This is a genomic window from Hydrogenophaga aromaticivorans (assembly GCF_013387465.1).
Lineage (GTDB): Bacteria > Pseudomonadota > Gammaproteobacteria > Burkholderiales > Burkholderiaceae_C > Hydrogenophaga > Hydrogenophaga aromaticivorans.
In genome coordinates this window covers 110,333-166,629 of sequence record NZ_VYGV01000011.1, presented here as the reverse complement: position 1 = coordinate 166,629, position 56,297 = coordinate 110,333, and the positions used below count along the sequence as shown (strand labels likewise).

The following is a 56,297-nucleotide window of genomic DNA, read 5'->3' as shown; positions in this document are numbered from 1 at the left end:
CCAGATGCGCGCCACGGTCATGTGCGAGATGTCCCCGCCCAACTCAGCGGCCAGCTTGCGCGAAGACCAGTGAGTGGAGCCGTCAGCCGGCTTGTGTTTGGTGGTGCGTGCCAGCACCCGAGCTTCCAGCCGATCAGTCACCTTGTAGCGCTCGCGCCCAGCGTGGCGAGAGAACAGGCCGGCCAGACGGTCAGCTTCAAACCGCTTGCTCCACCGATCGATGTAGCTGTCGCTGCAGTCGAGCTTGGAGCGGATCTCCGACCAGGTAAGCCCGTCGGCCAGCAGCAAGATCAACCGCGCGTGCCGCGCCGCATCGGCTCGTCCATTCCGCGTGGCTACTTGCTGTTGAAGTTCCATGCGCTCGCTCTTGGTGAGTTTCATCGCAACCTCCAGTGGAATGGTTGCCATGATACTTCCCTTTTAAACGTTACAGTCCACTAGTGTCCTGTCCCACTGATACGTGAACAAAGTCGATGCAGCTTTTCAAGGATGGAATCGGCAGTGGCGGTCCACCTGAACGGCTGGCAGTTCTCGTTGTGAGCGGTAACGAAGTGGTCGATGCGTTGCACGAGTTGTTTGACGCTGGTGAACGAACCGCGCCGAATGGCCTTGTCGGTGATCAGCGCGAAGAAGCGCTCGACCTGATTGAGCCAAGAGCTGTAGGTCGGGATGAAGTGCATGTGCCAGCGCGGCCGCGCGGCCAGCCAGGCTTTGATCTTGGGATGGCTGTGGGTGGCGTAGTTGTCGCAGATGCAGTGAATGTCCAGCTCTGCGGGTACGGCCTTGTCGATCTCGCGCAGGAAACACAGGAACTCCTGGTGCCGATGGCGGGGCTTGCAGGCGGCCAGCACCGCGCCGTTGAGCACGTTCAGGGCTGCGAACAGCGTGGTCGTGCCATGGCGCTTGTAGTCGTGGGTGACGCCCTCGACGTAGCCAAACCCCATGGGCAGCATCGGCTGGGTGCGCTCCAGCGCCTGGCACTGGCTCTTCTCATCCACGCAGATCACCAGCGCGTTGTCCGGCGGACTCAGGTACAGACCGACCACATCGCGCAGCTTCTCGATGAAGAATGGGTCGGTGGAGAGCTTGAAGCTCTCGGTGCGGTGCGGTTGCAGGCCAAAGAGCTGAAAGTAGCGCGCCACGCTGCTCTTGGAGATGCCGGTTTCATTGGCCACGGTGCGCACGCTCCAGTGCGTCGAGCCGTTGGCCGGCTTGGTGTGCAGCGTGGTCTTGATCAACTGCGCCACGCGCTCGTCGTCGATCGTGCGCGGCTTGCCCGGGCGCACATCGTCGTACAGGCCAGCGATGCGTCGTTCGATGAAACGCGTGCGCCATTTGCCCACGGTGGCTTTTGTCAGCGCCAGGCGCTCGGCGATGGCGTTGTTGGGCTCGCCGTCGGCACTGCTCAGGACGATGCGCGCCCGCGCGCTCAAGGCTGCAGGCAGCGAGCGACTGCGCGCAAACGACTGCAACTGCGCACGCTCTTGCTCGCTCAACAACAATTGAATCTTCGGTCTGCCAGTTCTCATCGCGGTATCTCCGTTCCCAAGATACCGCATCGGCATGCACGATTAATGCCAGTTATTAACGGGACAGAATACTAGCTGGTGGTGCCAGTGTCGCGACGTGTTCGCGCCAGGCCTGCTGTACAAACGGATCCGTCACGGCATACAGCCCGTATCCTTTGCGGAAGATGACGTTGTAGTCCTGCAGCAGCTGGGCGATGCGCTGGACCTGATCGGCTGTGACCTCGCGTCCGATAGCGCTTGAGTAGTTGGCCAATGCTGCTGCAGCAAACAGGCCACTGGCGTTTTCCTCGGCCTTGGCGATGTGGTGAAACACTGCGCATGCGAGGTTGCCCAGCTCCTCGATTTTCTTGATTTCCATGTCCGCCGCGGCTTCCTTGAGCGTGGTGGCGATCACAGGAAGGTACTGGTCGGCCTCGTGGTTCTGGTAGCGCTGCAGGGTGCGCAGCGCGCGCAGCAATTCTTCTGGGCGGCGGCCGAGCAGCCCGAAAGCCTGGCTGGCCACCGGGGGGCTGGGGATGACCTTCACGCCCTCTTGCTGCAGGGTTTTGAGCACGTGTTGGACGTAGTCCTCGCCCAGTGTCGGGTATTCGACTGAGGTGGCACCCTCGAAGGCGTTTTTGCCTTGCACCGTCATGCCCTGGACCTGGGCGCGGTGCGACCCGGTGCCGATGAAGATGAAGTGGCCGGGTGTATTGGGGCGAGCGTTGACGGCATCTCGTGCAGCTTTGAAGGACTGCATGAGCGCCATGCCGGCATCCGAGGTGAGCATGTGCTGGACCTCATCGACGATGAAGACCAGATCGGTCTTGGCCTGGTCGATGATTTCCTTGGCGGCCTGGGCAATGGTCACGCCGGCTGGCGTGCCCAGGTCTGCAACTTCGAAGCCGAACGTGAAGCCGGCGACGCCAATATCCAGGCCTTTGAGTCCTTGGAGGCGAGCGCGCAGTCCAGCTGGTGGGGTTTGCAGATCCTGCAGCGCTGAGCGCATGGCGGCGTGGATGAGCGTGGCGGGGTCGACGCTGACATCGGACCAGAGGTCGACGTAGATCACCAGTGCGCCGGCGTTCTCCAGTGCCGGGATCAGGTCCTGGAGCAAAAAGGTGGTTTTCCCGGTGCGACGCAGGCCAGAGAGGAACAGGCCCGAGCGCAGGCCCTGGTCGAGGACGCCGGGGCTCAGCAGTCGCTTGGCCATGTCGTGGGCCAGATCAGGGCGGTGATAGATGTCGGCGTTCATAGTTCAAGTTATTCTATTGTGCTAATTAGCGATTTTGCCTAAGTTGCGCCAACTTACAAGGGCCGTCCGCGCCTTCCTTCCCCGCCATGAAGGACGGCGATTGCCGCGCATTTGGTCAATACCCACCGACGTGGTCCACAACCGAAAACCGGTCACCAGAAAGGAGAGGGGCAGCCGTTCCGAGGTCAGTGCCCAAACGGCTTGAGGTTGAACACCGCACGGGTCTTGTCCGTGTCGTCGACCTTCAGGTAGATCTGGGTGGTGGCGATGGAGGTGTGCCCGAGCAGCTGCTGCGCCAGTTTCAGGCCGGCATCGTTGGGGTTGTCGCGCAGCACACCGATGGCGAACGTGTGACGCATCCAGTGCGTGCTCATGGCGCTGCGCCGGCTCCAAACGGCCAACTCACGGCGCAGCTTTTGGTACTGCTCCTGCAGCTGACCGCCGGCATCATGATCGTCTTTGGCCCTGGCCACCTTTTGACGGTTCAACAACTCCTGCAGCTTTCGCTCGATCTCGCGGATCTGCGGTTTTGCCGCGCCCGTGAAGAACGCCTTGATCACGCGGTACAGGCCCACCTTGCCCAGGGCCAGGTTGTCGTTGGCCATGGGCGCGTTGTTGTCGATCTGGATGTTGTCATGACCAGGTGGTGACCGAAGCGCACAGATCAGGGGAGGGCGCTTTTCGAACTGGGCCAGTCGCTCGTGCGCCTCCTGCCCAACTGCCATGAGCATCTTCCGGACATCGGCATGGTGCGCCAGGATCATCTGCCTGAGCTTTTCGCTGATCGGCACCGTGCGGATCTTCTTACCCTTGCCCAGCACCTCCAGCATCCAGAAGCGCTCGTCCTCATCGCCGTTGACCATGGCGGGCTGGATGTTGGCAATGGAGGTGCCGGAGAGTTCCGACAAACGCAAGCCGGTGGACAGCCCAAGGTAAAAAATCAGGTTCACACGCCGGCGCAGTGCTGCGGACAGGTCGTCCACCCCTGTGGCTTCGCCATCGGGGGTTTCTCGAAGGTGATCGGCCAACGCTTGTTTCAGCCACGCAAGATCTGCCTTGGACAAGCTGCGTGACGTATCCAGATCCCTGTTCAGTGCGGAAGCCGACTTCACCGAGTCAAACGGATTGCCCGTCAGGTACCCGTTGACGTGCGCTGCGCGGAAGAACTGCCCCACAACGCCGATCGCATAGGCCTGGCTCTTCGGATCGAGCTGGCCGCGGAACGGTAGCCAGCGCAAGTCATGCCGCGCGACGCGCTCGGTGGTGATGTACTTGGGCGGGATGGCTTTGAGGAACTGCTGATAGCCCAGGGCATGCCCGAGGGACACGCTGGAGAGGGGCACCTGAGCTTCAAGGATGCACCACAGGTAAAAGCGCTCAATCTCTCGGCGATAGGCATCGAAGGTGGCCAGCTTGTCCGCGTCAAGGAAGGTTTTCAGCCAGATTCTGATGGCCTCGAAGTCATTCTTCGCACCGTAGTGGTTGGGCGTGCTGCTGCGGAACAGCCCGAAGCTGCCGTCCAGATGGGGGGGCACCTGCATCAACTCCAGGGGTGCAATGCCCTGACGAGCCACAGGCACGCCCGGACTCATGGGTGCCACGTAGGCGCCGTTGGCATCGGGCACCAAAGCGGTGATGCCGTTGTACATCCGGCCTGCCACCATGAGCGGCTCAATCTTTCGTTGCAGCGGAGCGCTGGCCAGCCACTGCGGCCCATCCGTGATGACGCTGCCCAAAGTAGCCTGATTCTCGTCGAGCCAGCCCAGCAGCCGTCCAGCTCGCACCGGTCCCATGCCCTTGATCTTTCTGGGCCAGTGCCGTCCTTGATTGCTGATGAACTGGACCAGGCCGCCCATGGTGCGCACACCAAGATCAACGAGCTTTTCAGCGATGGCCCGTGCTATCCAGGTGCTCACTGGCTGGTTGGGCATGGGCAATGAAGCCAGGCGGTTCTGAAGCAGGTTGATGGCCTGAATCCGGGCCTCCAGCAAGGCCCTTTCCTGCGTCGCATCGGAGCCGCTGGCGTTGCTGGTGATCCCGTGCTCTTCCTTGAATGCCTGGAGATAGTCCTTGTACTGGTCGAGCAGATCGTTCTCGGTATAGAAGTCCCGGTCGATGTCCTCCGACTGCATCCAGTCATCCAGAGACGGCAGCGGTGTTTTGTCGGTCGTCAACCGGAGAGCGCCGCCGCGGGGAGCATTCGTGCGTTCAAAGCTGAGTTCAGCAATACGCCGGGCCATGAGCTTGACCAGATCGTCGCCTGAGAGCAGCGCCGAGCGCATGATCAGGGCGTTCAGGTTCTTGGCATGAGCCGCGATCGAGAGTCCATGAGGGACCGTAGGGTTGCCGCTGGCATCGAAGTAGCGGTAGCCGTAATATTGCCGAAAGGCCTTGTCCGGCTCGATGCCGTTGACCAGAGCCCGGATGAAGCTGAAGTCCTCCAGGGTGACCTGATCGGTGAGATCGGCCAGGACAGCACCCAAACTGCCTTTGGGGCGGCCGGCCTTGCGCTTGGGCTGGTTGTCGTCCATCAACGCGTCCTCCCTTGGATCGGGATGTCTGAGGGGGTGTCGGAAGGCGCTGGGCCTCTGCCCGGTGGCCACCAGGTGCCTTTCAGGGGCACCCAATCCCAATCTGCCTGAAATTTAAGCGATCGCATGATTTTCCTATTTTGCCATGCTATCGATAACACATATTAGGATAACGTAATAAAAATACATCTAGAACCGCCACTTTAAAAAATCGCCCATTGTTACTGAATGTAAACGGCCACCCATCGGGCACCGAAGGACGCTGCTTGAGGGTCGATCCGCGCAGTGAGTTTTGAACTCGAAATCCAACAATATCAATGACTTACACCGATTGCGATCACTGAGTTTTGAACTCACTTTTCACTGAGTTTTGAACTTTCAACATGAGCCGCACCAACCCCTCAAGCGGATAGAACTGAGGGTCCTCGGACAGCGACAAGGACCACTACACACCCCGAATCGAGAAAGTGGAATGGTCCGGGTTCCTCACCCATCAACGCGGCATTCAAGCTGAGACGAGCTGTCCAGCCAACTAAACTTGTAACGATCACGACAAGTAATGTTGTTATCGGCCGACTGCAGTCCGACTGCGACCCTCAGCCGATTTGGATCTGAAAGCAGCCCAGGTGGGCAATGGCAGAACAAGCCAACCCGGCTCTCAGCCAGATCCGTTGGCTTCAGGAGGCGCTGGGCCAAGCGCGACTAGCCGGATGAAGATCTTCGCAGCAGGGGGTATTTGCCGTAAAATTCGCGCCGGTGCTCCTGGTGCGCCAGCCGCTCACAAAGGCGAAGCCGATCAACCAGTCTTCCTTGGGAATGGGTCACTCCCATACCGCCGTCGTAGCCACGATTTACTTCATGCGCTGTCGAAATAGTGAGCGTTTCGCTGTATGGCGCTAGGAGTAATTCATGGATCAAGACATCAACGCAGCTGCACGCGCGGCAGGGTGCTCCGAATATTTTTCCTGGGAAATCTGTCCCGATCATTTCGCCAGCCAGCTCATGGCTGCATCCAAGAGATATACGCGGTTCTTAAAGGATGCCGCCCTTGTCAAATCCCACAGTGAAGCGCTGGAAACGGTTGGCAAGGCTTCAGGTTTCCCGAATTGGCATGCGTTTCACAAGGTCGTCAAAGGCCTCTTCGACGCTTTCAACCCCGAAGTGCACTGGCCCCGTCCAGAAGGCGGGAGAGAGCCCATAAAGACGCTTTCACACGCATTCGTCTTTATGGTCCAGGCATCCCCGGACTGTGCTCCTACTCCTGCGGAGCAGAGGGGCTTAACCAAGGCCGCAACACAACTGGCCGAGGCGTGCGGCAGCGGCCTTGATCCGATGCTGGACATGATCGGCAGAATGAATGGTGCTGACTCATGGGAGGCGCTCCTGAACAGAAAACCTGAACATTCGAAGGGACCGCTCTACGAATTCGACGTTGATGAGGATGGCGACGGGCGATTCTTTATCAGCAGCGCATGCTCGGCCCTCATTGAACAGCAGGATGTTCTGTTTCAGGAGTTCCACTCGCGCCCGCAATCTCAGCAGCAAGAATTCGAAGTCCTCTTGGCCAAGGTTCTTGATGCTCGTCCGGATTTTCTTGAGGGACTACTTGCCAAGACCGAGGTGCTGCGCTTCAAACCAGCCCTTCGCCGCCAACAAGGGAAAGTCTATGCCGATGCAATCGGTCGAGCAAATGCACTACTTCCAGCGGGATTCAAAGGCCAGATCTCGTGGCACGAAATTTCCAACCGGTTCTACCATCGACTGCTCTATGGGGCCATGGTGTGGCACTCTCACGAGGGCCATACAGCGAAGGCTGTTGCACTCGCCCGTCGCCAGCTACGCCTCAACAAAGACGATAACCTTGGTGTGAGGTTGTGGCTCCCCGTGCTACTTGTTGCAGATGGCCAATTTGAAGCTGCAGACAAGGCCTGCAAGAAAATGACTCTCGGTGACGCCTATGTCGACGCGGGCATGGAACTGGTAAAGGCAATCTGTCATTTTGCGAATCAGCGGCTACAACAGTCGGCCGAGTCCCTGTACTTGTCAGTTTTCATGTACCCCCCGATGAGGCACGTTATCAGTGTTGACTTCGATGCGCTCAGTGATGCTGTCAACGACATGCGGTCTAGGCGGACGGTTTCGCCAGATGCCGAGACTATGGTGGACCAGTACGTGAGTGCAGCAATGCGAACTAGAGGGCTTGAGAATACGTTTGAAAGGTGGCTGGCCCGCCCCGCAGTCGCCCTCGCCGAAGCCGCCTTGGCACAAGAGTTTCATGCGAACTGGCGTCAACCAAACGGCTCAATTAGCAAGTGGAAGGCTGAGGTCAAAAGTCGCGCCGAACTTCTGTCAAAAGCCGTCGCTTAGTCCACCTGCGGCTCGCAGGCTTGCAGAGGGGAGTCATCAATCCGAAACCAACCAATTTGACAACAGGAACGATCACTGCGATTGCATGCACTAGCCACCCAGCGCTTTCAATCTTGATCGCGCGAAATCGCATCTGTCCGCCGAAACCGGTCAAAAGCTGTAGCAGCGCGAACTAGGAGGCACTGGGTCGAGCAGGCGCCCTGCCATTCACCTCGAAATTGGCTTCCCCAGATTCCCGGACGATTTGCCCTGCCCCCAAAGCCTTTGATCTGCATCCAGGCACGCACGCACATTGACCAGCTTCGCATAAGTGACGTAACATCGATTTATACACATCGATCAACGACGAAAATGGACAAGCAACCACCAAAAGGCCTGCTCGCGGTACTTTCAGAGGGCTCATTCAGCACCCCCACCAACGACCAGATCTTCGAGTCCTGGCTGGCCCGGCGCAGCATCGATCCGTTTGATCCGCTCTCACCAGAGGCCGCACGGCCGTACCGATCAATCTGGACCAGCTGGTGCAAGCACCTCGCGGAGACCACGGCACTCAGCACATCGCCAGAGCACCTATGGCTTGACGCCCAGGCCATCGATCTGCAGCGATTCCTGTTCTTCGGCGGTATTCAGCCCGCCAGGACCGGCCGGCAGGATGTGAGCGAAATCTCAAGGCACCGGTATTGGCGCGTGATCAGATCCGTGTACGACTTCGCCATCGACAAGCACTTCCTCACCACCTCCCCTGCTTCCAATCTAAGCCCGATCGACACCCCGAACTATGAGCTTTCCAGTGGCCAGATTTTTCACAACAACGACTGGCAAAAGATCGTCGAGGCAATCCCCACTGGAGACGGCCGTTGGGACACAAGGAACCGTGCCATCCTGTACTTGATCATGGATGCGGCTCTGACAACCGCTGAGGTTGCAACGCTCCTGACTTCGCAGGTAAAAACACACTCGCGACTGGTTTCTCTTGACCTCGACGGCCCGCGCCAGGCGCAGCAACGCAACATCACCGTGAGCGCCACCACGAGCAAACACGTTCGCGACTGGATCGATGTTCGGGCCGAGCTCGATGACCCGAAGAAAGCACCGCGGGATGCGCTGTTTCTGACTCAGAAGGGGCACGCGATCAAGACCACAGGCATCTACCACCTCGTGACAAAAACCATCGGTCGCGCACTGAGTGATAGCAGCACCCTCCTCTCCCATACGGGCGCTCAGACGCTCCGGAATACGCGCCTCGTTGCTTGGCTCAACAACGGCGTGCCTGGGCACGAAGTGATACGGAGAGCAGGATTCAAAGACGGGAAGTCTTTTCGTGGCATCCGGGAACACATCGACCCGAGCGTCATGCCACGTTTAGAACCACGCCATCGACAAGAACCAGACTGATCGCGAATGGTCAGGCCATACGCCGCAAGACTTGGTTTTGACGAGGGTACGCATGGTCTTCCATGCTTAGAATTGATTTTTCCAACATTTGTGCCAAAGGTACTCGCGCATGGGAAGCAATTTTCAACATCCTTTCAAGCTTCTTGACGGGCTTGGAGCGCGGCTCAGAGACGCTCGTGAGGAAATAGGTCTTAGCCAGAAGGACCTGGCAGCGGCTGGCGGTGTCACGAGATTCACACAGGCTGGATACGAGAACGAGGCGACCGATCCCAACATTGGCTATCTAAAATTGATACAAAAGACCGGCATAGACCTTCAATATATCCTTTGTGGAAGACGACAGAATTTATTGAAGTCGAAGTCAGGAACAGCAGGCGCACCGGAATCGCTTCGTGAATTGATGTCTATAAGGACAGACATCGGCGATCGCATTCGCACAGCGCGGACCACACTCGGGCTCAAGCAAGCCGAACTTGCGGAAATTGGGTCGATCGCCCGCGCAACTCAGATCTCCTATGAGACAGGTGTCACCGAACCGACCACCGCGTACCTGCGTGCCATTCAAGACTCAGGAATGGACATTTCTTTTGTCCTTTTTGGTCACTCATTCACAGAGCTGGACTCCCATGTCAAGGATGACGTGCAAATTGATTGGTACCGCCTGCAGCGAGCCCATGAGGATGTCGAGTTCTTTTGCCAGCGCGAGGCTCCCGCATGCCCCAGCCGGTATCGTTGGATGATGGTGGCGACCCTCTACTCCAGCCATTTGAAACTTGATAATTCACAGCCACCCAAAGACACAATGACCTTCCTGTCGAATGCCATAGCCAACTACCTCGGATGGTGAGCATGGGGTTTCCAGACTTTGCGCAACAGATACGCTGGGCATCGTCGTCCGCTCCAGAGCAAGTGCGCTGAAACGGGTCGTGCCTGTTACGCCTGAAGAACATGAGCGGTGCACCTTGAGGCTTGAAGGGTGCCGATGGGCTGTTCCGAGCAGCAGATCAAATAAGCTGGGACAGGCTACAGAACCGTCAGGCTTGCGCAGGAATCTCCACCTGCACCGGCACTTCGGTGGCCGCAACAATTTTTTGGGCCACCAGTGCGTAGAGGTCTTGCTCGGCGGTAGGTGCCTCAATGGAGATCAGCAAACTGTACCGGGCGGAACGGTTGAAACGCTGGTGAGACGGCCGGTTTCTCCACCAACCCATAGCCGGAAAGATCGCCAACTGACCGCGATTGGCCAGCTGCGCCGCGGTCCCCGTCCAGCTATCGGATAAGAGCGAGCCACGGGTGCGGAGCCGTTCGCCAATAGTCCAGCCTGTATCAGTACCGCCACCACTCGGCAACCCATGCTCCTCAGCAGCCGCTTGGGCGTTGATACGTCCTCGGAAGGCCGCCTCGGTTTCAAGCGGGCGACGCACTGCAAAGCGCAGCGCGTGCGACTGGTATGCGTACTTGTCGATACCGCCCCGCTCGCCAGGGTTCGGCTCGATGAAATATGACAGAGTGACGCGCAGTGTGACGGGGAGATCGCCGAGTTCTTCCAGCAGCTCGTTGGGCCAGGGCAAATCGTGGAGGTGCATGTCGCGCGTCTTAACGTCGCTGCCCACCTTGTGATACGGATGAATCTCGTCCTGTACGATCATCGTCAGCGAGTTGCCGGCGCTGTACAGGGCCCGCTCCAAGCTTGGGACTCCGTAACCACAATGGCGCAGCAACTGTCGCAGCGTAGTTTGGTTCGGTGGGCCGCCGGGTGTATAGGCGTCAAGCATCGGTTGAGTCCATCGAGCCGAGTGCACCGTCAGGCCCCGGATCGTTTCTGGCCAGAACCCTGGGTAGGCAGCCGCGATTCGCGCGCACATGCCCGCGGCCAGCGCCGTTGCCGCGCTTGTGGCCCAGCTCAGAGAAAACAGCCGCTCATGCGGTTTATGTCCTGTCGTCAGCAGAGACAGGCTGTCCATCGAGCTAGTGAAGCCATACGGCTCGATGGCGACGTTCCCGCCCTCCATGACGATGTCTGGCTTGAAGGGCCATCCATGCTGCCAAGTCGCCGACGTCGTCGTGTAGGGGCTCAGGGCACCGGCACTGGCAATGGCTTTGTAAGCCGGCGCGTGCGCCGAGATCGTTGTCAGCTCGGAATACGCCCCGACTGTCAGAGCGTTCCACGCTTGACCAGGGTCATGCACGGAACTGGTGGTCAAGCTGTGCGGATAGGCCGCCCACGCATCATTGTCATTGGTGTTGCCCGCGCACAGGACAAAGAGCCTTGGCGTGGCGCCCTGCCCTTCGTAGTCGCAAGCAAGTCGATCCACCTCGGCAGACCATGACGACGGTCTGCCACGATCACGGCCGTCGGTTGACGACACAGCCATCGCGAACACGCGTCGACGCTCAACGGCGGTAATTTCTACGCGTCCCACCGCTTCAGCGGTGATCGCACCAAATGACTCGCCTTCGTTGTCGCCCGGCCAGCGCAGTATCTTCACTGACTCCAAGCGGTGGGGAACATGCAGGGGTGCGTCCTCGGACAGGGCCGGCGTGAGGTCACCCATGAGGGCCAGCCCCGCGAGCTCGCTTCCGTGGCCGTTGGCATCGTCCGGGCCCCAGTTTGGCTCGACGGTATGACGGTCAGCGTCGGCCACGAACGGTGCGAGCAGTGGGTGTCCGTGGTTCACACCCGTGTCCAGCAATGTCACATAGGCATTGCCAGTGGGTTCTACCAACAACCTACGCTGAAGATCGCCTTGCCAGTCTTCTTGTTCATCGAGCGGCAAGCCGGCGAAAAACTCAGCCGTGGTTTTCGAGCGCCGAAGTTCCGCGATCATGTTCAGCACGAGTGACGACTGGAGGAGCTGGTTCTTGCTGCCATGCACCTGGGCGACCGTCCGTTCTGGAAAATGCAGCACGCGATCACTGACCTGCAGGCCCGCCATGGCAGCGACCGCGCGGAAGTCAGCCAGCGTTCGCTCGGCATGAGTGCCGCGAGCCAGCCAGGCCTCCCACCAGATAGCCTGTGCAGGATCGGCCGGCAAGGCATCCGTGGCATCCGTCCACAAGGATTCGAAGGTGGCCACACGCAGGGCGCTGATCGCGTCCAACAGCGACTGGTGATCCAGAGCTTTGCCGTTTTTGTCCGTCTTGTGATCGACGTACTCAGTGATCATCCTCTCGAAATGGTCGAGCTTGCCCTGCGGCACGAAGACGGTCGCGAGGATTTGTGTTCCCTGTTTGCGCACATTCATCAACTCAATGCCACGGTGGTCACGGGCCAGGCTCTCTGCGGCCATGGTCACGCCCTGCTCGCTCTCAAACTCAACCAGGATGCCGATCGCGCTCTGGACGTTGGCCTCCTGCTGTGCGGCCACCTGCTGCTGCTGTGCGACGGCGACTTGCGCTAGTTGCGCACGCAGGGCTCCGGCATGCTGCTGCCGGTCCTTTGGCGGCACGACCACTTTGCTGCCGCCACCGTTGCTTTTTGCGGTGTACCCCTCAACACTCAGGGTGTCCCGAGGAAACAGGTGCGGACGGTGTTGCGGGTCTCCAGTGGCCATTCAGCTGGTGTGCGCTCAGGGCCTAGTCACAGGCGTGCGACGTCGCACAGCCTGGCGTTGTAGAAGGAGCATCTTCACTTCTTCAGCAGGCACGCTGGTCTGATCGTGCATCACGGCCTCCTTGACCGCGTCGCCGACCGCTCGCGTGATCTCGGCGTGGCTCAGACCGACAGCCTCGGTTGCCAGAGCATCGATGGACTTGGCGGACTTGAGGTAGCTGCCCAGGCGCATGCGCAGCAGCGCACGGATCTCATCGGCAGAAGGAACGTGGTACTCGACCAAGTCGTCAAAGCGCCGGAACAGCGCATCGTCCAGGATTCCCACATGGTTGGTCGCGGCGACGATGACGCTGCTGGACTCGTCCTGTTCGATCATCAGCAAGAAGCTGTTAAGGATGCGCCGGATCTCGCCGACGTCGTTGGCCATACCGCGTTGGCTGCCGATGGCATCGAACTCGTCGAAGAAGTACACGCCCCGTGTAGAGGCAACCGCATCGAAGACCTGACGCAGCTTTGCGGCCGACTCTCCCATAAACTTGGTGATCAGGGCGTCCAGACGCACCACGAAAAGGGGAATTCCCAGCTCGCCCGCCAATGCGGCCGCAGTCATCGTCTTACCGGTGCCGGATGGACCGACGAGCAACAGTTTGCGACGCGGATGAAGGCCATGACTGCGCAATTTGCTCAGATGCTTCTGCTCTTTCAGAACCTGTTGCAGTCCGGCAAGGACGGGCTGAGACAGCACCATGTCCGACAGCCGGCAGGACGGATAGGACACGCTTAGCAGTGAGGCAAGTTCACCTTTGGGGCGGGCGAGCGGGATGGCACCATCGACAGTACCTGCATGCCGGCGTGCCTTTGCGGCGTCAATCAGATCCCGCAGCTCCTCAGCCAACTTGCCGTGACCTTGCTTGGCCTCGTGCGCTGCCATCTGCATGGCAACTGAGTAGAAATGGCGATCGTCTCCCTCCGCATAGGAGCGGAACAAAGCTTTGAGTTGATCGCCGTTTGCCATGATCGTTCCATTGTCGCCCAATTGTGGAGCGTGGGGAGACGCATCAGTCGAGCTCAGAATCGGAACTATCAGCTTTGTGCGAAGGCTCTCGGGCACCTGGCTTCGCAGCAGCATTGTCCCCTTTGGGTCGAGTCATGCAACTCTCGGCCTGCAGGTTCCTCACCCAACGCACCTGATATCCAATGCAAGTTGGCCAGGTTTGATCAGTCTGCTCGCTTGAACTCGTTTCTGCCGTCCGTGAGGTGGCCAGAGGACTTGTCGATGACGATCTCGATCATGCCAATGCCATTCGAAAACTGAAGGGCTCCATCCTTGAGGCTGGCGGGGATGTTGGACGTGGCCATCGTGTCGCTCATGAATTTCGGGGCAGTCTCGCGGATGAGGAAGCCATCCCCGTTTCGCTCGATAACCAGCGTCACTTGCGTGCGTTTCACTCCAACCCACTTGCCGAGGTAGTCACCGCCAGAATCACCGAAGCACCCAGACAACATCACGGCAGCCACCAGCGCTGTACCAAAACAAACTTTTCCCACGTCTACCTCCTCATCAACATTTGGGGAACGGCGTCATTCAGACGACAAGATCATCCCAGAGTCTCGCAGAGGAATGATACCGAGCTATGAATTGATCCTACTCGTTGGGTTAGGCATAGCAGCGGCGATCAAGCCGCCCTCCCCTACCCTCCCAAGCCACCTCGCCAAGTGCTGTTCGGCGAACTTCGGGACTGGCGCCAAGCTGCAATATGCGATCCACCCGATCCGTTCGGTCTGGGAGGCATGGATCATCATCCTGTTTGACATCGAACCGATGAAGACAGCCCAGGACTGCTCACGGGGCAATGCTTCCACGGCAGTTGGCCTGTCGACCTCGTGCACCATCGGTCGGCACCACTGCGGGTGCGTGCGCAAAGCAGTGGATGAGCGGGTCGGTAGTGCTGACTCGATCACAACAGGCCCTGTGGTTCAACTCGTTGAAAAGGCCCCTCCTCCCTCATGGTGCTGTCCAGCTCTCTTCATGGGCTGGCTGGCCGACGAGAGGACTGCGATTCGAAATGCCGCAACACCAGGTCGAGTGCTGCGCGCTCGTAAATTCAACAAATGGAACATCAATTTTGCGAATGACTATTTGATCCTACGAATGAGCGAAGGAACCAACGATCAGATGGCAAAACAATTGCGCGCTTCGCAAAAACAGCCGCCATCTCGTAGAAGTAGCCACACGTTCGTAAAAACTCAAGTCAACCTCTGTCATCCATGAACCCTGCAGCGACGGAAGTGCAACATCGCCCCAGCCAATCCGGTTCGGTTCATAGGTGCCGACCCTCAATAGCCCGTGCTGAACTTCCGACGGTTGAAGTTCAGCTTCAGCCGAACTACCGATTGACATCCTCCCCGCCCTAAAGGACGGGGATTCCCTCTCCAGGCGACACATGTCCGTGCCGGGCAAGGATGTTCAGGGCTGCGTTGGTATCCCGATCATGCGAAACACCACAACCACTGCAAACCCACTGCCTTATTCCAAGGTCTGCGATACCTCTCGGCCTCGAATCGGGCAGTGCGCCACAACTCGAACAGACTTGGGAGCTGAACGACTCGTTCACTTCCTCGAACCACGCGCCATGCCTAAGGGCCTTGTACGCGAGCATCGAACGAAAGGACGACCAGCTTGCGTCCAAGACGCTTTTCGCCATGCTGGTCCTGGCGAGTTTGGCGGCCGACACGTTGCCCACCGCGATGTAGTCAAACTCACGTACGAGCCGGTTCGACAGCTTGTGCAGGAAGTCTCTGCGTGCACTCACGACACGGGCGTGGATTTTGGTGGCTTGCCGCTTCTTCCTCGCACGCTGGGCTCTGCCCAGTTGGTCTTCGAGCTGTCGGAAGTGCCGCGGGTTGTCGATGACCTCTCCGGTGGAGAGCGCAGCAAAACTCTTGAGACCGAGGTCAATGCCGACACCCTTGACAGGTGCTCTGGCCGCTGGAACGCTCTGAGCATCAACCGCAACATCAATCACGACGTTCAGGAACCAGTTGCCCCGGCTGTCGCGAGAGAAGTTCGTGCCATCCTTGATCTTCCCCTCAGGCAGCGCCCGGCTGTTGAAGACGCGAAAAGTGTTGCTGGCAAAGCGAAACGCATCGCCTTCGCGCTTGAGGTCTCGGCCCTTGAGCGGAACCCACCCCAAGCTTTTCTTGCCCCTGTAGCGCAGGAATGGGCGCTTCTTAGCCGACCGGCTCTTGGCATACTGCTCACACACCGCGTTGATGGTGCCAGCATGCAGCCCAAGCTCCTTGCTGCTGCCGGTGGTGAGCTTGTTCAAGTCGAAACCCGAGTGCCAGCGGCGGCCAAAACGCAACGCGTCTTTCTGCCTGTCGTTGCAATAGTTCCAGACGAAGTTGACCGCTTTTGCCTGCCTGTTCAGCAGGCCGTTCAGCGACTTCACCCGATAGCGGTAGACCAGCAACATGCTGTGTATTTTACCAGTGCTTGCACAACCTCACCCGAGTGCCTTGCACTCGCCCTCTACCTCCCCGCCCTAAAGTGCGGGGTTTCTCGGGAATCTTGATGAAAATGGGCGTGGGGAAGGCATCCGAACCGGCATGCATCCCAGCACATTCGATGCGGCAGTGAAGCTGGCTCCACCACTCCCGCCCGCCACCCTGGCAACCTCAGAATGAAGGTCTCAGTCCATTTTCCTCGCCTTGGCGATTCACCCCAGGCGTCCACACAGCATCCGCCTTGAGAGTCCGGGATTGATTTCAGCAAGGCTTCTCCAGCAGCAGAGGACACTGCACTCAGCGCTCCCGGGATGACGTTGTCAATGCCGGCCATCCCTGCAAAGCCTTCCCAGAAGGCTGCTCTGTGCCCGGCCCCACGATGGGGCATACCGTTGCAATTCAGCTCGTTGCCCAGGTCGCTGACTGCGTGAGCATGGATTCACAAATTCGCCTGAAAGCAGGTGTCTTGTATCGAGGCCAAGGCATATCTCAACCCCCACGATTGCATTCGTTCAGCAGCCATCACCACGGGCGTTTCGACCCAAGAAAAGCCCATCACTTCAAACCCATTCAAACTTCAACCGTCAGAAGTCACCGGGACCACGACATCACGGCGCCAACAGAACTTCCGACGGTTGAAGTCGCAGCACGAGATGATCCAGGCAACTGATAGACCCGAAAGACCGGGCGTCTTCAACCGTCAGAAGTCGTGGCGTTCGGCACGACACCCCAGATGGCGATCGACTTCTGACGGTTGAAGAGTCGGCCGAAACAGGCGTCACAAGCTTGAGCCAAGCGCAACAGGCAGCATTCGAACCTATGCCCGCCAACGAGACTCCCCCAATGCGCCACCTCCAGCCGACTTCTGACGGTTGAAGTCGATCCAAGCCTCTACTCTGGTTCTATGCCAAACAATTCGCCTTCGAGCTGCAGTTGGCCTACGACCGACACTTCAACCGTCAGAAGTTCCTATTCTCAGACTGGGCGTTGAGGGTCGTGGCATACCTTCAGGCGGTAGCCTTTAATGCCTTGTTGTTGGTCCCGATGCAGAAAGACGACATCTTCTTTCCATGCTTAAAGCATTGTTGATGCTATTTTGAAAATCATTGCACTACAAGCACAAAATAAGCGACAATCCACAAAATCGCAAGGAGTAGCAATGAAAAGCAAGCCGCTGGGAAAAATCATCACCGTGTTCAATCAGAAGGGTGGGGTTGGCAAGACCACCACAACCTGCCAGCTGGCTGGAACATTCGGTCATCGCGGGTACGACGTCCTGGTTGCGGATCTGGATGCCCAGCAGACGGCTGCATCGTGGCTCTCGCGGGAGGATGGTGCGAACTTTCCAGCCACCCTGTGGAGCGGCTTCCGGTACAAGGACAGTACGGCTTCCGAACTCGGGAAGCTATCGACTAAATACGACCTAATATTCGTTGATTGCGCACCAGCTGTCGATCAGCCAGGGACATGGGCCTCACTGCTTGTGAACGACCTTGCACTGATCCCAACCAAACTCAGCCCAGCCGACACGGACGCGCTCCCTGCCGCCTTGGCCCTGGCGAAGAAGGCGCTTCTCACCAGCGGACGTGAGTACCCGGTGCGTGTGATACCCACGGCATTTCGGCGAAATCGGGCGGACGAGAAGGCCGCTCTCGAAGTTGTTTCAGCGGACAAGAACTACCCGGAATTCCCACCGTTGAAGCAGGTGTTGAGTGACCGGATTGCATTCACTCGGTCGATGCTCTACGGCGCTACTGTGCATTCAATGCCGAACGCCAAAGACGCGATCCATGAAATCGACGCGCTGGCCGATGCAGTGGCCAAGCTCCTGAAGATCCCTGCAAACAAGAAGGGCTGAATATGGCAACCGTACCGAAAATCAAGCTGAACACCAAGGCTGCAATGGCCACGCACCAGGCCGCAGCGAGTACGGCCGCGGTCGATCGCTTCGCCATGGCAGAGATCATCACCAAGACGCAGCCGACCGGCTTGGCTCCTGTGGTTGCGGCAGACGCTCCAGACAGGTCCGCCCAGGAGCACCGTCAACCCGAGGTGACCACAACCCAGGCCTTTGACCTCAGTGTTTGCATTCCAGGCGCGATTGTTCGCGTGCCTTTGCACCTGATCGATACAAACCCGATGAGTCCCCGCCACATCTATACGACCGAAGAGGTCGAGAAGATCGTGCGCACGATGCCGGACGGCCAGGACGTTGCAGCCCATGGCTACATCCAGGACGGGCGAGTCAAGCTGATCGACGGAGGTACCCGCTTTCGCGCTGCCAAGCTCACCGACCGAGGCACGTTGGACGTGAAGATCGAGGAACAGCCCAAGGACAAGCTTGCGCTGTTCAAGAGGGCAAGGGAGCTCAATGAGCAACGCTCCGACACGACTGCACTGGATTTCGCACTGAGCCTTCGCACCCTGCTCAACGAGGGCGCCGTATCCAGCCAACGAGAGCTGATGGAAAAGGTTGAAGCTCCCGGCGGTGGAAAGCTCTCAGAGTCCATGGTCAGCACCTACATCCGCATCACCCGGATACCGGAGAAGGTGCAACGGGTCATGAGTGATTCGCCCGATACTGCAACCGTGGTTGCCCTCTACGCGGTGAGCGAGTTGTTCCCTGAGAACATGTCCGATGCAGAACTGGAAGCCAAACAGGACCTCGCTTTCGACATCATCGATGAGATCAAGCGTCGCAAGCTCAACCGGTTTCAGATCGCTGCACTGGTGAAGTCCAAGCTGGAAGGTCCCAAGGCGCGGGAGCGCAGCACGGTCCATCCTTTGGAATTCGGAACGCACAAGGGCCAGATCAAGATGTTCGCAAAGAAAGGTCAGATCGACCTTTCGTTAAAGGGCCTCACCGAGACCGAAATGCCTGCCATTCGGGCGGCCCTGGTGCAAACTCTGGAGACCTTCTTGAAAGAGAAGGGCGTCGACGGCTCGTAGAGGCCGCCAAACGCTTCAGGAGGGTGAGTGGGCATCCACCCGTGAATCCACGCCACAGGCGGCGTGAAACACGGCCTGGAAGGCCTCAGGACGGGGGAAAAGCCTCTGCTCCCCGATTCATCCTTCGGCGCCTCCCTCCAACAGGGGCAAGAAATGCTGCGCCGCCGTTCATTGGCATCAGCCGGGCTCCGAATGCGCAGGCTTGACGCAGGCCTCGGTCACTGAAGCTGGTCTGGATGCTCACGCATGAAGGCGATCAACGTGTCGTTGTTCACGGGCCCCCAGGTCTTCGTTGCCATCCAATCGAAGAAAGCCTGCTTGACGAGGGGAGAAGAGAGCCCTTTGGCCTTGACAGCACGAACCAGCGTTGCCGCCTTCCCGTCAAGATTGGCGAACTCATTCCACTCCGCTTCACTTTGCTTGCGGGTCATCTCCATGAAGATTTTCTCGGCTTCCTCAAGTCGCCACGCCTTGAAGCGCCCGAGAGCGACATCAGCCATGTTGGGCTTTTCCTTCTTCGCCTTAGGAAGTTTTGCGTCAATCACCTCACCTTGCTGGGCGTAGTCGTCAATGATGGCGCGCTTCAGGTACGCACGAGGGGTACGAACAGTGCCCTTGGCCAGCTCCGCCTGCGTGTATTCAACGTTGCGCATGATCCTCTCGGCGCCGTACTGGTCGACGATCGCGGGGATCTCGGCCGCACGCAGACCCATGGACTTCAGGGCAGACTTTGCAAGAAGATCGGCAGGGTCGACGGTCTTGACCACAGGCTGAGCTTTTGCTTTGACGATGAACTGCAAGTGGGTGACAGCCCTGCCACCGCGCTCCCGGTGCTCAATGAGTTCCACATCCAGGTGCGTCATCTGTTTGAGTTCCTCAATGGCAGGCTGCAACAGGTCACGCTTCATGTACTTGTAGACCAGTTCCTTTGTCGGGTCTCTTGAGGCCCCTCGCAGGATCTCGTCCCACTCACTCACGGTCCTTTTGAACGTCAGGTGGCTTGGGTTGGTCTCATAGGCAACGGCGATCCGATAGAGATTCAAAGCCGCCGTCGAGTGCAGCTCTCGGGCAAGAAGAAGGTTGATGGCGGAAAACTGGGTGAGCTCTCGAACCCCCTTGTCGACTGTGCCTGGGAGTTCGATCTCAAGCATGATCGTCCCGCCGTCCTTGATGATCTCGGCCTGGCTGATGAGTGTGGACACCCCCCACACCTCCTTGTCCTTCCCGGTACTGTTGTTCCACTCAACCTGAGTACGGTTGAGCGCCCGAAGCTGGGTCTTGATGCGGTCGTATCTGCGCTCGTTGTTCATGAAGATCATGAGTGGGCGCATGGGCAAGGAATAGGACCTCGCCGGCGTCATCTGCTGGATCTCCTGGATGATTTTGAGCCACAGCAGCAGATCGCCCTTTGTCAGCGAACCACGATCCACCGGCCGAATGGCGATCGACTGCATGGGTTGGTGCAGTATCGAAGGCTTGCCTTTGTTGGAACGCTGCTGAACTGGTGACAGACCAGGCTCTGACTGCTCGAATGGGGTGTCGTCGAAAAGACTGGACGTAGCCTCATCAGGTGCGCGTTTTCTGACCATGAAGACATCTCTATTTCAAGGTGAGCGGTAGGCCGGTATTTTTCTCACCATCATAGCGCACACGCCCATCGTAGAAGGTGTAGATATAACCAACTAGAACCTATAGAGAAAACATAGAGAACGCGCAAAGCCACTGTTTACGGGCCTTCCAGCGCGATAGGGTGAGGAGATTGCCGGTTCCTGGTGAGTACTTTGCTGTAGCAAGGTGAGTGGATAGCTGCAGGTTTTCCCAACAGGGTGAGGGAAATGCCGTAACAAGGTGAGTGGATAGCTGAGTCTGGCTGACCAAAGGTGAGATCTTTGGAAAGTGGCCTGTGGACAAGTTACCGGGCGACTGCAACCTGCGAAGGTGAGGAAAATGCTGCACGCTAGTTGCAGGGTGGAGAGAACCAACCCCTCTCCAAACTACTTTGCATGTGCGCCTTTCAACTTCGGGGTGGCCATCCTGGCGATGTCTACAGGCAGTGCACCCGCCTATGGTGAGGAATGTGCTGTATGTCGGCCCAGCCAGGATTCCCGAAGGTGAGACAAACGCTGCGCACAACTCATCAGCTAGCGCTAGGCGGGCTGGAGTGCCTGAGCTACCCCCATCTGTATTGATCAATCGCCGCAAGAGTTCTCAGTGAGATCGTCAAACTGATCAAAGTGAGGAATTTGCTGCCATACACAAGGTGTATGCGCTCACTTGAGAGCAGGCAATATACTAAATTCGGATTAATTTAACGGTGGTTCTGAGTCTATGGTGAGGTGAATGCCGCAAAAGTGAACTGCAGCATTTGTCTCACCTTGTGATGAAAGCGGCAGGTTATGGACGCCCTTTCGGTACAGCATTCCTCTCACCTTGAGGTATGCATGCAGGCAAGTTGTTCCGGGTTGCCAACGCAAGGTGAGTGAATTGCTGTAGGCAGAGAGAGCAAGGTGAGTGAATTGCTGTATGCCAAGACGTCAAAGGTGAGGAGATTGCTGCACGCGAAGCCGGCGATCAATGTCCTGGTGGCCGCGGTGTTGGACCACGAAGGTGAGGTGAATGGCGCAGCTTTTCGGGCGCAACGCTGGCCAAGATGTTGGCCGTGATCGAGCGTGCTTGGTGACATAGATCGAATCGAGAGCGCGCGCGGGCAAGTGCATTTGGCTCGCTGTGGGCTGTCCGCCTCTTCACAAGGTGCAGTACGGCCGGTGACGCTGGCAGGCGCAGCGATCTGTCCCAGTTGAACTGCACTGACAGCAAGGCCTGTATCAGCAGCGCTCCCAGGCAGTGCCAGAAGCGGCTGTGTCTGTACAGGGTGACCATCGTCCAGTCACTGGGGTGCGAGTCAAAGTGGTGTGCACCTGTCCCTCTGCCGCCGGAATGGTCCCAAGGTTGGCCTGCAGCACAGTCACAGCTCGCCAGTGGTATTCCCCTGCCCGCGCCAGAGGAACGTCAGCAGTGCCTTCGCGGGTCAGGGCCGTTGCCACGTGGGCCGGACTGTTGCACTGGTCGACGAGAGCGAAGGCTAGGGCGCTCCGTTGCAGCTGCATGGTGTCCTCGATGGCGTGCGCCTGGGCTGGAATTTTTGGGCGCTGCTCAAGTCACTGGTCTCCAAGGTGTTGGAGACCGGTTTAAAGCTTGAGAACCTGGAGTTGCCGCCCACCATGCTGCTGGACAGCGGTACCGCAGCGCTGACAGGTGACACCGGCGCGAGGGTGGGCATGTTGGAAGGGCCAACTGCAGGCCGAACAATTCATGCAACTGGTGGCGCAGGGCATCCATGTGTGGGACGCCACCTCCACCACGACAGGCCGCTCGATGCCCGAAATGAAATAGGTGAGAACCTACGCCCGGGTCATGTCCAACGGAAAGGATGTCCTGGCCAAGAAGGAAACGGAGGAGTTGAAGCGCAGGGTACAGGGGATCTCAGAAGCAATTTGTTGGTGCGGCGAAAACGGCTGCGCAAAAATCGACTTCATTTGGGGGAGGCCCATTCAAACGCCGTGTCATGTACATGCATGCTGTTGTTCAAATGGCGATTGCCGATAGCGTGGTGGCAACACACCCTCGTAGCGGGCCAGCCACCGCTAGCACCTTGAGTCACATTCATTGCTTCCGAATATCGGTGATTTCTGATGTTTCGACTCAACCCGATCAGGATGTGGTCGTCAGATCAAGTGCAAGATCAACCACAGTTCGGACAAACCTGAGAAGCCTCCAGGGCAGTTGAAAGAAAAAGTGAACTGCACTTCTTGCACCGCTTCACCTTCAATTGACAGAGCCTATTCCCAGAAGCATCAAGCTCATCGGTGTAGACGTTGCACAGAAATCGACCGCGTGAATACGGAATAAGATAATTCTGATCCGAAGAACGCATTGCCGGGTCGTTCATCCAGGTCTTTCGGTCCGAACCACTGGCCGTCATTCGGGCGTAATGATAGTACGCATGAGCAAACGCGGCGTAGGATGGCATGCTCCGTTGGCACTCGCCATATAGCGCAAGAATCATCGCAGCATGGAAACGACGTACCGTTGGCTTGAGATACCACATGAGGTCCCCTGGTTGTTGCCCAGGAGGGGAAATTCTTTGGTTGATCTCAAACCAGAGTTTTCGTGCTGTCTTGTCACTCAAGGAGGTGTCAGTGGCAACGATGCAAGCTCGGGCACCGAGCTTGATCATGAATTCACCCCATTCAATTTGAGTGCTCCCGATTCTTGGGTCGTTGATGGCCCGCCACGATTCTGACGAATTCACGATTTCATTGGACATGATCGCGCCTGACTTAGAACTTGCTGCGGCGCAAGGACCGCTCAAAAACAGGAAGTGGAAGATGTTTGGTAAGTTCAGCAACTGTCCCAGAGCTTCCAACGCCATCTTGAATGATGGACTTCAATATAGCCTCGTCTTTAATCTTCAACTCAAAGAGCGGAAAACCTAGAGCTGATGCAAGAAGCGTCTCTCGCCCGGCAACGTTCTCGATGAGGGTATCAAGGAAGGTTTCTGAAACACCCAGCAAAGAGGGGGAGAGGGGATCAGCCCGTCTGAGGCGTGCCGCAGCAACGTATAGGCGAAGAATGGCTCGATTGGCCTCTGTGATTTCAGCTTGAAGTGCTGGGCCAACCACTTGGGCTATGTTGGGAATGGAGGCTTTTGAGTGATCGGTCTGGGGAGGTCCCGACAGTGTCCCGTCATGTGAATTTGCGAGCATGATGATGATGATCAGTTGGATTCGAAAAGAGTTGCCAGTTCACGTACATCAAAAGCAATGGTCTTGAATGCTTCAAGATTTCCTGATTCGGTTTTGATAGCCTGAACACGACTGGGAGTCCAAATTCTTCTAAGGTGCTCAATGGTTGTCCTTAGATCATCAATCGTCTGTTCCGATTCCTTTCTGGATCTCAAGTTGGCCAATTGCTCTTCATTGCTGATGAGTTGACTATTGATCGCCGCAAGAGAAGCGCTAGCTTCTTCAATCTGCTTTTGCAGCTTCCGAAGTTCCCGCATCGAACGTTCTGCATCTGGTTGAACTGTTTCGACGGTTACCGGTTCACGCGTGGCCACATTTTTAAGACGTTCGTTGGCCGATTCGAGCAGCTGGTTCTTTTCCCGCAACTCACTAACGGCCGCATCATTGGCCGCCAGCTGACTTGTCATTTGCATTAACGCTGTATCTTGCCCTCGAACGCGATCGCGGGCTTGCGCCAATTCTTCACGCAGCTCTTCAATATCTGCAGCGGTTGGAGCTTTTTTTGTACCGTCGTATTGGTCAACAAGCTTTGCAACGATCTCAACCTGTTCATCGCCTTCGGTCATCGAAAGCGTGCGGATTGCGCGCATTGACATGGTCTCGAACATCTCATTGATGTTGCTTCGAGACTCAAGATCATGGTGGTCTAGGATGTTTGCCATTGACCGACCAGCCGCGATACTCCGTCGAACGTCCAGAAGGGTCAAACCTTGAGGCACGAAGTTCGCTTCAACAAAACTGGTCCAACCTGCTTCCCCAGATTTGCGGAAATGCTCTTTGCACTTGTATAGCGAAAGGCATAGCCGCATGCTATTGGTCTTGATAGCACCTAGGCTTTCATTCACCAGATTGGAAAAATAGACGATTGCCGTCCTATCGGACTCGTCCTCAAAACTCGTTGTTGAAAGGTCAACGTTACGCGGCATGGAAAAGCCCATACCACCGCTCACGTTGACCATCATCTCAGCCCTCATGCGTGCTCCTTGCCTGGACGGATATGTTGGTCAAGCCGAAAGGATGTCTGAAAGACCATCGTTTCGACTGCTAAATCGACATCAAATCAAATTCAATATGCAGTAGTGTCCCTCTCTGTGTTCTCAATAATCGTCCAAGACTCAATGAAAATCAATCCCCTCGATCTGGAAGCTTTGATTCGTTGTTATATCCCCAAAGATTCACTTCAAGAACTCGCCAGCGCCGTCGGAGATACAACCTTTGTTGACTTCTATCTGCCCGTACTTGAGCGCTATGTAGCACGAGTTGGGGAGATTCCATTTTCCGAGGGGTCTTATTCTGAGCGGGGTGGTGCGGTCAAGTGTGGCTTCTTCTCCGCGCACCTAGCGCTGAAGCTCTGCAGTAAAACAATTTTCCAACCCAAGGCAACCGCACAGGAAAGAATGACAAATGATGATAGATACCGCTGGATGGCCTTTATGGCTTCACTTGCAGTTGTCTACTTATGCACGATTTCGAAGGTTTCAGTCTCTTTTGATGATGGAACTCAGGAGTACTCTTTCGCGGAGGACGAAAGCCTCGTTGAGCTGGGGCGAACACATGAGGTTTCATGGACACTCCAACCCACAACAGGTATCCAAACGACCCACCTATACCTCAATGAGCTCTTCTTTCCAGGTCAACTTGCGGGACTCACAAGCGTTCAGATTCGGGACCTGGCTGTTGCGATCAATCCAACCTTGAGTTCATTGCCGGGTGAAGGACCACTTGCCATCCTGGTACGCACGGCGATCAACCAAACCATCGAAATTGAACGCAAGCGACGCCTGTCTGAGATCCCAGACGAGCAAGCGACGCAAAATAATTTTGCTGCGAGTGCAAAAGCGCCTCTTGCACAGCTGCAGCAGGCAGTCGATGAAGAAATTAAATCGAAAGAACTACATAGTGTGGCAGGGCAGGAGGCTGTGGGATCTGACGGTGGCGATTCACCGAACGAACAGAAGGAGGCGCAACAGCCTCTCACGCCGACCCAGCAGCGTGCGGTTGACTGGCTTCGTGGTCTTGCCGCGATGCCCACCCTGCAGACAGAGATACGCATCCGGGATGGGGGACTGCTGATCTCAAGAAAAGCCCTGGGGTTCGGCGGGGTGGCATCGAACAACTATTCGATGCTCCATGAAGCCGGATTCGTTGCTGAAAAGCGCGAGGGTGCTGTCCTTTGCAATGAGGCTGCATTGAATGTCTTCAACTCCAATAAACCGGAGGCCATCTGATGAGTGCAAGACGATTTGAAGACATGTTCAGGCCAGCTGGTGAAGTGTGGTCTGTCTTCGGTTGGGCCAGTTCAGTCCTGACATTGCTGATTGCACGGCCTCCACTTTGGCCCATTCTGATGTTGATTCCCATTGCCTTGATGTTCACCAGGATCAACGACGTAAAGAAGTTAATGGGATTCAGGGCCGCAATATCGGTTGCTCGAATGCGAAGTCTCACCCTAAAGGAGATGCTGGCCAGATCGCGAACCATGCGCCAGAAGAAAGAACTCCTTTCAATCGGTCGTGGATTTACTTGGGGGCAGTCTCATATAGAAACAGCCGTGCAGGTTCTCAATAGGAATTCAAATGAACTTCCGGATGTGCCTGTGTGGATCAAGAAAGAAGCCTCAAGGCTGGCATTGATACCTAAAGAAAAGATGGGTATCGCTGATAGGATAAAAAATGCAGCGGTGAGTGGAATCTTCCCCAAAGGCAGCAGGCCGGTGCTTGACTCTGATATCGGTGCTGCATGGATTCATGGAATTGGTGTAGCCGAGGAGGCTGATATCGGGATTCCGTTCTCTGCACTTCCAGGCCACACCCTAATTACTGGAACAACCCGAGCAGGAAAGACGAGGCTGTATGAGGCGCTGACAGCACAGATCGTCGATATGGGTTCGGCGTTGATCGTCATTGATCCTAAGAAGGACATTGATTGGGTCAGTATGCTCAACACGATGTGCAAACGAACTGGGAGAAAGTTCCTGTATTTCGACCTTGCACAGCCACATAAATCAGTGAGATTGCAGCCATTGCAGAACTGGAACAATATCAGTGAGCCTGCAACACGCATCGGTCAACTGGTCGATGCCGATGGCAGCTTTGCGGCATTTGCCTGGAAAACGCTCTATCGCGTGCATCGCGCATTGATTGCTGCCGGTGAACGGCCCACCATTCGCAATACCAAGCGATACGTTCAGATCGGTGTAGAAGGTCTTGCGGAGAAGATTCTCACCAACCATTTCTTAGCGAAGCATGGAGCAAACTGGGACCAGGACTTGCGAAACCTACCGACGTCTGGCAAGAACGCGATGACGCGGCTCGACTGGTGCATCCTCAAATACATGACGGAAGGGGATTCCGATGACACCATCGACGGGATCATCTCGATGGTCAGGCATTCCAAGGAACACTATTCGAAGATGATCCAGGTCCTTGAACCGATATTGGAGATGCTTGGGTCGGATGAGGTCGGGGACCTGCTTTCCCCTGACCCCACAGACACTACCGATAAAAGGCCAATTTATGACATGAGAAGGGTTCTTGATGAAAAGTGCGTTCTCTATATAGGCCTTGATTCCCTGAGCAACAAAACCATTGCTTCGGCAATTGGTTCAATCCTACTGGCCGACCTTGCTTCGACTTTGGGGTCTATCTACAACTTTTCAAAACCGACCGATGCATATCTATTTGTTGATGAGGTCGCAGAGGTTGCAAATGATCAATTGATTCAGATTCTCAACAAAGGTGGCGGTGCTGGCATCAAGTGCTTTCTTGCGATGCAGTCAATCGCTGACTTGACGGTACGACTGGGCAATAGCAAGGAAAAATGTGAACAGGTGCTGGCCAACTTGAACAATCTCATATCTCTGCGCGTGAGGAGCATTGAAACGGCTGCTTATATCAGTGAAATGTTTGGCAGAGTTCAGACGCGGTCGCTTGAGGTTTCATACAGCTCCGGTTCTGAATCCAGCGCTTCATTTACCGAATTCAGATCAGGTACTTCCAGATCGCTCAAGTCAGAAGAGACTTCTCTGGTGCCTGCTGAATTGCTGACCCGGTTGCCTCCGTTGCACTATTTCGCCTTCACGGCTGGCCGTGGGATGTACAAAGGGGTGATCGAATTCATTGAAGCCAATAGGGTAGCTCCATGATTGAAGTCAAGAACCAATTTGCTCGCCACACCTTGATGTGGATTCTGGTGCTTCCATTTTTGGCAATATTTCTGATGCCAGCTTTGATGAATTCACATGCACTCATCCTTCCAGGGTCTGAGATTCAGGTGATGCAGCGATTAGGACAGGACGTTGATGTTGTGACGAGACGCGCCAACTCTGCATTCAAGGTGCTGCTGGTCGACACCGGTATCGTCAGAACGATGGAGAAGCTATTCAAGGCCAAAGCAAGCCACACAGATCCATCTGCTGTGAGGAATTCAGCCAAGATCAGCGAAGGATACTTGAATGGGATGTGGAGCATGCTCTACCGCGCAATTTGGCGCATGGTGGGACTGTGGCCGGTTCTTTCAGTGATGTGCCTGGCCTTTGTCGTGCCTGCAATCGTTGATGGATCAGTGAATCGGTCCACCAAGCTGAGCATGTTCAAGCCGCACAATCCCGTGTTCTTCTGGGGTGCGACTCATACGGCCATCTCGACCATGGGTATCTTCATGTTTCTTCCATTTCTGCCCATCCCGTTGAGCCTCTGGGTGGTTTATGGAGTGGTTGGACTGGTCGCGATGGCTCTGTGGACAACGATGTCGAACCTTCAGACAGGGACTTGAGCGGTGCGCTCCAGGAAGGTGGTGGACATGGGGCAGCTCCTGTACGACGGTAGACCACATCGCTGGTTGTCGATTTCAGCGAAAACGAACGAAGAGCTCGATGAATTGGTCCTCTTCGCTGAGGGGAAGGGATGGTCACAAGACCCGTTCTACCAGGGCACAGACGTCGAGTTGGGCTGGCCAGCTGTATGGATGAAGAAGGAAGTCGACCCGGGCCACACCAACGATGAACAGCCCTCGGACAGACCTTGAACCTGCCTAGCCGTGCCCTATTGTGGTGCGAAGCTGGCCTTACGGCGCCTTCGGACCTTCGAAACGGTCGATTTTGGCCAAAATTTGACGGAAAAATGGACCCATTGGGTCCATTCTCTTCTGGCGTCTAATGAACGGATTCCATACTACTCATGTGTATATGGGCCGATCATCGCTTGGCTCAGGTCAGATCGAGGGTTTCCTGGCCTTTGGGATCGCCTTCTGCGGGCAGCTGCTTGGCGGCCTTCTTGCTGGAAGACTTCTCACTGGTAGCGATCTGATTCAGCAGTTCTTCAAGTGCCGAACGGGTCTCGGGCGCCAGATTCACAAACCCTGGATCGCTCTGGATGCTCTTGAAGGTCTTGAGCAGGGTCGGCGCGTGCCGACGCGCAATACGGATCATGGGGTCCACCATGTGGCGGCCAGTGGCCTTTTGCCGGCCTTGGGCTTTCGCCTGGCTCATGGCCTCGGTGAGCACTTCGACGGCCTTGACGCCATGCTGTTTCATCGTCGACAGAGCGGTGGTCGGTGAAATGTCACCGCGGGCGATCATGTCGCGGATTTGTGGATCAGCGCTGGCAAGAAGCAGCATGTCACGGACGTGCTGAGAAGTGCAGCCAAGGCGAGCGGCAATCTGGCCCTCGGTCCAGCGAAAATTCACAAGACGCTTGAAGACTGCGGCCTTCTCCAACGACTCCAATGGGCGGCCGCTGTTGCTGGTGACGAGACCCACGGTCAGGTCCTCAATGGACTGGGTTTGTTGCTCTTTGCTGATGACGATCGGGATGAGTCCCAGGTCTGCGCCCTCAGAGGATGCAAGGTCATACGCTTCAAGGCGGCTATGACCATCGGTCACAAAGATCAGGGATTCAGCGGAATCGCCTTTGGAGACGTAGCAGGTCAAGGGCTTGTCTTGCTTGAAACCTTCCGCCTTCATTTGATCCGCAAGCCATCGAACGTGCGCAATGTAGGACTGCGTCCGGATTCGAACGTTGAAGCCAGGCATCGTATGCAGGCTGCTCCGAGGCACATTCCAGAAGTCCCGCGAGGTCCCGCCGGCAGCCTTCGCTGCTTCTCGGGTGCTGGAACTGGCAAGGCGGATGGTGGGGATTTGGTCGAGGTTTTTCAGATTGATGGTGTCGTTGCTGGTCATTCGCGTGCTCCTGGTTCAAGTAGAAGGTGTATGAACCAAGGTAGGCCATCAAAAGAGCAAGTCAAATCTGCAGCTTTCGCCAGAACGGCTGAAAAATCATTTTCAGACGACCACCGCTGCCCCACCGCCAATGTGATTCGATCAGGCAGGGATTGCGCTCAACTTGCCTTGGATGGCGGCCTTAGAGTGGATGGTCACTCGGGCGCCATAGCGCAAGTCGCCATCCACAACGGCCTCAGCCATCACTTCGAGAGCGAGACGTGCATGGGCCGTTCCGGTGAATGCACCGAGGACGACAACGAAGTCTGCGGTGACCGTCGAGTCTTCAACGACACCGCCCGCGCCAATAACAAGTAGTGATCCACGACCAAGATCAATTTGGCCGCGAAACCGCCCATCGATCAGGATGCTGGCATCCCCGTCGCTCTGAAAATTCCCTTCGACCATCGAATGCGGGTCGACGGTGCTGTCGAAGTCTGAGGACGTGGCGCCAGAAAATTGCTGCGGCAACGAAGTGCAGCGCTCCAGGCCTATCGAGGTGGTCGTGGTCTCAACGGGCATTGGGTGAGAAGAATGCTGCATCTAGCAAGGCGTCGCCAAGTTGCAGTGATCCGTAGCGCACCCGGCCGCTCAATGCGGCGCCGTCGTGCACAACCAGGTTCAACGACTGGATATCAGCGCGGACCACTCCACGAATTTCCACATCACTGCAACTTATCGTGCCGCGGACATGGCCCGACTTGCAGACCTCCACGCTCCCAGCGCGGACACCAGCTTGCCAAATACCACCCTCTACACGGCCTTGAACCATGAGGTGGCCGTGGAGGTGAAAGTCGCCAGAAAAAGTTGTTTTGGAACCAATTCTGCTGCCCTGTGAGAGGCCGAGCGGTGGCTGTTCAGACCCCCGCCAAACGCCAAGCTCCACCTCAACACTGGTAGTTGCAGCTGGCCCGGTCTGGGAAGATGGTTGTGGCTCGGGTGCCTTGACCGGGGAGCATGGCAGGCTGGGATGAGCAGTAGGGCGAGAACGCATGTTCTGACCAGAGTCAGCGCGAAAACACAGGCGTCCGTGGACGGCCACGTGAGAACAGTTGATCCAACTCATCATGAATCTCGACCCGGTCTTGTGCCTCTCGTGGCTGCTCAATCGGCTGCTCTTCGGAGGCGTCAACTTGCTGTTGATGCAGCCTAGGATCTTGCTTGAACGTGCTGACAGGCCCACGCAGGTCTGCGCCGTGGTAGAGCATGACAGAGGCAGCGTGGATCGATCCGGTACTGATTGCGCCGTTCGCGATGCACACGCGCCCATGGCATTCGAGTCGCGCATGTTCGGAGGACTCGAAGGTTTCGCCAATCCTGCCGAACACATAGGTGTTGCCATGCACCACGACCCGACCCTTGACCAGGCCGTCATCCCAAATGATCAGATGCCCACGGACAATGATCTCGCCGGACAGAGAGCCTTGCACTAACAGGCCCTCATCGAACTCCAGCAGACCTTCGAGGCGACCCCCTGGGCCCACACGATGCTCTATACCCATCGCCAGTGGGTCAAGGGTGAGAACGTCGGGGTTGTTCTTCAGAGCATCCACAATGCAGCTCCCATGATGGCCAGCGTTGACAGAAACAGCGCAATCGAGCCGGCGACCAAAATCAGCGCGCGTTGCTCCAGCCAGAGCCGGATTGCAGTAGGGCGCCGAAGCGGGACCCCTTTGGATTGCTGGATGTGGGTGAGCATGGCCCGATCCACCCAGGACTCCGGCAGCAAACGGCGTCGTGAATCGAGCTGGATGCGCAGGCCCGATGTGCGAGCCTGTCTTTTGGTGACCCGTTCACCGAGAAACACCGTCATGGGACCACCAATGATGCTTCTGCAGAAGAAGGCATTCACCATCTGAGCGTCTTGACCGAGGGACGCACTCGTGGTTCTGGTGGGCATTTGCGGTTTCAAAAGTGCTTCCTTGAAGGGTGATGTCGAAAAAGCCTACACCTCTTCCGTCTCGGTGCAACGTTGCTCCGACTCGAACTGCCCGGAGTAGCTGTCCACAGAGAGGTGCATTGCTCTTGCCTTGAAGGCGAAGTAGGTTAGCTGGGAGGGGGCGAGCATGGCGAATCGTTGACGCCTGGTGATGAGGCCGGCCTTTTCCGCGTTGATGAGCAGGCAAAAGGAGGTATCAAACTTCTTGAATGCTCGCAACCAAGAGGCTGTCAACGGATGGATCACTTGGACAACCATCTGGCGAGGACGCATCCAGGTCTTGTCCAGTGTGGAAAGGCGAAGCATTTTGAGTTGGTAAGCCAGGTCATCCACTTGCCAGTGCAGCTCATCAAGGTCCTTTTTGATGAGGGCGCTGTACGCGGGGTCCAACGCATTCAAAAACAGCTTTGCGCTCACGATGTTCCAGTCGCGCCGCATGATCCGGGACATGGGGGAGGTCTGCATCAGAAGCTCGGCTTCCGCTCGAAGGCTTGCCCTGATTTTTTCAAGCCTGTGAGCATTCTTGAGGGAGATGACTACCGGGTCTGTGGAAGCCTCTATGGCAGAGTCCAGAGCAGTGTCTGCCTTAAGATTGTCTTGCTCGCGCGGTGTATCGTCATGCATTGGTGGCTTCCGTGTGGCTCCTAGTCGATTGTTGCGGCCACACCAGACACAAATGAATTTGAATGCTTGTCGAAAAAGAGTAGCTTTCGACTTGCGCGATCAAGAATGTTCGGGCAACAATCGAACCATCCTGTAACCCGTTTCTACGGAAGGATGTTCGACGAATGCGTGCTCCACACCAGCCCGTCGAGCAACATATCTGCAACCCTCACCGGTTGCCTTGCTGGATCTGACATCCCAGCTCGCAAAGTACCCCAACATGGGTGTTTGACTTGTCGGTCAACTGGTGAACCTGCCAGCTTCGTCTGATGTCTTTGACGTTGGAGAAGCAGATGGTCCATTTGGGTCAGCAACCTGTTTGCATAGCCCTGATGGCTGTGTATGGTTGCCATCCCATGTTGTGTGGTTGACGAAAGTCGCCGCAGCACCCCCCTTGAGCCCTTCGGTGGCTCAAGGGGGTGTGGTCTTTGCTCCCACACCCAATTTCTCCCCCTGTTTGAATGCTGCGCTGCAGCCGATTCACGCATGAAGCCCGTTCATGCGTGAGTTGACCTTGTCCGCTTTCATCAACCCCAACTATTGGGAAAGCACATGGACATTCAAACCACAAGCAACACGGAGCTATTGCGCTTGGCCTTCGGTCTCAGCGTCTATGAAGCTCAGGCCGCGGAACGGGAGCTTTTCAGACCACCTGGTGAGCTGGTGCCAGATGGCCACTGCGTTCAAGAAGGCCTCTTCAACTCATTTGGGTGGGAGCAGCGGCTGACCGCGGCACGTGAGCTCGATAGGCGTGCCGCAGATCGTGAACGCAAAAAACTGTTGAGCCCAGAGTCCACCTATGGGTGGCTGCATCGACGCATCGGGCACCTCGAATACGAAGTGTTTGTTGTGGTCTTTTTGGATGCACAGAACAAGGTGATCCATCTGGACGAGCTGTTTCGTGGGACGACCAACCAGACTTCGGTATACCCCAGGGAGGTTGTCAAAAAGGCGATTCTCCACAACGCCTCAAGCGTGCTGCTTTCGCACAACCACCCCTTATGTTGATTTCAAGGTGTTCACCGAGGAAGCGTGTCAACGCGCCAGAGATGGATGGGGAACACAGCTTCGCTCCACTGCGCCGCGCGGAATCACGTCAATGGCGCCGCGCCAGCGAGATGAACCGAGGCGATCATTGGACAGCTCACCTTGCCCCGAACGGCGCGGCAGCGTCCGACCATCTCGTCGAGCACCGCCTCGATGCGTTGCAGGTCGCCGATCTTGCTTCGAATCTCACCGAGCTTGCGCTCGGCGAGCTGCCGCGCCTGGCTGCAATGGGTTCCGTCCTCCAGCCGCAGCAGTTCCTGCACGTCATCGAGACTGAAGCCCAGCCGCTGCGCAGCCTTGATGAAACGGATGCGCGCGGTGTCTGCATCCGAGTAGCGCCGGATGCCACCGGTGGGGCGATCGGGCTCTGACAGCAGAGCGCGGCGCTGGTAGAAACGCACCGTTTCGACGTTGACCCCCGCCGCGCGGGCGAGCTGGCCGATCGTCAATGCAACTTCGTTCGACATGGTTGACTCCGTACTCAGGTACGGAAATATTATTCCAGCCATGGAGCTTCGCACACGAACAGAAGGAAGTCGCATGTCCAGCCATGGATCCGGCCGATGGGCCTTGGTCAGCGGTGGGTTGGCCGCCGGCCTCGCATCGGCCTGTTGCCTCGGGCCGCTGGTGCTGGTCAGCGTGGGCCTGGGCGGTGCGTGGATCGCCAACCTCACCGCGCTGGAGCCGTACCGACCCGTGTTCATCACCGTCGCATTGGGGGCACTGGTGCTGGCCTATCGGCGCGTATATCGGCCAGTCGAACAGTGCCGGCCTGGCGAGGTGTGCGCGGTGCCGGCCGTGCGCCGCGGGTACCGCATCGTGTTCTGGGTGGTCGTCGTGCTGGTGGCGATTGCGCTGGGCTTCCCGTACGCGGCGCCGTTGTTCTACTGAAAGGGCTTGTCCATGAAACCTCGCCACATCGCCATCCTCCTTGCCGTGCTCGTCGCGCCGGCGTGGTCTGCGACGAAAACCGTGACACTGTCGGTGCCGGGCATGAACTGCGCAGCCTGCCCGATCACGGTGAAGAAAGCCCTCACCAGGGTCGCAGGCGTGGCCAAGGTCGACGTGAGCCTGGACAGGCGCGAAGCGGTGGTCACGTTCGACGACAGCCAGGCCGCTGTCGGGCAGCTCACTGGCGCGACGACCGACGCGGGCTACCCGTCGACGATCAAGGAGGCGGCACGGTGAGCGCCGTTGTGCCGCAGTCCACGCTGACCTGTCCGTCGTGCGGGCACTCGAAGGCCGAGACCATGCCAACCGACGCGTGCCAGTTCTTCTACGAATGCGAGCGCTGCCACGAGCTGCTTCGGCCGAAACCGGGCGACTGCTGCGTGTACTGCTCGTACGGCTCGGTGCCATGCCCGCCGGTGCAGCAGCAAGTGAAGTGCTGCGGTTGATCGTTCGCATGCACGGCTGCGCGCCCGCGTCAGCGCTCATGGCCTGCGCTGCCGGGCTCACTTGTGCTGGATCGAAACCAGCTTGGGTTTGACGTGGCGGCGCAGCTCAGCGAGCTCGCGCTCGCGACGTTCCAGCAAGGTTTGGCTCTCTTGCCAGGCACAGAAATAGTGATCGACCAAGGCGGCGATCATGGCCACTTGGTGGTGCAGGCTCCGGTTGTCGGCGCGCAGTTGCTCCAACGCCAGTGCGGAGGGGCCCGATGTTCGCCGTCGACGATGTTGCAGTCGGTGAAGCTCGATCAGGATGTCGGGGTGGTAGCGGTACAGCGCGTTGCGCGAGACGCCAGCGAGTTCGCACAGCGCCTTGGCCGTCGGCGCGGCACCCCCATCCGCCGCCGTCAACTGCGCGAGGGCATCGCGAAGCCGCTGCGCCGGTGCGACCTCGGTCGGATCATGGGGCGGTGTGTGGGCCATGACCGGTTCCCGGGTTGTCCGCGTCGATCGAGTGGATCAAGGCACGGGCCTCGTTGAGCCGCTCGCGCACGATGCGCAGCGTCTGCAACGGCAGCGCAGGCTCGTCGAGCAGCGCTTCGTGCCGACGGACCTGCTCGACCCAGTAGGCGCGATGCTGTTGCGACACCACGAAGTTCTTGCAACGCCCGCAGGTGGAGGGCTCACGGCGCGCCGGATTCGGTCCGGCGGCGTTGCCCAGGCAGGCGCTGTGTTCCTCGCGGTAGACACAAAATCCCCAGTCGCACACGCCGAGCACGAGGCCGGCGTCCACCAGCAGCCGGGCGTAGCTCTTGAGGTCCTGTTTGAGCCGGGCCCCCCGAAAGTGCGGGCGTTTGGCCACGATCTCGGCGCCGGCGCGCCCGCCCAGGCCGGGTGCGGCGAGCATGTGCTCCCAGGCCGCAGTCGATTGTTCGAGGATCTCGGTCTCGATCTCCTGGTTGAGCCGGTAGTCGGAGCCGGCGTAGCCACAGTCGGTGACGGCGCGCTCGCGATGGCCCAGGTGCTGCGCGAGAGCGAACAACGCCGATCCGTCGCGCAATGCCGCGAACCGTGCGAAGGTCTTGCGCCCCTGGTGCGTGGAAAGTTGCCAGGTTCTGCCCTCATGCTGCGGCAGCCCGAGCCACACCGCAAAGCGCTTGAGCAGCAGTCGCATGCGCCTGGTCGACACGATACCCAGCGTGCCGGGGCATGGGCGCTGCCACTCCGTGGCACCTGGGGTCTGGCCACGGCGCAGCCACAAATGGGGCCGCCCAGACTGAGCGCGATGCCCGGCCGACAAGGCTTCGAGGACGGCGATGGCGGTCGCGGCCACCGGCGGTGCAACCCATTCGTGTGGCCGCCCGGCGTACTCCGGTTGGCGCTTGAAAATCGCACCGACGATCACGGTGATCTCTTCGGCGGCGGCGCCGCCACGGCGCTGCACGCAGCCCGCCTGGAGGTGCAGGATCTCACTGGCCCGCGGTCCGACGAGGTACGAGATGACGACGAAGCATGCCGCGTAGAGCATGTCGATCGCCTGCGTGAGCGCACCGACCGTCAGGATCGGCTGCGGCTGGCCAGGCACCCGGACACGTGCGTGACGTAAAGCGCGCGTTGCCGCATTGGTGCAGGCGTCGGTGAGGTAACCCTGCTGTTTGGCGGCTCCTACGGCCTCGGCATAGACATCCCTGGCCTGCAGGATCGGCGTTGCACCACGTTTGACCAGATCGATGGCGCCCTGGACCAGCGCCACCGCAACGGCCTGCGGGGTGTACGGCCAGCGACGGACATCGGCGTCGTGCACGCCAGCGACATCGCCTTGGCTGCGCCCCGGAAAAGGGTCGATGCGCAACCCGTCGTCGAGTTCATCGCGAAAGCGATACAGATACGTGAGCAGGTAGAGGTACTTCTGCACCGTCGTGGGGGCGAGCGTGGGGCGCCGAGTTCCCGGTCTCAGGGCAAGCGCGCGCTGGAATTGCAGCAGTGCTGTCGCGTCGAGATCGGTGAAGCGAGAGAAGCCGGCCTGATCCATCCAGCGCACGAGTTCGCGCAGGTAGTTGAAGTAGCCTGCAGCCGTGCTCGCACGCTGCGGCAGGCCGGTGCCCAGCGAGCGACTGCGGATGAGCGCGATGAGCTGCTTGCTGCTGTGCAGCAGCGCTGCATACCGATGTCCCACGAAAACTTGCCCGCCCGGGAGCTTGAAGCGCCAGTCAACGCGCACCGGCTTGGCCTCTTCGAGCGCGTTCGTCGGTTTGAAGACCCAGACCGGGTCGTCCCAATCGGCGTCGAGGAACCACGCACGCGCTTCGGGCGCCTGTGCGCGGGTTCGGCTCCTTGGGGTCGGACTGCCGAGAAGAAGGTTTGCCGCTGCGCGCATGGGGCCAGCTCATCGAAGATCGGGCAGCGGTGGCAGCTGTGCCACCAAGGGCAGGGCGGCCGCGAGTTCGCGGCTGGCAAAGCGAGGAAGGATGTCTTCTTCCAGGATGCGCAACTGCGGCGCGTAGAAGGCCTGCCAGCGCGCTGGATGCAGCAAGGCGGCGGCAGCCCTCATGTGGTCACGCGCCTGGAGCAGCCGAGCCAGCGTCGGCGGATCCGGCGTGATGATGGCGTTTGGACAGGTGAAGCAGCCCATGAAATTCGTGCACAGTTCACCGGGGTGCGTCCCCGCCGCCGCACCGGCGAAGGGGTCCTTGCAGCCGAAGCCGAACATCGACACGACTTCGCCACCGGGCACCGGTGAGCGGTAGCCCCTGGGATTGATGGGGCGACGCTGGGATGCGCTGGCTGCGGCGCGCTCGATGTGCCCGATGAAGGCCTGTTGGAGGGCGGCCATGCGAGAGCGGTGCTGCGCCTGGACCTCGGGCGTCTGGACGTAGCGCACGGTGGTGGACAAGTGCGCATGGTTGGCGATCGCCTTGACGCGGCGCAGGTCGCCCGAGGCGCGGTAGAAGCTCGCGAGCACCCCGGGACGGATCGACACGAGAGAGAACCGCGGCAGGCCGTGCCGCTCGCAAAATGCCTTGACCAGGTGTTTGGCTGCGCCACAAGTGAGTGCCGTCACGCCGCGCAGGGCTTTGTAGAGGAACAGGCGATCACGCTCGGTCACGCGCGCCAGGGGTCGCAGCCGTTCGTTCCACGCGAGCAGTTCCTCAATGAGCGCTGGCGGTTCGAAGCAGTCGGCGCTGCTGAACGTGCGCCGCTGGATGCGGTGGGAGCGGGCCTTGAACCACACGAGCGCCTGGCGGTCATCGAGCAGTGGCAGGGACTGCAGGCAGTCGCGACCGAGTTCGGCGATCGGTTCGGGGTTGCCCGCTGCGTGAGCCATGATGGCCAGGTAGTACGGTAACAGCAGTTCGGCGCGCGGATAGAGGCACGGTTCGACCTGCCTCACGCCACCGAAGCGCTGGAGGGTCGTCCGCACGGTGCACTGCCCGGGTCGCGACAGGTCGCGCGCGCTGGGCACGATGCCATCGCATTGCCGATCGATGTGTTCGAGCAGCCAGCCGAGGGTTCCCGGCTGGCCGGCGTCGGCGATGCGTTGCGCCGCAGCGGCCTCACGGCCAGCACGGATGCGAACAATGTCTGCTTCGCAGGCCTTCAGCAACGCCCGCAGTTCGCCCGCAGGCATCTTGTCGTGGGGTCGGGCATCGCGGTTGCGCCAGGGGAACGGGTTGAATGGGTACTCGATGCTCGCAACACGCCCGGGGCGGCAACGCTCGATCCACTGCAGCAGTTTGCGCAGGGTCGTGAACGCGCTCGCCCGACTCGACTTGGTCCACGGCTGGCCATCTCGCCGGCACTGGGTGTTCAACCACTCGACGTAGCGCAGGAGCGTGCCACCATGAACGTCGGCCAGGCACCTGATGGCGCCGGATTCTCGAACGAAGCGCTCGAAGACCAGGATGTGGAACCAGCGCACGGGGATACAGCGCTCGGCCATCGCGCCAAAGTGGCACCAGAAGGCCTCGGCCAGAGCACCCTGGACGTCCGCGGGCAGGTCGAGCGAGCCGAAGTCGATGACGGTGCGTCGCACCTGGCGAGGCGCCTCGAACCGAGCGGGCGCTGCTCCGCCCTCAACGAGATCGGCGCTGTGCGTGAACCCGCGAGGCATTGGGCGGCGGCGAGTGCCCACGGTCACGGCACCTCCGACAACAGCGTGTCCAGCACTTCTCTGAGCGTGCCGGCCTCCACGGCAATGGCGCGCAGGTAGCGATCGGTGGTCTCGATGCGCTCGTGTCCCATGAGCACCTTGACGACCATCAGCGGGTTGATCGCGGCGCCCGCGCTGGCGAGCTGCTCCAGGCGAGCCAGCAGCATGCACGCGAAGGTCGCCCGCAGCAGGTGCGTGGTCGCCTTGAATCCGCAGGCCTGGCCGGTTCGGCTGATGACGCGCTGATAGGCGTTCTTGCCAACGTGCGCACCGCGCGCGTTGACGAACAAGGCGGCGGGATCGGCAACGCGTCCTCGGCGGTGGGCGGCACGCTGCAACCAGGCCCGCCGGTGCCCGGAGCGATACGCTGCCGTCTCGTCGAGCAGGCTCGCCGGGGCGACCACGTAGCCGGGCTTGCGGCCCTTGCGGATCACTTCGATGGTGTGATGCGACACCGTCCGTACTGAAGGCTTGCTGACGTCCTGGACGCACAGGCGCAGCAATTCGCTCACGCGCAGCCCCGTATAGAGCTGCCAGCGCGCCATCAGGTCGTACGGCGGTGGCAACGTGGCCAGTAGTTCCCGCGCCTGCTCCGACACGAGCGGACGCGGCAACGGCTCGAACTGGCGCAGCACGAACAGACTGTGATCGGTTGGCCGGCTCGCATCGGCGCTGCAGGGGCGCAGCTGCCTTGCTACGCGGAAGTTGTGCTCCGTGCCGGCCAAGGGGGACGCCACCAACCAATGCGTGCGCACCGCCCAGTCGTAAAACCGCAGCACGCCGCGCACACGGTGGTTGATGGTGGCGATGCGATACGGTCTGCCGGTGTGCGCGCTCGGCTGCGTGAGCATCCGGTTGCGATAGGCCACCAGGTCCACGGCGTCAGCGCCATCCCACCGAACACCGTTCTGCTCCAGGGTCTCGAACCAGTCGTAGAGCACCTCGGCATAGGTCCTGAGCGTATCGATCGTGTGGGCGCGCTGCACGAAGTGTTCGTGCAGGAAAGCGACCGCCGGCTCGATCAGCTGCCACTGCGCCGTGAACAGGAGCGGGAAGCCCGTCGGCCTTGGTTCGCGCAGCGCAACTGCAGGCGCTCGCGCCGCTGCCGGCGCTAACCGATCGATCACCTCGGACGGATCCGGCAGTGCCGACTTGCGAACGACCTGGACCACGCCGACCTACCTTGCGGTCAGCCGCTTGACCGCATCGACAAACGACAGACCGAGCACATGCATCGCCAGATCAATGGCGCCGCCTCCGCCAGCGCAAGCTCGCGTGTCGTACCACTTGACGCCCGTGGTCAGTATCTCGAAATCACCGAGCGCGGTGCTCGCGTGCCAACGGCAGCTGTGACGGTCCTTGACGGGCAGGTAGGTTGGATCAAGCTTGACGTGATCGGCCAGCAAAGCCAAGGCATCGCTGGCCGGCATCTGGCGAAGCTGTGCCAACGTTGGAGCACTGAATGATCTGCGAGCCAGCATCACCGCGAACCCCCATGGAGTTGCCGCAAAACGCGGGGCGCGCCGGGCTACTCGCCTCTGAAAGAGGCTTGGGCTGCTCGGGCATGCGCCAGTCTAAGCAGATCTCCTGATAAAGCCAATCGTGTTGACACACGCGAATGCAACCTAACACCCATCAGGCGAACTTCAACCGAGCCGTTCGGACGAAGCACTCACGCAAACCCTGAAGTCTGCTCTGCAGCTGATCGATGTGCGTGTGATCGACCACGTCATCGTGAATCGGAGCGCATTCTTCTCGTTTGCCAACGCCGGGCTTCTTTAGTCGAGGACGATCTGTCGTGGATGCAAGCCATCCACTGCTTCTTTGCAGATCCTGCAGACATCAAGCCAGTTCGAATATTCATGCCCATCCAATTGAGGATGGGCTTTCTCAAGGCCCGTGCTTTGAGAAAGCCCAGCCTGGCTCTCCTCCATTTGTTACCAACCTTTTGGAACCGAAGGAGAGACGCGATGTATCAGAAGAAGCTTGTTCCTGGCTGTGTCGTGTATGCATTCGTGCATTACGGAAGCCAGACCAAAGTGCGGCCTGCGATAGTGATAGAAGTTCAGGACGATCGCGTCTATTTGTTGCTCGGCTCAACCAAGGGCCTTGTCAACGATCCGACGACCGTTATCGTCTCAGAAGAGAGTGCGTTGAAAAGTATGGGACTGCGGTTTCACACTCAGTTCCATTGGGGTGGCGGTGGCAACCAATGGGTCTCTGTACGCAACGTAGAGAGGATCATCGGCCACACGCCGAGTGATGTACTTCAGAGGGTGGGGGTTGCGTGGGCGAACGCCAAGTTCAACCGCGTGGTCTAGCGGGCTTTGAGTGAGTCTTCGGACTCACTCAAAGGCCTGCGTCCTTGCATATCTTTTCGAAGGTGCTACTTGGCAGGCCCATCGCTTCAAAGCGCTTGGCCATCACGTTCACGTCATGGTCTTTGTCCGTGGGCAGCGTCTTGCCGGCGTCGAAGTCCGCTTTGACTTGCTCAGCCGTTTGAGGGTCGTAGCTCTTGAGTTGCTCGCCGACTTCTTTGCTGGAAGTGGTCATGGTGATCTCCTGAGAATTGGATAAAACGTGGTTCATCCTAGCGCATGCGGCGCATTGTTCAACGTGCATTTTGCTGTGCATCTTCTGCAGATCAAAGTGCATTGCACCACCCTTTCAACACAACCGCTATGTGCGGATATAGAAAGGTATCCATGAAACTGAAACTCACAGCACCACTCGAAATCGCCGCGATCTCAGGCGCGAAGATGGAGCTGCTCCCCGTGCCCATGACTGTGGGATTCCCGAGCTCCAAGGGCGCACCATGGCAGAGCTACTGGACCATGTTCCTCAAGCCCAACGGCAAGCGGATTCCTGTCGACCCCGATGCTGTCAAAAATGCCCAAGAGTACATGCGACTGCATCAGACCGAGGCACTGAGCGAAGATGGCGAAATTGCATTCACCATCGTGGGCAACGAACTCATCGAGTGCCGTCCTCAGGGCTGATCTGTCACCCAGCCAAAGCCCGCTTCGGCGGGTTTTCTTATGCCTGTTGAGGGCATAAGAAAGCCCACCGGCTGTCCCTTTCAATAGACCCCTGTGTATGGGGAGAAAGGCACCATGAAACCTACCAATTGTGAGCCCATGACCAACAACTCGGATCTTGAGCTGCACCAGCACGCATGCGAGCGCTTCAGTCCAAATATGGCCGGCCATGATGTGATCGCGAGCAGCCAGCTTCAATGGCTTGTCGCGTGCGATGAACGACAGATGCGGTACACGAACTGGGGAGACGGTCGCCCAGGTGATGTTTCCGAACTTGTTGACCGAGTCAACGCCAGTCCAACGCTGAACCATGGCCACGACGATTGGCGTGTTCCGACTATCGACGAGTTGCAGACCCTTGTTGGATCAAATGCCTCACCCAAAGACGGGTGGTACTGGTCTTCGTCCAGCTACCAAGGTCTGCCAGGCGAGTTCTGGGTTGTGGACTTTTCACACCCGGGTCCCGGCTACCACGTGTCTACAGCACCGGGATGGGTTCGACTGGTTCGCACCAGGAATTGATCCATCGCGCGAAGCTGGACAAACAGAGCCTGCCCCTTTGGGGGTGGGCTTTCTACTGGGCAATCCCAGCAGAAAGCCTATCGGCTTACCTCCTTCCAACAGCTGCCAATTTGCAGCATCAATAAGGAGGCCAAAAATGGCTATTCGAAAGTACTTGGTCCAACAGATAGGACAGAACAAGGGTGCTCCGAGGATCTACATGGAAACCCAGTTCCTGGCGTTGGCGGGCTTTGTGCCTGGTGCGGCCTACAACCGCAAAGTCGATGACGGCAAGATCGTCCTCCGGCTCGATGACTATGGGCAGTACCGTGTGTCCAGAAAGGAACGCGGTGGCAAAGTCTTTCCCGTCATCGACATCAACAGCAAGGAAGCGCTATCGGCATTGGATGGCCTCAAGGCTGTCCGCCTCGTGATTCAGGATGGAGTGATTAGCGCGATGCCTATTGCATCCGAGGCCAACGCACGCAGACGGCTGCGGCGTTTGCGTGAGAACCTATCTCGTGGCCAGCTGGTCAGCGCCTCTCTCTCGCATGGTGGAGGCATCTTGGACAACGCTGCACACCACGGGTTGGCAGACGCCGGCATCGAAGCACAAATGGCCTTCGCCAATGAAATCGATGACGATCTGATGGAGCACTCCAGAGGCAGGAATGAGGTCTGGGGTGCAGGGAGCATGGGCCTCGCGGCTCCAATGCAGGAAGCGGTGCAAGACGAGTGGCTGATGCAGCGCATACCTCAGGTTGACGTGCTGGCAGTCGGTATCCCTTGCTCAGGTGCATCCCGGGCTGGCGCCTCCAAGCGAGGCCTGGACATGATGGAGTCGCATCCTGAAGTGGGGCATCTGGCGGCGAGCTTCTTGATGGTGGTCCAGCGCACGCAACCGGCCGTTGTGGTCGTCGAGTGTGTCAAGGAATACCAGCAGACAGCTTCGGCTCAGATCATCCGACAACACCTGCGTGACAGTGGCTACAGCGTGAACGAAGTCATCCTCAACGGGAAAGAGTTCGGTGTGCTTGAGAACCGCACCCGCTGGTTCATGGTCGCCGCCACAAATGGTATCGAGGTGGACCTTGCAGGCATTGCGCCTGTGTGCAACCCCGTGCGAACAGTGTCAGAGGTACTTGAAGAAGTCCCGCTGGATGACCCATCCTGGCGAGACTTTCAGTATCTCAAGACCAAGGCGATTCGCGACGCAGAAAAGGGCAACGGATTCGGTATGCAAATCGTCCACCCAACGGACACCAGCGTGCCGGTTTTGCGGAAGGGCTATCACAAAGGTGGATCAACCGATCCTCTACTCGCGCACCCTGATCGAGATGGCATCTACCGGCTCTTCACTGCAAAGGAGCATGCAAGGATCAAACAGGTACCTGAGCACTTGATCGATGACATGGCACAGGGCAGGGCTCACCAGTTGCTGGGCCAGAGCGTGCTGTATGCACTGGTCAAAGCACTGTTTCGAAGACTTGGACAATCCCTGAATGTCTGGGATTCGGAGCTTCATCAAGGGCAGCGCAGTACCCCTGTCTACAACCTTGCGAGGGCAACGGGTTGACATGGCTTCTGGCCGTCACCGTGTCACCAGGTGATGTTCTTCTTCGTGAACTCAACGTTGTCGAAGACTGAACCCATGCCCCCACCCGGGGGCATTTTTGTGGTGATGGGTGTCATCACAAAAATGCTTCTGAGCAGACTCTTTCATCAACCGCCGCACATGCCGGCATCCAATGAAGGAAGTTCAAATGAATTCTCATCTCGTCAAAGTCGCCTTCACCTTCGAAGCTGAAGTGCAAGTGCAGGCGCAAGACCTCGATCAAGCACATTCCATCGTTCTCGAATCCTTCGGCTGTGTCGGTCCATCCTGGCAGACCAGTGATGACCGAATCGCATCGTGGGATGCCGGTGTCCACGCCGAAAAGTGCATCCGTGTCCTCCCGCAACTCACAGGCCTCCGGCAGGAAGGTGGCCTCGTAGCCACAGGGAAGCAAACGTGGAAGCAGATTGCAGAACTGCAGGAAAAGGCGAGTGTGGCCGTGATGGTCCGAGACCTCTCCGAGGTTGGTGTCGAGCTTGTGAAGCTCTTTGTTCAAAATGCCGACCTTGAGAGCGTCGAAATCAAGCTCAGCAAAGCCTGCTACTACAGCGACGATAGCGAGGCGGGCCTCGCATATTCTTTGAACGCAGACATCGAATGGAAAGACCTCGACGGTGACGACGTTGCCGGCGAATCTGTCGATGGCGATCTGCGAGGTTTCATGAATGACGATGTCATCGAAGAAGGACTTCGCCACTTCATGAACGATGACTTGTGCAAGGCCGTGATCTCAGCATCCACTGACAGACGTGTGCGCGTGCGCATGCAAGACGTACAGCACTTTTTGGCACAAACCAGTTTCGATGGGTTTGATGTCTTCAAGGCCTTGGCGTTGATTGATGGCAGTGGTGTGGATGCGGCCCTGGGCGGCATGGAGGTCGATCATGTCGGGTGATATCAACGCTGGTCTTGACGCAAGGAATCAGCTGATTCGAGACGAACTCGCCGCGGCAAGGCTCAACCTCTTTGACAAGCTGCAGAGGCCTCTGATTGGCGACATCGTCCATTGGCCCAATGGGCATGTGCGGCGGATCAGCCATGACTTGGAGTGGGAACTGCAAACCAGCATCGTGGGCAGCTTCTTCGCTTTTCGTAGTGGACATGGCAGCTTCTCGGGAGCCCTGAAGGATGCACAGCCACTGGACTTTTTCGAGAGGACCGGGGAACTGCAGGAAGGACTGTTCTGGTTCTTCAGCCACAACGTCACCGGGGCAGGTAGAGCTGTGGATTGCACGCTGCCGTGCAGGGTCTGGCGTCTGGTTCCATTTGCGAGGGACAGAGCGCAAGCGGAATGCCATCCGCGTGCCCTGCGGTCCCTGGACTTTTGGGGAGAAGGGCACATCGAGTACGAAAAGGTCATCGCCAAACTGATGAACCCGCCCGTCATTCAAAACCCTGAAGCCCATTGATCCAAAAAACAGAGTCCTCCACGGAGGGCTTTCTAACGGACTTTTGAAGAGCCCGTTGGAAAGCCTTTGTTGGCTTGCCTATCTCTCAACACTGCAACTATGCAGAAAGGATAGGTACTCGTGAAAACAGAAGAATTTCAAGGGCAAAACATTCAGGTTTGCCGAATCAAAGCTGGTCGAAACCCGCGCCAGCACTTCGATGAAAAGAGCATGACAGAGTTGGAAGACTCGATTCGTGCCATGGGTGGTCTTCTGACGCCCATTCTCGTCCGCCGTGACGCTGATGACTTTCAGCTGATTGCCGGTGAGCGCCGCCTTCGTGCGTGGCGAAAGGTCTATGGTGATGAAGCCTTCATCCCAGCGATGATCAAAGACATGGAAGACGAACTCGCCGATGCAGCTGCATTGACCGAGAACATCGCCCGTGAACCGATGACGCCGTTGGAAGAGGCTGAAGCAGCTGCCAAGATTCTTGGGGACTGCAAAGGTGACCGGGCTGAAGCCGCCACACGCATGGGTTGGAGTGTGACAACGCTGGATAAGCGTCTTGCGCTCATGTATGCGATCGAGCCGGTGCGCCTGGCATTGCATCAGAAGAAGATCTTGCTGGGGCATGCTGAGCTGCTTGCGGTCTGCCGAAAGGAGACCCAGGTTTCCGCTCTGGCCATGCTGCTCAGCTCGCAGAAGCAGATGACGGTTGAGGCATTCAAGGATGTCATCAACTCGGCTGCGTTGGTTCTCGACAGTGCGATCTTCAACAAGGATCAGTGCGCTGGCTGCGTCCACAACTCTGGCAATCAATCTGCGCTCTTCGCCCAGGTCATCAATGGCGGGCGCTGCACCAACAAGCAGTGCTACGACGAAAAGACCGAAGCAGAACTTGCGGGCCGTGCAAACGCGCTGCGTGAGGAATTCCAGAACGTGCGAGTCGTTCGCCCCGGCGAAAACTTCACCGTGATCCCGCTGGTGGCCGAAGGCGCCAAGGGTGTTGGCATCGAGCAGGCGCAGGCCTGTCGCGCGTGCCAGAACTTTGGTGCGGTGGTCGCTGCAGCGCCGGACAAGCTGGGCAAGGTGTTCAAAAACCTCTGCATGGATGTCCCCTGCAACACCACGATGGTGGCCAAACGGGTGAGCGATGAGGTCGCAGCAGCAAAGGCTGCTGAAGCCGCGAAGCTCACTCAGCAGGCCGCCAACCAGGTGACAACACCCGCAAGCCCTGGCCCTCGTGAGAGTGGTGCGGCGGCCGGAAAGGGGGCAACCCCGCCCGGCAACGACTCGGGCAAGGAAAAGGACAAGAAGGTGGTCTACCCCGAGCCGTCGAATCGCGTGAAGGAATACCGGGAAGAGTTGTGGCGCAGCGTGTTCAAGCGCGTCGTCTCCAACGCTTCTCTGGTCAACAACCGGGCTGTGCTGCTGGCTATTTGCTTGACGCACCCTGGGCATCTCGATGCTCAAGGACTCGGCACCGACCTCAAAGCAATCCTGGGTGGAGAGAGCTCGCATTCCTTCGGGAAGGTGCTTGCAACCGTTCTTGACCTGCGTGAGCAGGATCTGGGACAGGCCATCAGTGCGATTGCAGGCAACGTCCGCTCCGGCCCCATGGGCATGGGCATCGAAGACGTTGTGAGTGCACTCAAGGCCCTCGAAGTGAAGCTCGCCGACCACTGGAAGGTGGACAAGGGCTTTTTCGAGAAGCTGACGAAGAACGAAATCGATGTCGTCGCCGGCGAACTCGGTATTGCCGCGGCCATGGACAAGGAGTATGCGAAAGCACGCGCCTTGGGCAAGGAAGACTTCATCAAGGCGATTCTCGAAGTCAAGGGCTTCGAGTACCGAGGCCGCATCCCCAAACTCGTGAGCTGGTAACAGCCTGCGAATCAACTCAAAGAAGGAACACCACTGCAGCAATGCGGTGGCTCCGACACATCTCAACTCTTTTGAAAGAAACCCATGTTGTTTACCAATGTTCAAGAACTGCTCAAGCGCGGTGTGACCTTGCATCTTGTCATGCGTGCCGTCGGTGAAGAAATCGAAGTCACTGTCCTGCCCAGCAGCGAAGAGAACAAGGCCGCAACCGGCCTGGTTGCGAAAACGTTCACCGCGTCTGCGGCCGAACTCGACTCTGGCTTCGCGCATGTGATGGCGACCTACGTGGCGGCCAACACCTCGTTGCAAGACCAGTTGGTGCAGTTCCAGGATCAGGTCGACGCCCAAGCCAAGTCCGCCAAGGATGAAGCTGCAAGCAAAGCCGCTGCATCTGCAAAAGGCTCGACGTCCAAGCGTCCTTCTGTTGCGTCAAAGCCGACCTTGCTGACCGATGCGTTGGACAGCGACGGCGACGGTGATGGCGACGGCGAAGAAGGTGATGTCCCCTCAGGCAGTGACGCCTCGGCCCAACAGCCGAGCGCTGCGCTCCCTGCGCCGGCCATCGATCCGCAACCCTTCACCCTTTAAGGAGAAGCACATGGCAATCGCTGAAGTGAAGCTGGTTCGCAAGTTCCGCTACCAGGGCATCACGCTCTCCGATCCTGCGTCCGACAAGACGCCGGAACAGGTCATGAAGGTCTATGCCTTCCAGTACCCGGAGCTGCTCAATGCGGTGGTTGAGGGACCCGTGACCAAGAACGGCGTTTCCACCTACACCTTCGCTCGCGTGGCGGGTAGCAAGGGGGCGGTGGGGCACCACAAGGCCGTTCGCAGCATTGCGGCAGGTACCTTCTTCGTGAAGGACAGTCCGCTGGCGAACGCATCCAAAGACGAAATCAAGGAGAACAAGGAATGTTCGAAGACCGTTCAAACGGTTGTGAACATGCAGGGGCACTCGCAGGCGATCCTTCCTGGATCGATGGCCTTCAGTCGCTTCGGCTAAATCCTCAGCCCTTCGCTGGTGGCTCATGGTGCATACCAGCCATCAACAGCGCGATTCCGGTGGTTCTCAAGACCACTGAATCGTGTCTGCAGAAGAACGCTGCGGAGTTTTCCCTGGAAGCCCACGCCAATGGCGTGGTGCTTCCAAAGGGGAAGTTCACAGACCTCAAGAAGACCCTCGCAAAACAGTTGCAGGCCTATGTGTTGGATCAGTGCGGACCTGATGATCCACTGGCACTTGACCTCTATCTGTCACTCGGCGATGACGACCTGAAACTGGTTGTCGGAGCTACCCCGCAAATTGAAACGCTCATGTTGGGGCCGGTGATTGAGTCGCTCAACGCCATGCATGAAGGCCTCGGATGGTTCGTCTACAAGACGATTTCAGCTGGTGATGCTGATGGCTATCCCATCTACACACCATCGCTGATTGGGTCCCTCGTGGACATGATGTGGTTCGACGTTGGTTTGACTGATGCTGAACAGGCACAGGGCATCCGCGATGACTACGGCCTGTCCGAAGACATAGATGACGATCAGGTGTTCGAGGAGCATGCAGGAGGGTACAAGCCATCCGATGTTCTGAGTTCATTTGGGGGACATGGCTGGATGCTTGCCTGCTTCACGCGAGAAGGCCCGGGTTTCACACGACCTGAAGCTCTTTCGTCAACGGCAGCTCAACAAGTCATCGCAGCGATGCCCAAAACCAGCTTGCTCGAAGTGGTCCAGGCAGCGATTGACCTGGAAGCAGAACTGCAGATGGACACCAACCTTCGAACTCACCGCTCAGCTGACGAGGATGAGTGGGGAAGTGCGGTCAATGCATATGGCGCGAGCTGCATCCTGGTTTGGAATGACCACCACATCGCGCATGAAGTGATCCAGCACTACGAAGAAAACGAAATGAGCAGTGGTGAGTCCTCGGAATACCACATGACTTTCACGGCCGACCCAACAGATCCTGATTCCATCAGGGCTCTCGTTCGGTCATTTCAGGACTTTGTGAGGCGGCATGCAGCGCTCAAGAAGGTTCTGCAACATTTTCCTAAGGTGAATATCTGATGCTTGAAGTCCATGTAAGTGAGCGTGGCCAGGCGGCCACGTTGTCGGGTGCCATCCTTCTCTACGGAGGAAAGAACCGTCAATCCGGGTACGGAGAAGAGACGTCCTTTGCCACGGTGCATCCCGTATCTGAAGTGAACAGCCGAATGGAGATCATGCCTGGCCGCCTGCTCACGCAGAAGGACCTTGCAACGTTCACCAAGTCGCTGGCCAAGACAGAAGCGACCGCGGTCAATGCCACACGGTGGCTTGATTCGCGAATCCTCGCAACGGGTCCCGACAGAATGATCTGGTGGACTCCACCGCACCAACGTGCGATGTTCTTCGAAACCAGTGAGGCGGCAAAGCTCGAAATTGCAGGCAGTGGAGCGTGCCCAGTTCCTGGGATGGTATGGATGGCGATGCCCGGCAACGGGCTCTTCGTCTTTGCCGTCAAAGGAACCGTGCGACCGATGCAGTCGGACCAGCTCTACCAGGCGCCATTCTTCAACGTCTGGAGCCGTGGCAAGGTTTGCACCGGCAGTGCAGAGCTGCCATCAACTGAGAACCGATGGGAAGTACAGGCATGGGAGAACACGTTCTTCGGATCGCGCTTCACCCATCCCAACTTCACCGAAAAAGACCGTCTCATCAAAGGCGCTGAACCATGTCTGTTTTGGAAAAAGATGCTGGCCAAGCCAGCAGCTGTGTTTCCTGAACGGCGTCTGGTGCAGTTCCCGATGGTGGTCGGTGACTTGCTCGATCCCCTGGTGGTCGACAAGCTGAACAAAGTCCCAAAAGCAAAAGGAGAATTCTGATGTCTGTTGAACTGTTGGAGCGCGTTGTCCTGGAGAACTTTCCCGTGACCACGATGCCCCAAACCGGGCATTTGGTTCGCCCGAAGAGTCTGGGGCAGCGCTATGTCGTTGCGCGTGAGGGCCTCTTTCGGGAGGTCTCCACGCCGTGGCTCTATGCCTTGTTGCCCTTGGCATCCATACGTGGCATGCAGGCTCCCTACGGGCCCTGCCTGCCAACGGTGGAGCTGACGATGAATCAGCCACCTGCGCACCTCTGGCGCATGTTCCGCGAAATGGCTGAACAGGCTTTGCCCCACGAATGCGCAGGGGCGTTCATCTGGAACACAGTCACCGCTGAATGGCGTTTGGCTGTTCGTGAAGCCCAGAACGCGAGTCCCCATCACGTGGACTTCGCCGAAGCACCGATGGGTGAAGACGAGGTGCTGGTTGTGGACATCCACAGCCATGCATCGCACAAGGCGTTCTTCTCATCGACCGATGACCGTGACGATGCTGGAGGTCTCAAGATCGCAGCGGTGTTGGGCCAGGTAGATACAGAAAGCCCGACCCTCTGTCTGCGGCTGGTGTGTCTGGACCGGTTCCTGCCGATGCGGTTGGACCAAAGCGGGGCGCTTGACGTCCACATCGAGGTGGTCGCATGAAGCACTATCTGCACTCGGAGCTTGTTGGAAGGAAGATCAAGGTTTTGCTCGTTGGTGCCGGCGGTACTGGCAGCAGGATGCTTGAGAGTCTGATGAATCTGCATCGCGCTATGTTGGCCCTCGGACACCCTGAGGGCTTGCATGTCACCTTGCTGGATGATGATCGCGTCAGCGCGGCGAACGTCGGCCGTCAGGCCTTCTATGCCTGCGATGTGGGGAGCTACAAGTCGATCACGCTGGTCAATCGCGCAAACATGGCCATGGAGTTCTCGACACCATGGTCAGCTGCTGTAGGGCGTCTCAACACCAGCAGCCAGGGACTTGGCAACTACGATCTTGTCATCGGTGCGGTTGACAACCGTGCAGCACGGTTGGCGATCCTCCGATGCCTGGAGCGAACGGTCTGGGGAAAGCGATACTGGCTTGACCTGGGCAATCGCTCCGCCGATGGACAGGTTGTGCTGGGAGAGGTAACGCCCTCCAAGGCGAAGAAGGATGACCAGTGGCGCCTGCCGCATGTTGGTGAGCTCTTCCCGGAACTCATCGACGCTGCGCGGGATTCGCTTGAGGACGACACACCGTCGTGTTCGCTGGCGCAGGCGCTGGAGAAGCAGTCGTTGTTCATCAATCCCGCGGTGAGCCTGTGCGCATCGAACCTGTTGTGGCAGTTGTTCACCAAGGGCGAGATCGAGCACCATGGCGCCTTTGTCAACCTCGACCAAATGACCATGATGCCTATGGCCATCGATCATGAGGTTTGGGCACGCTTCGGTGTCAAAAGGGACGGAAAGCGCGCCAAGGTGCGTCAACCATCCCGCAAAGTGAAAGAGCAGGCTTGAAAAGGCCCGCTGTATTGGACTCCACCACCAGAAGAAATTCTGGTGGTGGGCATCCCTCGGCTATGGACAAGAGGTTCGAGCGTCCATTAAACTTCGAGCACGCCTTGGGTTTCGCCTGAGGTATTGCTACCTTCGCCAATCCGCTTTGTGCGGGATGAAGGTCAGCTAGATCACAGATTGCAAGTTGAACCCCAAGGCGCAGCAGTTGCTGCCCAGCGGTCGTACCTGATGTGCGACAAGTGCGCCCGTGTGCGTGCTTACGGTTCAGCGGCACCATCACCCCAAAAAGTTATTTTCGGCGGCTCCTTCATGGCGCGGCCTTTCCTTTGCGCATCCGCAATGGAAAGCCTGTGTTGGCCATCCTTTCATCAACACCGCTTTTGCGGAAGAAAGGAACACCTTGAAAACACGATTCACCGTTCACATCGAGGTGGATGTGCATGATTCGAAGCAGCTGTACCAAGCCGCGTTGAAGACCCTTACCGAAGGCGATGGCCTTGATGCCGAGAGCGCCAAGAGCCTCATTGGACTTGACGAGGCGAACGCGCATGTGACCGAGTGTCTGATCGCCATCCTCGACCCAGGTACTCCACCGGCCGGTACCTCCATCACTGGTACCACAGTCGAGTTTCACGCGGCCTGAGCCTCGTTGAAGTCGATCACGCCCATTCCCCTTGGGAGTGGGTGTCCTGATGTTCATGAGTCATCGTGAGCGATCAGAACACCCGGGGGTGGCCCTTTTTCAACAACACCGCAATTGCGGTACCAACGAAAGGGCATTCATGCAAATCGAAGTCAAACCGGAGTCATTTTTCAAGATCCTGAGCGAAGCGGACAAGAATGGGGTTGCCTACCGTTGGGTCAGCCAATCCTCGGAGGCGTGTCGCGCAGACAGGTTTTTGTCTCTGCGTGCCTGTTCCGAACAATGGACTGGCCCCATTCCTGTCATCCACCAGATGCTGTTGAGTTCGGGCGAGGTCAAGGTGACCTATCACCTGGATCGCGTCGATGTTGTCCATCAAAAACCGATTCCTGTGGTGCGTGAAAGCAGCCATGGAAGAAAGATGCTGGAGGTCAGCATCGCCCATATTCCGCAACACACTGCGGAAGCGCTGGCAGCAGCCGTCAATAGTCAAGAGCAGCCTTGCGGTATCGCCATTTGGGTGAACTTCACCAAATGGTTTGAATACGGCTGGATCTTCCACACCATCGTTGACGAAGGTGCGGAATTGCCGGAGCACAAGGCGCTGTTGGATTTGTTGTCCTACGCACGCAAGGAAGGGTACATGTTCATCAAGCTCGACTCCGCTGCTGATGAGCTGGCCAACTTCCCCGTCTATAGCTGGTAAACGATCACCCACGCTTTCTCGAAAGAGGAGGTGTGGCGATCAAACGAGCGATAGTTCCATGTTGCCCCATAAATTTTGGAAGGCGTTTCAATCGTGCTCCATTTAGGACCACGCTTGAGCCGCTTCACAACAGCCAGGTTTCTGGCATTTTTATGAGGCTCTATATGAATACGAAGCTCGATCGAATTGAACCCTATGTTCGCTGGACCTTGCTGTTCATCGGATTTTTCGCGGCGCTCTTCCTCGGAGGTTGTGTCGCAACGAATCCGCTGATCTCGCAGGATTCCACCTCGACGGCTTACCAAAGCGCCCAGGTCCCGCAGCAAGTGAAGCTGGGCCAGGTCATCAGTGTGCGGGAAGTGCAGATCCTCAACAGGCCTGCTCATCTCGCGCAGTACACCGGTGGTTCGCTAGGGGCAGTTTTTGGACACGCTGTGTCCAAAAAGATCACCAGCAATCAGTCAGCACGACTTCTGCTCTCCGGCCTTTCCGGGGCCATGGGAGCAGCTGTTGGCAAGCAGATGGCCTCAACTGTCCCTGGGCAGGAGGTCGTCATCAAGCTGGACGATTCTCGTGTTGTGGCCATCTCCCAATCCAGTGCCGATGGTGTGCGTTTCCGTAAAGGTGAACGCGTCATGGTCATTGGTCAAGGGCGGGTTGCGCACTTGAATTTCTGAAGTCCAACCTACCAAGCCCACTTCGGTGGGCTTCTTGTAGTTGCCTGAAAAGGCTGCTTCAAGAAGCCTATTGAGAGTTTTCCTTTCATCAACACGGCAGATGCCGAATCGAAAGGTTTTAGGAGAAATTTATGAGCCAACACATTTTGTCTTTGGAGTTGAACGGGAAACAGGTCGAAATCCAGATGGGCTGGGATCGTCCACTGCGGGAATATTTCATGAATGTTTCTGCTGTTCAGGAAGACGAGGATGAAGATGATGATGATGATGGTGTGACCGACGACTACATCAGCCTCTACGATCAAGATGCTGACCCAGGCGATCTGGACTACTTCATCAAAGTTGCTGCGAAGATGGGAATCACCTTTCCTCCGGCCATGGTTGAGCAGGTCAAGAACGATGCTCAGCTCAACGTTGGCAATCGGCACGTGGTCTGGTCGGCGGACGGTTCGATTTCCAAGGAAACCATTTGGTGATCATTCGAAAAGTCAAAGTTGCCCAACAAGCTAAAGAGTCGCCCCTGCAAAACTCCCACAACCCGCATGAATGCTGGGTTTCTGGGGTGATTCCTGATAGTCAGAACTCCCGGATTGAATTCCAATAGCACCCAGTTCCTGGGAGTTTTTGATGTTCGCCTGCCCCGCCACCGACGATTTCTTTCGCGCCCGTCTCGACCACATGATCGACCTGCGCCAGCCGCTGGTGGTGCTGGCCTCACACATGCCCTGGCAGGCCCTTGAAGCGCGTGTTTCCCAGACCTTCTCGCGCCGCGCCCGCACCGGTGAACCCCTGCCCGATCTGGACCTCTTTGGCGAACAAGTCCAGCGCAGCACCCGCTCCGGCAACGCCGGGCGCCCCCGTGTCCCGCTGCGGGTGATGATCGCGCTGCTCTACCTCAAACACGCCTTCAACCTGAGCGACGAGGCCTTGGTCGAGCGCTGGTCTGATTCACCCAACTTCCAGTACTTCTCGGGCCAGGCCTACTTCGAGCCGCGCCTGCCCTGTGACGCCACTACGCTGGTCAAATTCCGCCGCCTGCTGGGTGAAGAAGGCTGCGAAGAGCTGCTGGCCCAGACCATCAACCAGGCCGTCGCCATGAAACTCATCCCCGCCGCTGCACTGGCCACCGTGGTGGTCGACAGCACCGTGCAAGAGAAGGCCATCGCCCACCCCAACGACGCGCGCTTGCTCGAAGTGGCCCGCCGCAAGCTGGTGCAAGCGGCCAAGGACGCCGGCGTTGATCTCAAACAGAGTTTTGCCAAGGAGGGCAAGACCTTGCGTTTCAAGGCCGGGCGCTACGCCCACGCGCGCCAGTTCAAGCGGCTGCGCAGAACCGTCAAGCGCCAGCGCACCATCGTCGCGGGCCTGTGCCGGGAGATCGTGCGCAAGGCCCTGGCCGCAGGGCAGACACTGGGCGAACACACCACAGAGGCATTGGACAAGGCCGCGCGGATCGTGGCGCAGGCCGCGCGGCGCAAGAACGACCCGGACACACCGAAACTCTATGCTTGGCACGCCCCCGAGGTGGTGTGCATGGCCAAGGGCAAGAGCCACACGCCGTACGAGTTCGGCGCCAAGGTGGGCATTGCCATGACGCTGCAACACAACCTGATCGTGGGGGCCAGGGCGTTCGAGGGCAACCCGTACGACGGGCACACCTTGAGAGAGCAGCTGGAACAGGCGGGCATCCTGATGCAGGACACGGGGATGAAGCCGAGCACGGCGTACGTGGACCTGGGCTACCGGGGTGTGGATGCGGACAACCCGGGCATTGACATCAAGCACCGGGGCAAGGCGAAGTCACTCACCCCGCAAGAATGGAAGCTGCTCAAGCGGCGCCAGGCGATCGAACCGATCATCGGCCACTTGAAGGATGACCACGGGATGGACCGCTGTCACTTGAAAGGGGCACAGGGCGACAGGTTGCATGCGGTGCTGTGTGCGGCGGGCTACAACATCCGCTGGCTGCTGCGCATGATCGCCAGGAAGGGTGTGGCCTTCTTGCGGCGCGTTTATTTGCGCCTATGTGCGGCGGTGGGCGTGCCGGCCAAATGGAGGTTTGTCCTGCGTGCGATCTTCTTCACGCCCTCTGCGAGGGCGCTCTCACCCTTGGCGCTCGCCTGAAAACGAATTAATCAGGGGCGACTAAAGAGGCTTGGGGCAGCAAGTCGCATCGGTGCTGCCGGGAGGTGATTGGAATGCTCATGAAACCTGCCGTTTTGGCAGA

Annotated in this window: 56 protein-coding genes and 1 pseudogene (1 of these 57 cut by a window edge); 32 read left to right on the top strand and 25 right to left on the bottom strand. The window is 58.1% G+C overall.

Annotated features, from left to right (window positions below; genetic code table 11):
* From F3K02_RS13285 to F3K02_RS13270, 4 genes are all read right to left on the bottom strand, one after another.
* Nucleotides 1-381: the 5' portion of a helix-turn-helix domain-containing protein gene (locus F3K02_RS13285; RefSeq protein ID WP_246309442.1), read on the bottom strand. 75 nt of this gene lie to the left of the window's left edge; only the first 381 of its 456 coding nucleotides appear in the window; the start codon lies at nt 379-381; its stop codon lies off the left edge, out of view.
* Nucleotides 382-437: 56 nt separating this feature from the next.
* Complete coding sequence (locus F3K02_RS13280; RefSeq protein ID WP_177136099.1) at nt 438-1,529, bottom strand: IS630 family transposase; 1,092 nt, start codon at nt 1,527-1,529, stop codon at nt 438-440.
* Between the two features lie 55 nt (nt 1,530-1,584).
* Nucleotides 1,585-2,763: an ATP-binding protein gene (locus F3K02_RS13275; protein WP_177136098.1), complete on the bottom strand. Its 1,179-nt coding sequence runs from the start codon at nt 2,761-2,763 to the stop codon at nt 1,585-1,587.
* A gap of 185 nt (nt 2,764-2,948) precedes the next feature.
* A complete protein-coding gene (locus tag F3K02_RS13270) occupies nt 2,949-5,294 on the bottom strand; it encodes a phage integrase family protein (protein ID WP_246309440.1) in 2,346 nt (781 codons plus the stop codon).
* A 909-nt stretch (nt 5,295-6,203) separates the two neighbouring features.
* On the opposite strand from F3K02_RS13270, the gene F3K02_RS13265 reads away from it, so the two are divergent.
* The 3 genes from F3K02_RS13265 to F3K02_RS13255 all read left to right on the top strand — a co-directional run bounded on the left by F3K02_RS13265 (nt 6,204) and on the right by F3K02_RS13255 (nt 9,903).
* A complete protein-coding gene (locus tag F3K02_RS13265) occupies nt 6,204-7,661 on the top strand; it encodes a hypothetical protein (protein WP_177136097.1) in 1,458 nt (485 codons plus the stop codon).
* 351 nt (nt 7,662-8,012) lie between these two features.
* On the top strand, nt 8,013-9,056 hold the full coding sequence (locus F3K02_RS13260) for a tyrosine-type recombinase/integrase (RefSeq protein WP_177136096.1): 1,044 nt from the start codon (nt 8,013-8,015) through the stop codon (nt 9,054-9,056).
* Nucleotides 9,057-9,165: 109 nt separating this feature from the next.
* A complete protein-coding gene (locus F3K02_RS13255) occupies nt 9,166-9,903 on the top strand; it encodes a helix-turn-helix domain-containing protein (protein ID WP_177136095.1) in 738 nt (245 codons plus the stop codon).
* A 187-nt stretch (nt 9,904-10,090) separates the two neighbouring features.
* Here the strand turns inward: F3K02_RS13255 and F3K02_RS13250 are convergent, their stop codons facing one another.
* From F3K02_RS13250 to F3K02_RS13240, 3 genes are all read right to left on the bottom strand, one after another.
* The gene (locus F3K02_RS13250; protein WP_218179458.1) at nt 10,091-12,610 is read right to left on the bottom strand and encodes a S8 family peptidase; all 2,520 of its coding nucleotides are present in this window, start codon (nt 12,608-12,610) and stop codon (nt 10,091-10,093) included.
* 15 nt (nt 12,611-12,625) lie between these two features.
* Complete coding sequence (locus F3K02_RS13245) at nt 12,626-13,624, bottom strand: AAA family ATPase (RefSeq protein WP_177136094.1); 999 nt, start codon at nt 13,622-13,624, stop codon at nt 12,626-12,628.
* A gap of 203 nt (nt 13,625-13,827) precedes the next feature.
* Nucleotides 13,828-14,157 (bottom strand): hypothetical protein, encoded by a 330-nt coding sequence (locus tag F3K02_RS13240; RefSeq protein WP_177136093.1) that lies wholly within the window; start codon nt 14,155-14,157, stop codon nt 13,828-13,830.
* Nucleotides 14,158-14,248: 91 nt separating this feature from the next.
* Here F3K02_RS13240 and F3K02_RS13235 point away from each other — a divergent pair, with 91 nt between their 5' ends.
* The gene (locus F3K02_RS13235) at nt 14,249-14,881 is read left to right on the top strand and encodes a hypothetical protein (protein WP_177136092.1); all 633 of its coding nucleotides are present in this window, start codon (nt 14,249-14,251) and stop codon (nt 14,879-14,881) included.
* 139 nt (nt 14,882-15,020) lie between these two features.
* Here F3K02_RS13235 and F3K02_RS13230 read toward each other — a convergent pair whose 3' ends face one another.
* Nucleotides 15,021-16,085 (bottom strand): RNA-guided endonuclease InsQ/TnpB family protein, encoded by a 1,065-nt coding sequence (locus F3K02_RS13230; RefSeq protein WP_177136091.1) that lies wholly within the window; start codon nt 16,083-16,085, stop codon nt 15,021-15,023.
* A gap of 1,190 nt (nt 16,086-17,275) precedes the next feature.
* On the opposite strand from F3K02_RS13230, the gene F3K02_RS13225 reads away from it, so the two are divergent.
* Nucleotides 17,276-17,974: a ParA family protein gene (locus F3K02_RS13225; RefSeq protein WP_177136090.1), complete on the top strand. Its 699-nt coding sequence runs from the start codon at nt 17,276-17,278 to the stop codon at nt 17,972-17,974.
* 2 nt (nt 17,975-17,976) lie between these two features.
* On the top strand, nt 17,977-19,065 hold the full coding sequence (locus F3K02_RS13220; protein ID WP_177136089.1) for a ParB/RepB/Spo0J family partition protein: 1,089 nt from the start codon (nt 17,977-17,979) through the stop codon (nt 19,063-19,065).
* Between the two features lie 218 nt (nt 19,066-19,283).
* Here F3K02_RS13220 and F3K02_RS13215 read toward each other — a convergent pair whose 3' ends face one another.
* The 4 genes from F3K02_RS13215 to F3K02_RS13200 all read right to left on the bottom strand — a co-directional run bounded on the left by F3K02_RS13215 (nt 19,284) and on the right by F3K02_RS13200 (nt 24,844).
* Nucleotides 19,284-20,654 (bottom strand): replication initiation protein, encoded by a 1,371-nt coding sequence (locus F3K02_RS13215; protein ID WP_177136088.1) that lies wholly within the window; start codon nt 20,652-20,654, stop codon nt 19,284-19,286.
* A gap of 2,153 nt (nt 20,655-22,807) precedes the next feature.
* Complete coding sequence (locus F3K02_RS13210; protein WP_177136087.1) at nt 22,808-23,392, bottom strand: FlhC family transcriptional regulator; 585 nt, start codon at nt 23,390-23,392, stop codon at nt 22,808-22,810.
* Between the two features lie 13 nt (nt 23,393-23,405).
* On the bottom strand, nt 23,406-23,831 hold the full coding sequence (locus F3K02_RS13205) for a hypothetical protein (RefSeq protein ID WP_177136086.1): 426 nt from the start codon (nt 23,829-23,831) through the stop codon (nt 23,406-23,408).
* Nucleotides 23,832-23,842: 11 nt separating this feature from the next.
* Nucleotides 23,843-24,844, bottom strand: coding sequence for a hypothetical protein (locus F3K02_RS13200; protein WP_177136085.1), 1,002 nt, complete (start codon nt 24,842-24,844; stop codon nt 23,843-23,845).
* A 144-nt stretch (nt 24,845-24,988) separates the two neighbouring features.
* On the opposite strand from F3K02_RS13200, the gene F3K02_RS13195 reads away from it, so the two are divergent.
* From F3K02_RS13195 to F3K02_RS13185, 3 genes are read left to right on the top strand one after another with little or no spacing between them, the layout of a single operon-like run.
* Entirely contained in the window at nt 24,989-26,098 is a 1,110-nt protein-coding gene (locus F3K02_RS13195) for a TraI domain-containing protein (RefSeq protein WP_177136084.1), read from the top strand.
* On the top strand, nt 26,098-28,014 hold the full coding sequence (gene traD, locus F3K02_RS13190; protein ID WP_177136083.1) for a conjugative transfer system coupling protein TraD: 1,917 nt from the start codon (nt 26,098-26,100) through the stop codon (nt 28,012-28,014). Before F3K02_RS13195 ends, traD begins: the two co-directional genes overlap by 1 nt.
* The gene (locus F3K02_RS13185; protein ID WP_177136082.1) at nt 28,011-28,643 is read left to right on the top strand and encodes an IncC plasmid conjugative DNA transfer DtrJ family protein; all 633 of its coding nucleotides are present in this window, start codon (nt 28,011-28,013) and stop codon (nt 28,641-28,643) included. Before traD ends, F3K02_RS13185 begins: the two co-directional genes overlap by 4 nt.
* A 433-nt stretch (nt 28,644-29,076) precedes the next feature.
* Here F3K02_RS13185 and F3K02_RS13180 read toward each other — a convergent pair whose 3' ends face one another.
* From F3K02_RS13180 to F3K02_RS13155, 6 genes are all read right to left on the bottom strand, one after another.
* Nucleotides 29,077-30,048 carry a ParB/RepB/Spo0J family partition protein gene (locus F3K02_RS13180; RefSeq protein WP_177136081.1) on the bottom strand — a complete coding sequence of 324 codons (972 nt, stop codon included), beginning with the start codon at nt 30,046-30,048 and terminating at the stop codon, nt 29,077-29,079.
* 141 nt (nt 30,049-30,189) lie between these two features.
* Nucleotides 30,190-30,609 carry a bactofilin family protein gene (locus F3K02_RS13175; protein WP_177136080.1) on the bottom strand — a complete coding sequence of 140 codons (420 nt, stop codon included), beginning with the start codon at nt 30,607-30,609 and terminating at the stop codon, nt 30,190-30,192.
* Entirely contained in the window at nt 30,599-31,081 is a 483-nt protein-coding gene (locus tag F3K02_RS27985; protein WP_425485595.1) for a bactofilin family protein, read from the bottom strand. Before F3K02_RS27985 ends, F3K02_RS13175 begins: the two co-directional genes overlap by 11 nt.
* 13 nt (nt 31,082-31,094) lie before the next feature.
* On the bottom strand, nt 31,095-31,640 hold the full coding sequence (locus F3K02_RS13165; RefSeq protein WP_177136078.1) for a polymer-forming cytoskeletal protein: 546 nt from the start codon (nt 31,638-31,640) through the stop codon (nt 31,095-31,097).
* The gene (locus F3K02_RS13160) at nt 31,628-31,987 is read right to left on the bottom strand and encodes a hypothetical protein (protein WP_218179457.1); all 360 of its coding nucleotides are present in this window, start codon (nt 31,985-31,987) and stop codon (nt 31,628-31,630) included. Before F3K02_RS13160 ends, F3K02_RS13165 begins: the two co-directional genes overlap by 13 nt.
* A 45-nt stretch (nt 31,988-32,032) precedes the next feature.
* On the bottom strand, nt 32,033-32,650 hold the full coding sequence (locus F3K02_RS13155; RefSeq protein ID WP_177136076.1) for a hypothetical protein: 618 nt from the start codon (nt 32,648-32,650) through the stop codon (nt 32,033-32,035).
* Nucleotides 32,651-33,241: 591 nt separating this feature from the next.
* Here F3K02_RS13155 and F3K02_RS13150 point away from each other — a divergent pair.
* Entirely contained in the window at nt 33,242-33,697 is a 456-nt protein-coding gene (locus tag F3K02_RS13150; protein WP_177136075.1) for a JAB domain-containing protein, read from the top strand.
* 83 nt (nt 33,698-33,780) lie between these two features.
* On the opposite strand, the gene merR is transcribed toward F3K02_RS13150, so the two are convergent.
* Entirely contained in the window at nt 33,781-34,203 is a 423-nt protein-coding gene (merR, locus tag F3K02_RS13145) for a mercury resistance transcriptional regulator MerR (protein ID WP_177134556.1), read from the bottom strand.
* Nucleotides 34,204-34,276: 73 nt separating this feature from the next.
* Here merR and merT point away from each other — a divergent pair, with 73 nt between their 5' ends.
* The 3 genes from merT to F3K02_RS27500 are packed head-to-tail and all read left to right on the top strand — an operon-like array spanning nt 34,277 to nt 35,133.
* Entirely contained in the window at nt 34,277-34,627 is a 351-nt protein-coding gene (merT, locus tag F3K02_RS13140; protein WP_177134554.1) for a mercuric ion transporter MerT, read from the top strand.
* Between the two features lie 12 nt (nt 34,628-34,639).
* A complete protein-coding gene (merP, locus tag F3K02_RS13135) occupies nt 34,640-34,924 on the top strand; it encodes a mercury resistance system periplasmic binding protein MerP (RefSeq protein ID WP_177134552.1) in 285 nt (94 codons plus the stop codon).
* Complete coding sequence (locus F3K02_RS27500) at nt 34,921-35,133, top strand: GDCCVxC domain-containing (seleno)protein (RefSeq protein WP_291189302.1); 213 nt, start codon at nt 34,921-34,923, stop codon at nt 35,131-35,133. Before merP ends, F3K02_RS27500 begins: the two co-directional genes overlap by 4 nt.
* Before the next feature lie 57 nt (nt 35,134-35,190).
* Here F3K02_RS27500 and F3K02_RS13130 read toward each other — a convergent pair whose 3' ends face one another.
* From F3K02_RS13130 to F3K02_RS13110, 5 genes are all read right to left on the bottom strand, one after another.
* Entirely contained in the window at nt 35,191-35,607 is a 417-nt protein-coding gene (locus F3K02_RS13130) for a hypothetical protein (protein WP_177134550.1), read from the bottom strand.
* The gene (locus F3K02_RS13125; protein WP_177134548.1) at nt 35,585-37,501 is read right to left on the bottom strand and encodes a hypothetical protein; all 1,917 of its coding nucleotides are present in this window, start codon (nt 37,499-37,501) and stop codon (nt 35,585-35,587) included. The genes F3K02_RS13130 and F3K02_RS13125 overlap by 23 nt, the downstream gene beginning before the upstream one ends.
* Before the next feature lie 9 nt (nt 37,502-37,510).
* Nucleotides 37,511-39,157: a hypothetical protein gene (locus tag F3K02_RS13120; RefSeq protein ID WP_177134546.1), complete on the bottom strand. Its 1,647-nt coding sequence runs from the start codon at nt 39,155-39,157 to the stop codon at nt 37,511-37,513.
* A 101-nt stretch (nt 39,158-39,258) separates the two neighbouring features.
* Nucleotides 39,259-40,446 carry a tyrosine-type recombinase/integrase gene (locus F3K02_RS27785; protein WP_177134545.1) on the bottom strand — a complete coding sequence of 396 codons (1,188 nt, stop codon included), beginning with the start codon at nt 40,444-40,446 and terminating at the stop codon, nt 39,259-39,261.
* Nucleotides 40,447-40,452: 6 nt separating this feature from the next.
* On the bottom strand, nt 40,453-40,722 hold the full coding sequence (locus F3K02_RS13110; RefSeq protein WP_246309438.1) for a hypothetical protein: 270 nt from the start codon (nt 40,720-40,722) through the stop codon (nt 40,453-40,455).
* A gap of 181 nt (nt 40,723-40,903) precedes the next feature.
* Here F3K02_RS13110 and F3K02_RS13105 point away from each other — a divergent pair.
* Both F3K02_RS13105 and F3K02_RS13100 read left to right on the top strand, forming a co-directional pair.
* Nucleotides 40,904-41,056: pseudogene (locus F3K02_RS13105) on the top strand (JAB domain-containing protein); the annotation flags it as partial.
* A 20-nt stretch (nt 41,057-41,076) separates the two neighbouring features.
* Complete coding sequence (locus tag F3K02_RS13100) at nt 41,077-41,595, top strand: hypothetical protein (protein WP_177136074.1); 519 nt, start codon at nt 41,077-41,079, stop codon at nt 41,593-41,595.
* A gap of 28 nt (nt 41,596-41,623) precedes the next feature.
* On the opposite strand, the gene F3K02_RS13095 is transcribed toward F3K02_RS13100, so the two are convergent.
* Nucleotides 41,624-41,827 (bottom strand): hypothetical protein, encoded by a 204-nt coding sequence (locus F3K02_RS13095; RefSeq protein WP_177136073.1) that lies wholly within the window; start codon nt 41,825-41,827, stop codon nt 41,624-41,626.
* Between the two features lie 152 nt (nt 41,828-41,979).
* On the opposite strand from F3K02_RS13095, the gene F3K02_RS13090 reads away from it, so the two are divergent.
* From F3K02_RS13090 to F3K02_RS13010, 17 genes are all read left to right on the top strand, one after another.
* Nucleotides 41,980-42,273: a hypothetical protein gene (locus F3K02_RS13090; RefSeq protein ID WP_177136072.1), complete on the top strand. Its 294-nt coding sequence runs from the start codon at nt 41,980-41,982 to the stop codon at nt 42,271-42,273.
* Nucleotides 42,274-42,387: 114 nt separating this feature from the next.
* A complete protein-coding gene (locus F3K02_RS27980) occupies nt 42,388-42,834 on the top strand; it encodes an Lcl C-terminal domain-containing protein (RefSeq protein ID WP_177136071.1) in 447 nt (148 codons plus the stop codon).
* A 199-nt stretch (nt 42,835-43,033) separates the two neighbouring features.
* Nucleotides 43,034-44,389: a DNA cytosine methyltransferase gene (locus tag F3K02_RS13080; RefSeq protein WP_177136070.1), complete on the top strand. Its 1,356-nt coding sequence runs from the start codon at nt 43,034-43,036 to the stop codon at nt 44,387-44,389.
* A gap of 187 nt (nt 44,390-44,576) precedes the next feature.
* A complete protein-coding gene (locus F3K02_RS13075; protein ID WP_177136069.1) occupies nt 44,577-45,323 on the top strand; it encodes a hypothetical protein in 747 nt (248 codons plus the stop codon).
* The gene (locus F3K02_RS13070) at nt 45,313-45,837 is read left to right on the top strand and encodes a hypothetical protein (RefSeq protein WP_177136068.1); all 525 of its coding nucleotides are present in this window, start codon (nt 45,313-45,315) and stop codon (nt 45,835-45,837) included. The genes F3K02_RS13075 and F3K02_RS13070 overlap by 11 nt, the downstream gene beginning before the upstream one ends.
* A gap of 120 nt (nt 45,838-45,957) precedes the next feature.
* The gene (locus tag F3K02_RS13065; RefSeq protein ID WP_177136067.1) at nt 45,958-47,703 is read left to right on the top strand and encodes a PRTRC system ParB family protein; all 1,746 of its coding nucleotides are present in this window, start codon (nt 45,958-45,960) and stop codon (nt 47,701-47,703) included.
* A gap of 84 nt (nt 47,704-47,787) precedes the next feature.
* Nucleotides 47,788-48,291, top strand: coding sequence for a PRTRC system protein E (locus F3K02_RS13060; RefSeq protein ID WP_177136066.1), 504 nt, complete (start codon nt 47,788-47,790; stop codon nt 48,289-48,291).
* Nucleotides 48,292-48,301: 10 nt separating this feature from the next.
* Nucleotides 48,302-48,706, top strand: a complete 405-nt coding sequence (locus F3K02_RS13055) for a PRTRC system protein C (RefSeq protein WP_177136065.1) — start codon at nt 48,302-48,304, stop codon at nt 48,704-48,706.
* Nucleotides 48,616-49,767 (top strand): PRTRC system protein F, encoded by a 1,152-nt coding sequence (locus F3K02_RS13050; RefSeq protein ID WP_177136064.1) that lies wholly within the window; start codon nt 48,616-48,618, stop codon nt 49,765-49,767. The genes F3K02_RS13055 and F3K02_RS13050 overlap by 91 nt, the downstream gene beginning before the upstream one ends.
* On the top strand, nt 49,767-50,564 hold the full coding sequence (locus F3K02_RS13045) for a PRTRC system protein B (protein WP_177136063.1): 798 nt from the start codon (nt 49,767-49,769) through the stop codon (nt 50,562-50,564). Before F3K02_RS13050 ends, F3K02_RS13045 begins: the two co-directional genes overlap by 1 nt.
* On the top strand, nt 50,564-51,205 hold the full coding sequence (locus F3K02_RS13040) for a PRTRC system protein A (RefSeq protein WP_177136062.1): 642 nt from the start codon (nt 50,564-50,566) through the stop codon (nt 51,203-51,205). The genes F3K02_RS13045 and F3K02_RS13040 overlap by 1 nt, the downstream gene beginning before the upstream one ends.
* Nucleotides 51,202-52,044 (top strand): PRTRC system ThiF family protein, encoded by an 843-nt coding sequence (locus F3K02_RS13035; protein ID WP_177136061.1) that lies wholly within the window; start codon nt 51,202-51,204, stop codon nt 52,042-52,044. The genes F3K02_RS13040 and F3K02_RS13035 overlap by 4 nt, the downstream gene beginning before the upstream one ends.
* A gap of 247 nt (nt 52,045-52,291) precedes the next feature.
* Nucleotides 52,292-52,687, top strand: coding sequence for a hypothetical protein (locus F3K02_RS13030; protein WP_218179456.1), 396 nt, complete (start codon nt 52,292-52,294; stop codon nt 52,685-52,687).
* 139 nt (nt 52,688-52,826) lie between these two features.
* Nucleotides 52,827-53,393: a DUF5983 family protein gene (locus F3K02_RS13025; protein WP_177136059.1), complete on the top strand. Its 567-nt coding sequence runs from the start codon at nt 52,827-52,829 to the stop codon at nt 53,391-53,393.
* A 164-nt stretch (nt 53,394-53,557) separates the two neighbouring features.
* Nucleotides 53,558-54,070 carry an outer membrane lipoprotein gene (locus tag F3K02_RS13020; protein ID WP_177136058.1) on the top strand — a complete coding sequence of 171 codons (513 nt, stop codon included), beginning with the start codon at nt 53,558-53,560 and terminating at the stop codon, nt 54,068-54,070.
* Between the two features lie 131 nt (nt 54,071-54,201).
* Nucleotides 54,202-54,546 carry a hypothetical protein gene (locus tag F3K02_RS13015; RefSeq protein WP_177136057.1) on the top strand — a complete coding sequence of 115 codons (345 nt, stop codon included), beginning with the start codon at nt 54,202-54,204 and terminating at the stop codon, nt 54,544-54,546.
* Nucleotides 54,547-54,697: 151 nt separating this feature from the next.
* Complete coding sequence (locus F3K02_RS13010) at nt 54,698-56,194, top strand: IS5 family transposase (protein WP_246309432.1); 1,497 nt, start codon at nt 54,698-54,700, stop codon at nt 56,192-56,194.
* The last annotated feature ends 103 nt before the right edge of the window (nt 56,195-56,297 follow it).

Coding starts and splice junctions, on each gene's coding strand:
- F3K02_RS13280 (WP_177136099.1), bottom strand. CDS start 1,529: ATGAGAACTGGCAGACCGAAGATTCAATTGTTGTTGAGCGAGCAAGAG.
- F3K02_RS13275 (WP_177136098.1), bottom strand. CDS start 2,763: ATGAACGCCGACATCTATCACCGCCCTGATCTGGCCCACGACATGGCC.
- F3K02_RS13270 (WP_246309440.1), bottom strand. CDS start 5,294: ATGGACGACAACCAGCCCAAGCGCAAGGCCGGCCGCCCCAAAGGCAGT.
- F3K02_RS13265 (WP_177136097.1), top strand. CDS start 6,204: ATGGATCAAGACATCAACGCAGCTGCACGCGCGGCAGGGTGCTCCGAA.
- F3K02_RS13260 (WP_177136096.1), top strand. CDS start 8,013: ATGGACAAGCAACCACCAAAAGGCCTGCTCGCGGTACTTTCAGAGGGC.
- F3K02_RS13255 (WP_177136095.1), top strand. CDS start 9,166: ATGGGAAGCAATTTTCAACATCCTTTCAAGCTTCTTGACGGGCTTGGA.
- F3K02_RS13250 (WP_218179458.1), bottom strand. CDS start 12,610: ATGGCCACTGGAGACCCGCAACACCGTCCGCACCTGTTTCCTCGGGAC.
- F3K02_RS13245 (WP_177136094.1), bottom strand. CDS start 13,624: ATGGCAAACGGCGATCAACTCAAAGCTTTGTTCCGCTCCTATGCGGAG.
- F3K02_RS13230 (WP_177136091.1), bottom strand. CDS start 16,085: ATGTTGCTGGTCTACCGCTATCGGGTGAAGTCGCTGAACGGCCTGCTG.
- F3K02_RS13225 (WP_177136090.1), top strand. CDS start 17,276: ATGAAAAGCAAGCCGCTGGGAAAAATCATCACCGTGTTCAATCAGAAG.
- F3K02_RS13220 (WP_177136089.1), top strand. CDS start 17,977: ATGGCAACCGTACCGAAAATCAAGCTGAACACCAAGGCTGCAATGGCC.
- F3K02_RS13215 (WP_177136088.1), bottom strand. CDS start 20,654: ATGGTCAGAAAACGCGCACCTGATGAGGCTACGTCCAGTCTTTTCGAC.
- F3K02_RS13210 (WP_177136087.1), bottom strand. CDS start 23,392: ATGTCCAATGAAATCGTGAATTCGTCAGAATCGTGGCGGGCCATCAAC.
- F3K02_RS13205 (WP_177136086.1), bottom strand. CDS start 23,831: ATGCTCGCAAATTCACATGACGGGACACTGTCGGGACCTCCCCAGACC.
- F3K02_RS13200 (WP_177136085.1), bottom strand. CDS start 24,844: ATGAGGGCTGAGATGATGGTCAACGTGAGCGGTGGTATGGGCTTTTCC.
- F3K02_RS13195 (WP_177136084.1), top strand. CDS start 24,989: ATGAAAATCAATCCCCTCGATCTGGAAGCTTTGATTCGTTGTTATATC.
- traD (WP_177136083.1), top strand. CDS start 26,098: ATGAGTGCAAGACGATTTGAAGACATGTTCAGGCCAGCTGGTGAAGTG.
- F3K02_RS13185 (WP_177136082.1), top strand. CDS start 28,011: ATGATTGAAGTCAAGAACCAATTTGCTCGCCACACCTTGATGTGGATT.
- F3K02_RS13180 (WP_177136081.1), bottom strand. CDS start 30,048: ATGACCAGCAACGACACCATCAATCTGAAAAACCTCGACCAAATCCCC.
- F3K02_RS13175 (WP_177136080.1), bottom strand. CDS start 30,609: ATGCCCGTTGAGACCACGACCACCTCGATAGGCCTGGAGCGCTGCACT.
- F3K02_RS27985 (WP_425485595.1), bottom strand. CDS start 31,081: ATGCGTTCTCGCCCTACTGCTCATCCCAGCCTGCCATGCTCCCCGGTC.
- F3K02_RS13160 (WP_218179457.1), bottom strand. CDS start 31,987: ATGCCCACCAGAACCACGAGTGCGTCCCTCGGTCAAGACGCTCAGATG.
- F3K02_RS13155 (WP_177136076.1), bottom strand. CDS start 32,650: ATGCATGACGATACACCGCGCGAGCAAGACAATCTTAAGGCAGACACT.
- F3K02_RS13150 (WP_177136075.1), top strand. CDS start 33,242: ATGGACATTCAAACCACAAGCAACACGGAGCTATTGCGCTTGGCCTTC.
- merR (WP_177134556.1), bottom strand. CDS start 34,203: ATGTCGAACGAAGTTGCATTGACGATCGGCCAGCTCGCCCGCGCGGCG.
- merT (WP_177134554.1), top strand. CDS start 34,277: ATGTCCAGCCATGGATCCGGCCGATGGGCCTTGGTCAGCGGTGGGTTG.
- merP (WP_177134552.1), top strand. CDS start 34,640: ATGAAACCTCGCCACATCGCCATCCTCCTTGCCGTGCTCGTCGCGCCG.
- F3K02_RS13130 (WP_177134550.1), bottom strand. CDS start 35,607: ATGGCCCACACACCGCCCCATGATCCGACCGAGGTCGCACCGGCGCAG.
- F3K02_RS13125 (WP_177134548.1), bottom strand. CDS start 37,501: ATGCGCGCAGCGGCAAACCTTCTTCTCGGCAGTCCGACCCCAAGGAGC.
- F3K02_RS13100 (WP_177136074.1), top strand. CDS start 41,077: ATGCAAGCCATCCACTGCTTCTTTGCAGATCCTGCAGACATCAAGCCA.
- F3K02_RS13095 (WP_177136073.1), bottom strand. CDS start 41,827: ATGACCACTTCCAGCAAAGAAGTCGGCGAGCAACTCAAGAGCTACGAC.
- F3K02_RS13090 (WP_177136072.1), top strand. CDS start 41,980: ATGAAACTGAAACTCACAGCACCACTCGAAATCGCCGCGATCTCAGGC.
- F3K02_RS27980 (WP_177136071.1), top strand. CDS start 42,388: ATGAAACCTACCAATTGTGAGCCCATGACCAACAACTCGGATCTTGAG.
- F3K02_RS13080 (WP_177136070.1), top strand. CDS start 43,034: ATGGAAACCCAGTTCCTGGCGTTGGCGGGCTTTGTGCCTGGTGCGGCC.
- F3K02_RS13075 (WP_177136069.1), top strand. CDS start 44,577: ATGAATTCTCATCTCGTCAAAGTCGCCTTCACCTTCGAAGCTGAAGTG.
- F3K02_RS13070 (WP_177136068.1), top strand. CDS start 45,313: ATGTCGGGTGATATCAACGCTGGTCTTGACGCAAGGAATCAGCTGATT.
- F3K02_RS13060 (WP_177136066.1), top strand. CDS start 47,788: ATGTTGTTTACCAATGTTCAAGAACTGCTCAAGCGCGGTGTGACCTTG.
- F3K02_RS13055 (WP_177136065.1), top strand. CDS start 48,302: ATGGCAATCGCTGAAGTGAAGCTGGTTCGCAAGTTCCGCTACCAGGGC.
- F3K02_RS13050 (WP_177136064.1), top strand. CDS start 48,616: ATGTTCGAAGACCGTTCAAACGGTTGTGAACATGCAGGGGCACTCGCA.
- F3K02_RS13045 (WP_177136063.1), top strand. CDS start 49,767: ATGCTTGAAGTCCATGTAAGTGAGCGTGGCCAGGCGGCCACGTTGTCG.
- F3K02_RS13040 (WP_177136062.1), top strand. CDS start 50,564: ATGTCTGTTGAACTGTTGGAGCGCGTTGTCCTGGAGAACTTTCCCGTG.
- F3K02_RS13035 (WP_177136061.1), top strand. CDS start 51,202: ATGAAGCACTATCTGCACTCGGAGCTTGTTGGAAGGAAGATCAAGGTT.
- F3K02_RS13025 (WP_177136059.1), top strand. CDS start 52,827: ATGCAAATCGAAGTCAAACCGGAGTCATTTTTCAAGATCCTGAGCGAA.
- F3K02_RS13020 (WP_177136058.1), top strand. CDS start 53,558: ATGAATACGAAGCTCGATCGAATTGAACCCTATGTTCGCTGGACCTTG.
- F3K02_RS13015 (WP_177136057.1), top strand. CDS start 54,202: ATGAGCCAACACATTTTGTCTTTGGAGTTGAACGGGAAACAGGTCGAA.
- F3K02_RS13010 (WP_246309432.1), top strand. CDS start 54,698: ATGTTCGCCTGCCCCGCCACCGACGATTTCTTTCGCGCCCGTCTCGAC.